Source organism: Thermodesulforhabdus norvegica (assembly GCF_900114975.1).
In the GTDB taxonomy this organism is placed as follows: domain Bacteria; phylum Desulfobacterota; class Syntrophobacteria; order Syntrophobacterales; family Thermodesulforhabdaceae; genus Thermodesulforhabdus; species Thermodesulforhabdus norvegica.
This window is the reverse complement of record NZ_FOUU01000001.1, coordinates 1-57,671: the sequence shown is the minus strand read 5'-3', so window position 1 is coordinate 57,671 and position 57,671 is coordinate 1. Positions and strand designations below refer to the sequence as shown.

Here is a 57,671-nt window from a genome sequence, read left to right as displayed (position 1 = left end):
TATCTGGACAGTATGTTGGACAAAGGTACCGCTGAAAGAAAACTAAAAGCCCAGATGGACGCCGTCGTTAAGATCCTGGCCGACGGCTCTCTTCTGCAAATACTCGTTCTGCAGAGCCAAATTGAAAATAATCGCGAAATGCTGTTAAAATCGAAACAGTATTTTGAGGAAATAAAGAACTATTTGAAAAATATAAACGAAGGCTCTGTTGATCCGGAGGTTACCAAGTTCACAGAGGAAATTAAGAAGGCGGTAAAAATTTACGAAGATGCCTTTAAAACCCTCGAAAATACCTGGAGTGTTATGCAGGATGTTCAGGCGAAGCAAGTGAAGGTTGGAGAAGAAATTTTGAATCTTGCCAAAACTAATTCCCTCCATGCCATGGATAATGCTCAGGACAAGGCGTCCCTCACGGCTTCCGAGTTGGTCGGTCTTCGTTACGTTACGGTGGTGGCGTTGATTGTGGCTCTTATTTTGGGTATTGTGTTGGCACTGGTTATAACCGCCAGCATTAGCCGTCCTATAAAGAAAGCTACGGAAGAGCTTTCCGAGGCTTCTATACAGGTTGAGACGGCTTCCCGGGAAGTATCTTCGTCCAGTCAATCGTTAGCCGAGGTTGCTTCGGAGCAGGCCGCCGCTTTAGAGCAAATATCGTCTTCCGTTGAGGAATTGTCTTCAATGACAAAACAGAATGCAAACAATGCCAAACAAGCGGATTCCTATATGAAAGAGGCTCACAAAATTGTTGAAGAAGCCAACAATATGATGAACACTCTTGCATCCTATATGAATGAAATTTCGGCAACCAGTGAAGAAACTTTCAAGATAATAAAAACAATTGATGAAATAGCCTTTCAAACCAACTTGCTGGCATTAAACGCGGCAGTTGAGGCGGCCAGGGCAGGTGAAGCGGGAGCCGGATTTGCCGTTGTGGCCGATGAGGTTAGGGCGCTTGCTTTACGGGCGGCCGAGGCAGCAAGGAATACTGCAGCTTTGATTGAGGAAACGGTGAATAAGATCAGGCAGGGTACCCAATTGACCACTACGACCCATGATTCCTTTACGAAGGTTACAGAAGCAATAAGTAGGGTAGCCCAACTTATGGATGAAATCAGTGCGGCTTCAAATGAACAGGCCGAAGGAATAGAGCAGATTAACAAAGCTATCGGTGAAATGGACAAAGCCGTACAGCAAACTGCGGCAAGTGCCGAGGAAAGTGCAGCTGCAAGTGAAGAACTAAACGCTCAGGCTAACCAGATGAAAAGCCTTGTTGATCATCTGGTTTCACTGGTCGGTTCGGCTGGTTCTGGCCTGACCACCAGAGAAGCACTTGGAGAAGCTAAAATCGAGCAAAAGCCCCTTCTTATTTCCCACTCAGAGGAGGAATTTCGGCAACTTCCTCGGGGTGAGCAATAAACCCTAGCCCTTTAACCGGGGCTCCGGGTCTTAGGGTGTTCGAATACGGCAGGAGCACAGCGTACCGTGCTCCTGCTTAACGATCTGCTCGAGCTCCACGAAAAGTAAGTCAACCTGATAGCTTACAAGCTGCACTTTTTAGTCGGTTGGAGAAGATCTCACCATGATCATGCAAATTTGCCTATGCTGAAGGTTGAAAATAGATCAGACCGAAGAGCCCGGAAGATTCTTCGGTCTGATCGCAAAAACGGGAGATTAGCGGCCGGCCGGAGTTTCCAGATTAGAAATCTTCATCCATCGGAATAACGGCCTGCGGATTTACCTCTTTGTCTTCGGTCTCCGCCCGCTTCAGAGCGGCCTTTTTAGCAGGAGTGGAAGCTCTGGCAGCCGGGGCGGCCGTTTTTTTAACCCTGGTCATGGCTGCTGCAAGCTTCTTTTCCTGCTCTTTTTGAAGTTTTTCTACCGAATCGCCTGCACCTATAACGACAAGGAGCTGAGCCACATAGTCCCTCATCTGAGCGGCCTGAGCATTGAGCTCTTCTGAAGTGGCAGCCGATTCTTCCGCCCTAGCCGCATTTTGCTGAACCACCTTATCCAGATCAGAAACGGCTGTGTTCAGCTGGTTGATTCCCTCTGCCTGTTCTCTGGATGCAGCCGATACCTCACCTATCAGCTCTTCTACTTTACTCGTTGCGTTTTTAACCTCAGCGAAAGCCTCAGATGCTTTCCCAACAACATCAACGCCTTCTCGAACCCTGTTGACTGTCTGTTCAATGAGTTTGGCCGTATTTTTCGCCGCCTCCGCGGATCTCAGGGCAAGGGATCGGACTTCATCGGCCACAACAGCAAACCCTGCGCCGGCTTCCCCTGCTCTGGCTGCTTCCACAGCGGCGTTAAGAGCCAGAAGATTGGTCTGAAAGGCAATCTCGTCTATGGTCTTGATAATCTTTTGAGTCTCGTTACTTGCCTTATCAATTTCGTCCATCGCTGTTGAAATCCGGTTCATGGCGTTGTGGGCGGTTTCCACTGCCTGAACCGTGTGCTTCATTAGGGATGCCGCTTGATCGGCATTTTCGGCATTCTGACGGGTCATGGAGGAAAGCTCCTCAAGAGCCGAAGATGATTCTTCAAGGGAGGCCGCCTGACTGGAGGCACCTTCTGCCAGTTCCTGAGTGGACGCAGCCACCTCTTCGGCTGCCGCATTTATTTGATCCGCCGCCGCCATCAGCCCTTCGGAAATTCGGAAAACCGGTTTGGTTATAGACGCTGCAAAGAAGTAGATAACTATTCCACCCAGTATCAAGAAAATGAGAGCGGCGAGGGCGGTAGAGTTGCGAATAGAGATCGCCGTTTTCATAAATGTGGATATATCCTCGGCCGTACCGATACTCCAGCCGTTAATACCCACAGGAGCGACGGCTCCTACTTTTTTAGCTCCCCCGTAAGAATATTCCACGAAGGCTTCCCGACCACTTGTCATTATGCTGGCGAGTTCTTCCAGTCCCGCCGTCTGCTTGAAATTCATTTTGAGTATCAAGCTCTTATCGGGATGGGCAATTACGGTCCCGGTTTGATCCAACATAAAGGTGTAACTCGTCTCTGAAGCTTTGAACCTCGTTATAAGGTTGATAAGGGGGTCTGGTTTCAATGCACCTGCCAGTACACCAACAACTTTCCCGCCATCGTCTGTCAGAGGAACGGCGATGGGGAATATCGGTTCCCCGGATTTTTTGGAAACCACCATGTCGCCGATAACGGGTTCTCCCCGCATTGCTTCTTTCCGGTAATCTCTATCGGATATATTGATATTTCTGTAACTGCCGCCGGCACTGTCTGCTACTATGTTTCCCGAGCTATCGGTTATGAATAATACCTCGTAGATGTTACCGAGTTTTGCATTAGCTTTTTCTAGGAGGGCTGAAGCTTCAGTCAGAGCTTCTGAATCGCCCTGAGCAGTCTTCACTGCAACGGGATTAAGAGAAAGACTTTTGACTAGGTTCAGTTGTCCGTCCATGACTTCCTTGACAGCCAGAGCGGTAAGCCGGGTGGTGTTCATAATATTATCCCTTCCCACCCTCGTAGATTCTGCTTTGGCTTTGAAATACACAAACAGAGCCAAAACCACAAGCGGTACAGCAATGAACGAAAATCCGCCTATTAAGAGCTTTTGCCTGAGAGACATCTTTCTTTAACTCCTTTCTTAAGAGAAGTGCTTTAGGCTTATCCGCAAGACCCGGTGATATCGCCCAGGGAACGATGCTCCGATGTATGGGAAAACCGCAATCTTAAAGCGCTTTGCGCATTTCACAAAAGCCTCCTGTACACAAAATTATCGACAATTTCAGCGGGCAGCGAATAAAAAAATAAAAAATCAGAAAAGTCAAGAATTATAAAAGTGCGATTTTTTCGAACGGGCTACTCCGGGTCCTGACAATGGGTTCTGGGCCTGGTGGCCGGAAGGTGGTTTTGGTGGTTGAACATACGAAAAGGCCTTCATTGCTGTACCCTTGTCCTTTTTCCGTGATGCCGGACCCAAAACCGGCAAACCTTTCGAGTTGTCAGGGCCTTTTCGCTCCGGCTGATACTTTCGGCGGGGCGGCTTCCTGAGCTTACGCGCCTACAATTCCCGGGAGCCGATCCATTTCCGGAAAGGGCTTTTCAAATAGGCTTCTCTGCCGGATAGCACTATAAAAGGGCCGTTTTTCAGGTCGGGCTTGTTGTAGGTAAGGTCTTTGTCGGAAGGGATGGTCAGGACACTGCCTCCCGCAGCTTCCACAACGGCCTGTCCGGCGGCCGTATCCCATTCCCAGGTGGGCCCGAAGCGCAAGTAAAAATCCACCGAGCCTTCTGCAACAGAGCAGAATTTTAAAGAACTGCCCCTCACCACGGGCTCGCAGAGGTCCTTAAAATGTTCAAGGAATGCCCGGGTGTGGCTGTCGAGGTGAGAACGGCTTACGGCGACTTTAAACCTCTCTTTGTGCCAGTTCGAGGATGCACGCAACGGGATTTTTGAGCCGTTCTGGATTAGATATGCACCCCTTTCCCTGTGTCCGATGTAAGCCCTTTTTGTTACAGGCACATAAACTATGCCGAAGAAGGGCTTAGTTCCCTCTATTAAAGCAATGTTAACGGTGAACTCGTCGTCTCCGTGGATGAATTCTTTGGTACCGTCGAGAGGATCAACAAGCCAGAAATAATTCCAGGCTTTTCTTTTTCCGAAGTCAACCAGCAAACCTTCTTCTGAAACCACAGGTATGTCGGGCCATCTTTTTTTCAGTGCACTTACGATGAGACGATGAGAGGCCCTGTCGGCTTCGGTAAGAGGGGATCGGTCTTCTTTGGTGGTCGTTTCGTAAGTGCCCCTGTAGTAGGACATGATTGCCTCTGCCGCTTCCTCACACAGGTCAACCAGGTATCTTTCGTCTTCTACCGTGATCATCGTGTTTTGCTCCTTATGCTTCGGCTACGGCCGTCCCGGGTTCGGAACCGGCCTGTTTTTTCTTTAGAAAAACCATAAGTATGGAAAGGGCAGCCGGTGTAATGCCGGGAATGCGCGATGCCTGCCCGAGAGATCGGGGCCGTATCGCCGTGAGCTTTTCTTTTATTTCGTTGGAAAGGCCCGGTATTTCCTGGTACGGAAAATCCTCAGGAAGGAGTATTTTTTCCAGATGCTTAAATTTCCTTACCTCCGCTTCCTGCCGTTTTATGTAGCCTTCATATTTACACATGATTTCGACCTGTTCTTTTACGCGGTCCGAAAGCGGGTGTGGCGGTGGGGATAGTAACTCTATGTCGTCATAGGAAAGCTCCGGCCTTTTTAGCAGTTTGTCGAGTGAAGTAGGCTCCGATATCGGTGCAGAATTGCGGCTTTCCAGGTGTGAGTTAACAGGCTCAGACGGCCTTATAATCGTCGACTTCAACCTCTTCAGCTCTTCTTCTATAGCCCTGCGTCTTTCAATCAGCTCTTTATAGGTGTCCCGGTCGTGAAGACCCAACCGATAGCCCTTTTCCAGGAGTCTCAAATCTGCGTTGTCTTCTCTTAAAAGAAGGCGGTATTCTGCTCTGGAGGTGAACATCCGATAAGGTTCATTCGTGCCCCTGGTCACCAGGTCGTCCACCAGAACTGCCATATATGCTTCGGAGCGGTCGAGAATAAAGGGCGGACGTTTTTGAACCTTCAGCGCCGCATTGATGCCCGCCCACAGACCCTGCGCCGCAGCCTCCTCATAGCCCGATGTTCCGTTAATCTGACCGGCAAGAAAAAGTCCCTTGACCAGCTTCGTCTCAAGGGTTGGGGTGAGCTGAGTGGGCTGGACGAAATCGTATTCAATGGCATAAGCCGGCCTCATTACCTCGGCCTCTTCAAGGCCTGGTATGGAGTGAATTATTTTTAGCTGAATTTCGAAGGGCAGGGAATTACCCGTGCCGCTGGCGTAAATCTCCTCGGTGTCCAGACCTTCGGGCTCAAGAATGACCTGATGATATTCTTTATGAGGAAATTTCATTACCTTGTCTTCAAGAGAGGGACAGTAGCGCGCGGATACTCCCGTTATGGTTCCGTTGTAAAGAGGTGAGAACATTATGTTGTCTCTTACGATCTTGTGAGTTTCTCTGGTGGTGCGTCCGATGTAGCAGGACACCTGAGGTAGTTCTATACGGGTCGTGAAAAGAGAAAAAGGACGGGGGTTCTCATCGCCTTTCTGTTCTTCAAGAACCGAGAAATCGATACTTCTTCGGTGTATTCTCGCAGGTGTTCCGGTCTTCATGCGGCCGAGAGTGAACCCCAGCTCAACCAGTTGATCGGCAAGACGATTGGAAGGAAATTCTCCCGCCCTTCCTGCCGGGATCTGCCGTGGGCCTATGTGTATAAGGCCGTGTAGAAATGTGCCCGTGGCAAGAACCACCGCTTCCCCTTCGTAAAAATTTCCGATCTGGTCTATCACTCCCTTTACATGTCCGTTCTCGATCACGAGTTCTTCCACCAGGGCCTGCTTGAGAGAAAGATTCTCCGTCTGCTCTATTACGTGTTTCATCAGGGTTCGATAGCGAACCTTGTCGTTCTGTGTCCGTGTTCCTCTGACGGCAGGCCCCTTTTTCGTATTAAGTACCCTGAACTGAATGGCCGTGCGGTCTGTGATCCTGGCCATGTATCCACCAAGGGCATCGATTTCTCTTACAAGATGCCCTTTTGCAATACCTCCGACGGAAGGCGAACAGGGCATGTGGGCAACGGTATCGAGAAAAATGGAAAGCAACAGCGTTTTGCAACCCAGCCGTGCCGAGGCCAAAGCCGCCTCACAACCGGCATGTCCCGCCCCTACAACGATTACATCATACTTAAAGGACATGTATCCCTTCGAACTCCTCCTATTTCTTCAGGATTTCTCTGCTCAGTTTTTCAACACTATCTATAATATCCTGCACATCAACCGACAGCAATGTCCCACCGTAAACCACCTGCTTTCCCCCTACCCATACGTGTCGAACATCGGATGCCTTGGCCGCATAAACTATGTGAGACAGAGGATCGTATAGGGGTGTCAGGTGTGGGCTTTTCAGACTCAGAGCTATAATGTCGGCATATTTTCCCGGTTCTATGCTGCCGATTAAGGGCTCAAGGCCCAACACCTCGGCCCCTTTAAGGGTTGCACTGTGAAGGATTTCGGCGGCATTGCACAGAGTCGGATCGAGAAAAATTCCCTTGTGAAGCTGGGCGGCGGTTCTCATTTCGCCAAACATGTCCAGGTTGTTATTGCTGGCGGCTCCGTCGGTTCCGATGCCGAAGGGAATTTCCAGATCCAGCCACTTTGGAACATTCGCAATACCCGAGGCAAGCTTCAGGTTGCTTTCCGGACAGTGAACGAGACGGCTTCCCCGGTCCTTTATCGTCTTCAGCTCGTCGTCGTCAAGCCAGACTCCGTGGATAAAGATGCAGTGCCGGTCGATGACACCAAGGCTTTGCAGGAGCCTTCCGGGAGTAACTCCGTATTTTGCCTTCACGGAATTGACTTCTTCTGAGGTTTCCGAAAGGTGCATAAGAAAGGGTATGTTGTGATGCCTGCACAGGGAATGAATGGTGCCTATGGTTTCCGGCGAACAGGTGTAAGGAGCGTGACAGAAGAGAGCGGGGAAGATCATATCCGTTTGATTCACTCCGGAGAGGAACTCTTCTGCCCTTTTGAAGCGCCTTTCGGGGTTCGGGCAATCGGGTGTGGGAAAATCAAGGATTCCCTGAGCCACAACCGCTCTGATTCCCGCAGCTTCGGCGGCAAGAGCTACCTGCTCTTCAAAGAAATATCCGTCACAAAAGGTAGTGGTTCCTCCAAGGAGCATTTCGCTACAGGCCAGTAGAGCCCCGAGATAGACGTTTTCAGAAGACCTCATCCAGCGGCTTTCGGCCGGAAATATCAGGTTGAAAAGCCATTTTTCAAGGGGCAGGTCGTCTCCGAGTCCTCTAAAAAGTGTCATCGGCGCATGGACATGGCAGTTTACAAGCCCCGGCATCAGTATGTGGCCTGACATGTCTAACTGAACTTCAGACCTGTATTGGGCAATTATCTCATGGGACGGGCCAACGGCTGAGATTTTGCCTGCCTTTACGGCGACTGCCCCGTTTTTTATGACCCTATGAGCTTTGTCGCAGGTTACCACGAAATCCGCGTTCGTCAGTAGCAGATCAACTGCAATACTTCGATCTTCTGCCATCTTTCATGAACCCTTTATCTGTGACGCAATGCGCTTTACATGATGGGATATTTTTTCAACATCCAGGGTGATGTGTTCGCCGTTTCGAAATATCCATCTGCCGTTTACCATTACATCCCTAACATCGGATGACCGAACGGCATACACGAGGTGGCTTACCGGGTCGTAACAGGGGGTAAGATGAGGCTTCCGGAAGTCAAGGATAATCAGATCCGCAAAAAATCCTTCTTTTAACCGACCGACCCTCTGAAAGCCCAGTGCCTCTGCTCCATTTATTGTTGCCAGAGCAAGAACGTCTCGGGCCGGAAGAACGGTGGGATCTCTGAAAACGGCTTTATGGAGTTTGGCGCATGTGTCCATCTCGCCGAACATGTCCAGATCGTTGTTGCTGGCGGGGCCGTCGGTCCCCAGTGCAACCTTTACTTTCGAAGACATGAGTTTGGGGAGCGGTGAAACACCGGAAGCCAGCTTGAGGTTGCTTTGAGGATTATGAACGGCATAGACTCCTTTTTCCTGGAGGATTCGTATGTCTTCGTCGGTCAGGTGCACGCAGTGAGCCGCAATTGTGTGATTGTCGAAGATCCCCAGTCTGTTAAGGTGTTCAACAGGGGTACAGCCGTAGTCGGATCTGCATTTTTCAACTTCGTCGAGGGTTTCCGAAAGGTGAATTACGAGAGGGGCTTCAAACCGGTTTGCCAGTTCACGACATTTTCGGAGAAGTTCGGGAGAGCACGTGTAGGTTGCGTGAGGCTCAACGGCAATTCGGACTCTCCCGTGACCCTGCCATTCCTTTATCAGATTCTCCGTGTACAGAATCCCTTTTTCGGGAGGACCGTAGTTAGGCGAAGGGAAGTCGTACAGGACTTCTCCCACCAGAGCCCTCATGCCCGATTCGTCGGCAGCTTTTGCCACAGCGCTTTCGAAGAGATACATGTCGCAAAAACAGGTGGTGCCGCCGGCTATCATTTCGGCACACCCCAGTAGAGTGCCCCAGTAAACCCATTCTTCGGTAAGTTTGCTTTCTGCGGGGAATATGTGCTTCTGAAGCCACTCCATCAAAGGCAGGTCATCGGCAATGCCGCGAAAGATCGTCATGGCCGCATGAGTGTGGGCGTTGACGAGACCGGGTAAAACGACGCAGCCCGTTGATTTCACGATTTCCCGGGCATTCTTGCCGAAGACTTCTGGAGGATTACCGGGGCCGACGCCCACTATCTTACCGTCATGAACTGCAACATAACCCGGGCTGAAGACCGAGTTGTTTTCATCAAGGCATATAACGCATCCGTCGGTTATAAGCACATCAACTTCCGGCTCGTGCACTTTGTATCTCCTTGAGAGGGCATAAATGGGGCATAAGAGAGCCCTTGAATAGAATATTACACAATGTACAGGGCAAATAAAACAGCTTTCTAGCGGCCTTTTAGAGCCATGTACCGCATGATGGATTCATAAGCCTGAGTGATGGCTATGAAGGTTTCGTGATCTCCCCCCGCATCGGGGTGAGCCTTCTTGGCAAGTTGCCGATATATCCTGGTTACGTCTTTCACGGACATGCTGTTGAGCTTCCCATCATCAATTCCGAGCAGTTTACACGCTTCCGGCAGAGGCGTCGTCTTACGCGATCTCAACCGCTGATAAGCCCTCCATTCCTGTGACGAAAAGATGCTCCGGATGAAATCTTCCCACCCCGGGGATCTGCCGAACTCGTAGTCGAAGAAGTAAATGACGTACCTTCGGAGGTAGGGGTGCAGAAATTTGGGGTCGTGGTCGGGAACTCCTCTGAAAAAGAAAGGATCTGCGTTGAGCCTGCAGAGTGCATCAAGGAATACTTCTTCAACTTTCTCTGGATCAAGAGCAGCGGGATGGTTTCGCATAAGGCTGCCCCTGAAGTAGTCCTGAAGATTAAAGGCCGCATAGACATATGTGCGGATTTCCCGGGGTTTCAACCTGGCTTCCATCGCTTCAATCAGGGTTTCCCGCTCATCCCTGGATTTTTCCAGAAGTATGTTAAAGTGCTTAAAGGGACGGCAGTCCAGATTCCCCATGTCGATACGACCGCATCTCAGGAAGTGAACACGGCGTTTGTCAAAGGGGTGAAGGTCTTCGTGGTGCCTTGCCAGTTCTTCCTGAGATAGATCGTGCCATTTCTTTATGTGCTCCGGCTCATTGGAACCGAACATACGGATAATTCTACGGATGTGAGGGGCCAGAAAGGGAAAGAAGACCTCTTCCAGTTCCTCCGTCGTGTATTTGATTCCGAGTTCAGAAAGGCGATCTTCGATAACTTCATCAAAGTAGAAGCCGTTACCCCCGACATAGTGAATAAAACGCGTGGGATCTGCTCCCAGGTCGAAGAGGTCCCTGTGCGTCCAGCACGACCCGTTCCAGTAAGAATCACGAATTACATAACGGATACTGCCGCAGAAGCTTATCTTTTTCATGTACATTTCCCCAACCCCTGTTAAGCTTCCTTATCAATAGGAGCTTTTTAACCCTTTTCTAGTAAGGCTAACTCATCAGGTTCATGTTGACCAGATTCTTATTGGTCTGCGATCTCAGGGGGTGATAAAAAATTGGACAAGGGGTTTGACCGAAGAATAGAATTGATAAAATAAAAAACTGATCGACAGATCCCGACTTGATCCGAATTTGCTGAGATTAAGGGCTGGTGTACGATCATAAACCGGAAAGGTAAACGGGAAGATGGGCTATGAGAATACGGCTTAATATTCATCCTAAAAGGTCTTCTATGATTTTGCCCTGCCATTACAATCATATGCTCCAGGGCTTCATATACGATCACTTAGACCCCCGAATGGCCGACATAATTCACAATAAAGGCTTTGTTGATGGTCAGAGTCGGAGGACTCTGAGGTTTTTTACTTTTTCAAGGCTACTTCCTCGAGCATCGATGATCGTAAAGAACGGGTACATAAATTTTAAAGGCCCCGTCAGCCTGGTCGTTTGTTCTCCCAATGAGGCTTTTATCGAGTCCTTTGTGATGGGGGTGCTGACCAGGCAGGAGTTTTTTCTGGGACAGAACCCGGTGTTACTGGACAGGGTCGAGGTTCTGAAAAGTCCTCCTTACGCTGAAGTTTGCTATATCAGGACTCTTTCGCCAATCGTTTCCTATAGCACTTTTGACCGGGTGCAGGGGGGCAGGAGGGTGGTTTATTACAGTCCTAAGGACGATGATTTTGAGCGCACGGTGCTGGCGAATTTAAGGCGTAAGGTCCGCACGTGGCTTGGTAAGGACGTTGATGGTGGGAGTATCAGGCCCTTTTTGGTTGATCACAGGAACAAGCATGTTGTTAAGTACAAGGATACGGTTATAGAAGGCTGGAGCGGGGTTTACGAGCTTAGGCTTCCGGAGGAGATGTTTTGCATGGCCTTTGATGCGGGCCTGGGGGCCAAAAACAGTCAGGGTTTTGGCTGCATTGAGTTGTGGAATCGCCGCAGGCCTTCTTGATTTCGCGGTCTTTTCTAGTTTGCGACCTTTCACCGTGGGAAATTTTTGTGTGGATTTCTTGACTAAATGTGCGGTATGCATATTTTAGAAATGTAATAGGAATCATTATTAAACGTAGGGAGGTAAAACATGGCCCTGTACCGATGTAGTGTATGTGGCTTTGAAAAAGAAGGTAGGTGCAAACCCCAGAAATGCCCTAGTTGCGGTGAAAAAAAGACCTTTGAAAAGAAGGAATAACAGGCCTGTATTTTGGAGGGTGAGATGAGGATAGAATTCTACAAAAATTACATAGAGTTTATTCCGGAATCCGATCTTGAAACGAATTCACTGGAAGGTTTATGGCGATTGCTGGTAGATTGCGTCCGTTTCAATAAGAAACTCGTACCCATGGGGGAGTACATTCCTCAGAAGAAAAACGTTGCCCGCTTCGCCATAGAAGGGGAGGCCGGGGTTGAAGAGTATCCGGTTGTTATCGTGGATCGGGATTGCAGGTGTTACTGCCAGACCTGCAACAAGTACGTTGAACTGAAGAAAGGCGACCGTGTCCCTCCCTGTTGTGGAAAACTTATGGAGATAATGGACTGACTTTTTGAGCCCCGATAGCCATCATTGCCTCAGGGCTGTGATGGCTATCTTTACTCTGACCTGCCTGCCATAGCCTGTAGTAAAGACCTTTCTGGGCAAGAAGGTCCTGATGTTTTCCGGATTCGACCACTTTCCCGGCCGAGAGCACAATGATGCGGTCAAAATCTACGACCGTGTGGAGCTGATGGGTTACCATAATGGTTGTGCGGTTGCCGGTAAGTCTGGCAAGGGCTTCCATAACCTGTCTTTCCGTTGATGCGTCCAGGCCTACTGTGGGTTCGTCAAGGAGCACAATGGGAGCGTTTCTCAAAAAGGCTCGTGCTATGGCAAGCCTCCTTTTTTGCCCACCCGAAAGTCCACTTCCGCCTTCGCCCAGGATTGTGTCGTATTGGTTGGGTAGCTTCATTATGAATTCGTGAGCACCGGCAGCCTGTGCTGCGGCAACGACTTCCTCTTCGGTGGCCCCGGGTTTTGCAATTGCTATGTTCTCTTTGATGGACATTCTGAAAATGTACGAGTCCTGAAGCACTACGGCCATCTGGGATCTCAGGCTGTTAAGAGAGAATTTTCGGATATCCTGACCGTCGATGGTGATCATCCCTTCGTTTGGATCGTAAAGGCGCATTAATAACTGGAGTATTGTGGATTTCCCGCTTCCGGAATCACCAACCAGCGCAACTTTCTCGCCTGCCGAAATGGCAATATTTAAATCTTTAAGAACCGGCCTGGAAGGGTCATAACCGAATGTAACGTTGTGAAAGCGAATGTATCCTCGAAACCTCGGGGCCATGAATGCCCCTGAATCTTCATTTACCTGCATTCTGGCAGGAGTCAGTGAGAAAAGTTCTTCAATGCGCTCAAGTGCTGCTGTCGATTTTGCCCAGCGCGAGGCGAACTTACTCACTTCACGGATGGGTTTGAAGAGATTATTAAGATAGCTCAGAAATACCATTAGTTGTCCTACGGTGAGACAGCCGTGTATTATCCTGAGGACTCCAACGAAAAGTATGAACAGGGAGGTAATCCCCATGGTCAGATCCATCGTTGCGCTTAAGATCCCCTGATATCGACCGGCCTGAACCCCTCGTTCTGCACTCAATCGCCCCCGCTCCGTAACGTCCTCAACCAGGTCGTCTTCCAGGGAAAGACAGACTACGGCCTTATGATATGAGAAGGCCTCCTGAACCGTAGAAGACAGAACTCCTTCGACCCTGCGCTGTTCTTTCAGGGCTTTTTTGGTGCGTCTGGAAAGCTGCAGGTTTGCCATGTATATGACCGGTATTACCATAAGAAAGGTGCTTGCGTAAATTCGGTCCATGGTAAAGGTAATTATTATGATCCCGATTATTGTGGGGATGCTGCGAACGAGAACGGTAAGCACGGATTCGAGCATTGCCTGTGTGTCTGCCGTGTCGTGAGTAATCCGACTCGTTAGATCTCCTGTCTGCGACTTTTCAAAGAAACTATGGGGCATACATATCAGGTGATTGAACAGCTTCTTACGGAGATCGAGGGTGATGTTTTGACCGACTCGGGCAAGGGTAATATTCTGGAGAAAAAGCAACAGGGCATTTGCAATGTAGATCAGGGCCAGAAGGCCTATGTTCTTGAAGAGGAACTGAATGTGAGATTGACCGATCAAGCCGCGGATTGAAGCGATTACAAACTCCGTGAGGCTGTACCTGTCGATGTAATGACCCGAATGGTCGGTGTACGTTACTATATGGTCAATCATGGCACGGATCGGCCAGGGCTGAAGCAAAACCAGAGCCGTCTGGCCGATCATGCAGAGCGCCGCACCTGCTATAAGCCCTTTTTGCGATTTTAGGGCTTTTATAAAGACCGATTTGTTCCAAAAACTTCTAAGCCTTTTCATTTGCGGGCATTATCTCTCATGATCTATAATCAAAAACCTTAACCCTTTTGATTCTAAGTAAAGCTCTCTTTCTTATACAATAGAAAAAACCGGATGCAAAAAAGGATGCAGTAAAAATGAATGAACCTCTAAAAATCGGCGAGATTACCCCGCTACGGGCTGCCGTTTTAGGTCTTGGAATTGTGGTTTTGTCGCTTCTTCATTACATTACCCCCTACGAAAAGGTGATTTTTCATACCGTCTATCGTGATCTCTACTTCCTCATTATTCTCCTTGCTGCTTTCTGGGGCGGTTTTAAATTCGGACTGGTGGCCTCTGGCCTGGTCACAGCAATTTATATTCCCCACGTGTATATGACATGGAAAGCTCAACCGGGGGTTAATATAGGCAATGCCCTTCAGATTGGCCTGTATCTGACGGCTGCCTGGGTTGTAGGAGTTGTGAGCGATAGAGATAGAGCGAAAACCGTTGCTCTCCAGAAGTCTCAGGAGCTGGCAACCCTGGGCAAGGCCACCTTTGCCGTGGCGGATGAGGTTGATTCTATCATGAAGCTACTTCAGGAGGCACTAGTCGAAAAATTACGAGACGAAGCGTTAATGAGCAGGATCAGGCAGGTGTATGAAAGATTGGTGGTCCTTAAACAGTCTCTTGTTCATTTTGATCCTGCCGTATTAGACGGTGTCGTTGAGGCCTTCAGCCTGGAAGATGCTCTTCTGGAAATGAAAGGAGATCTTGAAAGGCTTGGTAAAGCCTACGGCACAAGGGTGAATCTCAGGATAGATACGGATAGTACGGTGATTCGGGGACGCAGGAATGCTTTTGCCAGGCTGGTAAAGGAATTGGTCGATAATGCCTGTTGGGCCTCTCTTGGCAGAGGAGTCGTGACCGTAAGAACTCATGAGAAAGATAAAAGGGTCTATGTTTCTGTTGAAGATGAGGGGATCGGGATTCCTGAAGAGTACCGGGATAAGATATTTACTCCCTTTTTTTCGACGCGGCCGGACGGCAGAGGGCTTGGGCTTCCCATCTGCAAGATGCTTGTTCGTGAATTGGGGGGCCACCTGGAGGTTTTGAGCAGGGCTCCGCATCCCGGAACGGCCGTGCGCATTGCCTTTTCGAAATGAAAGCAGCGTTCGACCGGTGAGGAGGGATTAAGGTTTTCAGGTAATTTGATCTTTCGGCAAATGAAAGTATATGGAAAAATTTAACGGTACCGGTGGTACCCTTTGTTTATTTTTTGCCGTGGAGAGGAGATGAGTTGATGTCGGCTGAAGGGCGAGTTCGTTTGATGGATGCCGGAAAAATGGCAGAGATAATATCCAGAATGTCTGAGGAGATTGCAGAGGCTTTTTCTGGATCCGTTGGTTCTGCCCTGCTGGTCGGAATACACACCCGTGGCGTCTATCTTGCCCGGAGAATTAGTCAACGGCTTGCAGAAACCAGATCGTGGGATATTCCCGTGGGCAAACTGGACATAAACCTTTACAGGGATGACTGGACAAGACTCCACTCTTATCCGGTCGTGCGCAGCACCCATATCCCCGTCTCCATCGACAACAGGGATGTGATTCTCGTTGACGATGTACTTTACACGGGACGAACGATCCGGGCAGCTCTGGATGGGCTCCTTGATTTCGGCCGTCCCAGGCGTGTTCACCTTGCGGTACTCATCGACAGGGGCCATCGGGAGTTGCCCATATGTGCACAGTACATAGGACAGGTAGTAGAAACCCTGCCGGGACAACACGTCCACGTTCTTTTAGAGGAGGTTGATGGGCGCGACGAAGTTGTTCTCACCGATTAAACGAATCAACCGGCCAGAATTCGAGCTACGAGCTGTGATGAGATGTTGCTTCCCGTCATTACGAGAACCACCTTTTTGCCCTTCAGACGATTGCGGATTTTAAAAGCACAGGCCAGGGAAGCCGCTCCGGCCACCTCGGCGAGATTCTGGGTATATCTTAACGCAAGTCTAACCCCATCCATAAGCTCCCTTTCGCTCAGCAGCACGACATCCCGTATTGTGTCTCTGAGAATCGTAAAGGGCAGTTCAAAAACACTGCGTGCCGCAAGACCGGCGGCCACGGTATCGGACCTTGGAACCGTGACCCGCTTGCCCTTCTTCCACGATTCGTAAAAAGCCGGCATTTTTTCTGCCTGCACTCCTATTAGTTCCACATCGGGGTTTATGTGCTTTATTACGAGACCCAGTGCGGCACAGCCCGTTCCTCCTCCGATGGGCATTATTATGGTGTCAACCTCGGGAAGGTCCTCGAAGATTTCAAGCCCCATCGTGGCAATTCCCGTTAGAAGAAGAGGCTCGTTACCCTGTCTGAGATAATAATATCCTGCGTTTTCGGCCAGCTCTTCGCAGTAGTCCTGAGCTTCGTAAAAATCTGCCCCGTGTTCTATAAGCTGGGCGCCGTAGGCCCGAATCAGATCGTTTACCTCGGGATCGTTTCCTTCAGGCACCACTACATTGCAGAGAATCCCCCGTTTCTGAGCGGCCCATGCTACCGCCAGGCCGTGATTGCCTCGAGTGGCAACGACTATTCCGTTCTCGAGCACTTCCCTGGGTGCCCTGGCCATAAAATTAACGGCACCCCGTACCTTGAAAGAGTGGGTGGGTAGATGATTTTCGTGCTTGACGAAGACCCTGGCTCCGAGCTCTTCAGAAAGCCGGGAGTATTCGTGCAAAAGGGTCCTCTGAATGTCCCGGTAGATTACACTTCGTGCCCTGAAAACCTCCAGCATGTTCACATAACGCGCCTGGTCGGAATAATAAGGCTCCATATCGCTCCTCCCGATTCAGGGTTTTTCGATATTTGATACAAAAAAATAGGATTTGACAAAAGCAAAATCAGAGGTGGAAGGAAGGTAAAAAAATGTTGAAGATTTTCTCAGTTTTTGTTAATCAAGAAGCGGTAAGCGGGAGTAGCTCAGCTGGCTAGAGCATCAGCCTTCCAAGCTGAGGGTCGCGGGTTCGAAGCCCGTCTCCCGCTCCATTTTTTTATTCCCTTCGATTTTTCCGTTAAAGACGGGTAGTGCCGTCTGCGGGATTAACTCTGGTTTTTTACGGTTGTGCCTCCGAATCCGGTTTCTCACAGAGGCACGCGGGATGCGGAGTATTATCCTGGTCTCTGTGTCTCCCTGTGAAGTCACCATTCCCGTTTTCGTCTTTCCCATTAACAATGCGCAGAGATGTAACCCATCGATTGAAAATCTCGTCTTCGATCTGATCAAAGGAGTCTTGTGGGATAAAGCGAATTCTTGATTTCACCTTATCTGAAAACACCTTGCCTCCCTGGATTATCGGATTCTTAAGGTGGAAGCAGAAGCCCTGACCCATCTTCATGATTATGTCCAGTCTGTCGTAATCTTCCAGAAGCGAAATAACGGCTACATTGCTGACCAGCCCCGCACCGTGGGTGATGAGACGGCCGCTTGGGTCGGGTTCAACCGTCAGTGTGGCATCGTACAGAGGAACCCCCAGGTCAACCCTACCGGCAGGAACAATGTAGGCTTCTTCGATAATGTAGCATCCCTCACGAAAAGGGCATTTGTCGCTCATGGTTGCATCCTCCGACGGTTTGATATAAGCTCCGGGCAAATCGTAACAACTTGTCGCCCAATTTTTACATAACTTCAAGAAGGAGTTGAAAAGGTATGTCTCCGGATCCAATGCACATGACGCTTCGGGAGATACAGGAGAAGCTTTCGGAAAAGTATGAACTGGAGGTCACCCCCGTAAATTTCGGCAATAAGGAGATAAAACTGCTTCAGATAAAAAACCTGGAAGAGTATGTGATAAAACGCGTTGAAACCGATGATATCCCGACCTTCGATAATCCAACCGAAGAGGTTCTATATCATTTAAAACACCTGCCGTGGTGGGCCAAGCTCTGGGAACCCAGCTTTGTGCTGGCCTATTTTTTGGGCAATCAGCCCGTTGTCCCCGGCCGAAGGATGCTTGAAATCGGTGCAGGGCTGGGATTTGTGGGAGTTTATGCCGCTCTGTGCGGCCACGACGTTACCATAAGCGACGTGGAGCCCGATGCCCTGCTTTTCGCTCGCGCCAATGCTTTGTTGAACGGGCTGGATAATCTTGAGGTGATTTCGATAGACTGGAGCCTTCCTTTTGATGGTATGCCCTACGATGTGATATTCGGCTCCGAAGTCGTTTACGATCGGAATACCTATGACATGCTCGTTAATTTTCTGGATAGTGCACTGAAGCCGGACGGTACCGTGTTCCTGGCCAAAAACAGGGACCTGAAAACCCCTCTTTTCTTTATGAAGCTCGTGGAGCGGTTCAGGTTTAAAGAAAGGGTTGTACGGCTGAAAGGGTCTGAAGAGGTGATAGAAGTCGCACTTTATGCAATCCAGAAAAAACCGGATTCCGGGACGGCTTCCCGTTGATTTCCGGGTTTGTTATGTAAGATGAGAAGAAACCCTGATTCCCGATCCCCGGTAATTGAAAGCTTCTTTGTCGATGATATGATCCCTGTGGTTTTTCATAGGCCTCCTCGGGGTTTTCCTGAAGGGATTGTCCTTTGCCTTCATGGGCTTTTGAGTCACAAAGACTCCGCCAAGTTCGTCCAGATCTGTAATGAAGCTGCTATAAGAGGTTTTCTGGCGGTGAGGTTTGACCAGGCCGGAGCCGGTGAAAACAGGATGCCCCTTCTGGATGGGCTCATACCTGACAGGCTGAGAAGCATTGACCGGGTTATGGGCTTTGTAAGGAAGAGTGCGGGAGACCTGCCCGTCTTTCTTTTGGGATCGAGCCTTGGAGGATACCTCGCCTTCCTTTATGCCGCTCAGAATCGTCGGATTCAGGCTCTGGCTTCCTGGGCGGCGCCCTTTGATGTGCATCCCGTAGCTGAGGTGGTTAAGGAGCGATTTGCCGTTCCTCTGGGCCGTCCCATGTCCCTTGGGGACGTCCCGGAAATGGGCTCAACGTCAAAAGCCCTGATTATTCACGGTAGGGCCGATAATGTGGTTCCTCCGGACGAAGGATATCGCATTTACGAGAAGATCGGCTTCCCCAAAAAGCTGGTTTTCGTTCACGGTGCCGATCATCGTTTTCTTCACGAAAGAGGACGGCTTTTAGCCATCCGCCTTAGCCTCGAATGGTTCAGGTCGGCGAATTTTCTCTGCAGGGACGCCCCGCCGTCCTTCATGAATGACAACAATGGCGGATGGTAAACGCTCCGGATTGATGGAAATACCGCATCAGTTGATGCGGCTGATGTGGTATTTCCAAACGCTTTAGACGTCTATAAGGCTTTCCTGAAGCAGATCCAGATCGTCTATTTCCTCCTCAAGATAGGCCTTAAGTTTCTTTTTAAGGCGCTGTTCTATCTGGCGGACCCTTTCACGGCTTATACCGAATCTATCCCCGATTTCCTGTAAAGTTAAGGGTTCTTCGGCCATAAGCCGCTCGTCGAATATGACGGCTTCCTTGTCTTTCAGGTGTTTTCTGAATTGAGCCAGCTTTTCTCTCAGTATCTGTCTGGCTTGAGCATCCGCCATCTGGTCGTCTATGGCAGGTGACGAGTCCGGAAGGAACATCAGGTGTGTATCCTCGGAATCCGAGGAAACAGGGCTGTCGAGAGACATCTCTGAGCCGCTCAGGCGCTGATCCATTTCGATGACGTCTGACTCCCGCACCTGTAATCTCTCGCTTATAAGCTGAGGCGTGGCTTCAATTCCCTGCCGCTCGAGGCGTTCTTTTTCTTTGCGCAGGTTGAAGAAGAGCTTTCTCTGCGCCTGGGTGGTGCCAATTTTTACCAGATTCCAGTTATCCATGATGAACTTGATAATGTACGCCTTGATCCAGAAAGAGGCGTAGTAGGAAAATTTATATCCTCTGTAAGGGTCGAATTTTTTTACCGCCTGCATCAGGCCTATGTTGCCTTCCTGGATCAGGTCCATGAGGTTCTGCATCCAGTATTTCTGGAACTCCATGGCAATCTTTACAACCAATCTTAGATTGGAAGTCACAAGCTTATAGGCCGCTTCCAGGTCTCCCTTTTCTTTGTATCTTTTTGCCAGCTCGATTTCTTCTTCCCGGGTCAGAAGTGGATATTTGCGAATTTCCTGAAGATAGAGCACGAGGGGATCTACCGGCTCCGTACCCGCAAAAAAGTCGTGCCGCGCCGGCAGGATCTTTTCGGGCGCGATGTCCGATGTTTCCATTTCTTCGAGAAGAGGTGTCTCGTCGGTCACTTCGGGTAACATTACCGGCTCTTTATCTTCTCCGGATTTTCTTTGTTTTTTTCGACTCATAAGACCTCCACAGGTCAGCAATTATTTGACATGCTCGACACTAGAAGAATACCCTAAAACGCCGTCTGTGCAAGAAGCTACTTATGGATTCTTTTGGAAAAACGCATTGCACTCGTTTGTTCTTTTATCTATAAGTGGCAACGTTATTCGGAGGCTGACCGGGCGGTATGGCTTTTCGGTGTGGTTTTTTAAATCCGTTATCCTGGGACTTCGAGTTCCACAGGGTTGATATACCTTACAATTGGGAGTTGTTTTGAAAGATGAAGGTTCCGGAACACATCAAGAAGATAGTGCCTTATCCACCGGGAAAACCCATTGAGGAGTTAAGGCGTGAGCTGGGTATCCCCGAACCCGTTAAGCTGGCAAGCAATGAAAACCCTCTTGGACCGTCGCCCAGAGCCCTGGAAGCTCTGAAGAGTGCTCTGGACCAGGTTAACCGCTATCCCGACGGAAGTGGATACTACCTCCGAAAAAAGATAAGCTCCAAGCTGGGTGTGCCCTTTGAAGGCATCGTTCTGGGCAACGGCTCCAACGAAATCATAGAAATGATTTTAAAGGGCTTTACCGAGGATGGCGATAACATCCTAGTGCCACAACCCTCCTTCCTTATTTACAGCATTGTTGCCCAGATTATGGCCGTTGATGCCAGACCGGTTCCCCTTAAAGATTTTCGCATTGATCTCGATGCGATGGCCGAGATGGTGGACGAAAGAACCAGAATTGTGGTTATAAATAACCCCAACAATCCCACAGGTACCGTCATCAGCAGGGGCGAACTGGAGAGGTTTCTGGAAAAAGTTCCTTCTGACTTGATCGTGGTTCTTGACGAAGCCTACATTGAATTCGTGGAAGATGGGGTATGTCCCAGAAGCACCGACTATATAGATATGGAAGGTCCGTGGATTGTAGGAATCCGGACCTTCAGTAAGGCCTACGGACTTGCGGGGTTGAGGATAGGCTACAGTTTGTCGGCCCCGCAAGTTGCCGATATACTTAACAGAGTCAGACAGCCTTTCAACGTAAATCACCTGGCTCAAATTGCGGCGCTGGCGGCTCTGGATGATGAAGATTTTCTTGCAAAGACCGTCGGGCTCGTTCTTGAGGAGCGACGGGGGCTGTACTCCGGCGTGGAGAAGCTTGGGTTGAGTTATGTTCCCAGTGAGACAAACTTCTTTCTGATAAGGCTTCCTGTTAAGGCAAGGGTTGTGTATGAGCGGTTATTGAGGAAGGGAGTGATTGCAAGGGCCATGGATTCCTACGGTCTGGACTATTACTTGAGAGTAAGTGTTGGTCTTCCGGAGGAAAACAGGATTTTTCTCGAGAAGTTGTCTGAAGTGCTTTCGGAGCTTGGTTAGCCTATGTCCAAGAGAGTTGTTGTGGCCGTGGACGGCCCTGCCGGGGCCGGAAAGAGTACGGTCTGTCGATTGCTGGCAGAGAAGCTGGGGTTTGTGTACCTTGACACAGGAGCGATTTATAGAGCCCTGGGGCTGGTACTCTACGAAGAAGGGAAGATTGTTAAAGCTCAAAGAGACGACGGTTTCCGGTGGCTGGAAGAGCCTGATATAAACTATTTGCGATCTCTGCCCCTGAATTTTTCGGTGATGAACAATCGTCTTGAAATACGCTATAGAAATAAACTTCTTGACGAAGAGTTACGATTGCCTCATGTATCGGTACTGGCATCTTTTGTTGCCAGAATGCAACAGGTTCGCAGCTTTGCGACTGAGATTCAGAGGGAGATTGGCCGGAGTGTGTCGGTCGTTGCGGAAGGTCGGGACTCGACTACGGTGGTTTTTCCCGAAGCATGTCTGAAGGTTTATCTGACGGCGAGCGTTGAGGAAAGAGCCAGGAGGCGGCTTGAGGATTATAAAAGAAGAGGTGTGGATATTTCTTTTGAGAAGGTAGTTGAAGAAATTACCAGAAGAGACAGGGCGGACAGTTCGCGGGATTTTGCACCTCTTTCTGTCGCATCCGGTGCCGTTATCGTGGACACATCAGGTATGAGCATAGATGAAGTTGTTAACCACCTGATTAAACTAGTTCACATACACTGCCGCGTGTAAAAAAACGTGGGGCTGAGATTAAGAATTCTGTTGTGTCAAATGGTACAATCTGGTACAGGATTAGAAACACGGGGCTTTAAAGCGAACATATTCTGTTCGCATTGAAATTCTCATGTAAGGGGGTAAAGGCAGGCTATGAGACAACAGGCAGGTCGTGAAGAGGAGCATCAATATGCACATGCGTCCCTGGATGAGGATCTAACAGAAATGGATCCTCGATTGCTTGAGGAATTATACGAAAAGAGTTTTCAAACCTTTCAGGAAGGTGAAGTAGTTAAGGGGAAGGTTGTGCATGTTACCGATGATTATGTCGTTGTTGATATAGGTTATAAGTCCGAAGGGATTATTTCGATAGATGAGTTTCGTGACAATAACGGCAATGTTAGTGTGAAGGTCGGCGATGAGATAGAGGTTTTACTCGAGTACCATGATGATGAAGAGGGTGTTGTTTATCTGTCCAAGGAGAAAGCCACCAAGATAAAGGTCTGGGACGAAATCACCAGAATTTACGAAGAAGACGGCGTTATAAAAGGGAAAATTGTTGCCAAGGTCAAGGGAGGTCTTTCCGTAGATATAGGTATCATCGCCTTCTTGCCGGGTTCTCAGGTTGATCTGCGCCCCGTAAGAGATCTGGATGCCCTCATAGGCAAGGAGATGGAGTTCAAGATACTGAAGTGCAACAAGCGCAGAAGGAACGTTGTGCTTTCGAGGCGGGCTATTCTGGAGAAGGAACGTGAAGCAAAACGGGCTCAGCTTCTGAAAGAAATCGAAGAAGGTAAAGTCTTCGAGGGTGTCGTTAAAAATATCACCGATTACGGTGTCTTCGTGGATCTGGGCGGTGTGGACGGTTTGCTCCACATAACCGATATGAGCTGGGGAAGAGTGGGGCATCCTTCTGAAATGTTTCAGATAGGCGATCCAATAAAAGTTATGATTCTCCATTTTGACCGGGAGAACGAAAGGGTTTCTCTGGGGTTGAAACAGCTTTTCCCCGATCCGTGGGCTAAGGCAGCAGAAAAATATCCCGAAGGCTCAAAGGTGAAAGGCAAGGTGGTGAGCATTACCGACTACGGTGCTTTCGTTGAGCTGGAGAAAGGTGTTGAAGGGCTTATCCACATATCCGAGATGTCCTGGACGGAAAAAATACGGCATCCTTCGAAGATTCTCAGCGTCGGAGACGAAGTGGAAGCCGTGGTGTTGAGCATTGATCCCGAGAGGCGTCGTATATCTCTGGGACTTAAGCAGCTCATGCCCAATCCGTGGGATATAGTTGCCGAGAAATATCCGGTGGGAACGATTATAGAAGGCAAGGTAAAGAATATTACCGATTTCGGGATTTTTATAGGCATAGATGAAGGCATTGATGGATTAGTCCATATATCGGATATTTCCTGGACGAAGCGCATACGCCATCCTTCGGAGGTATTTCAGAAGGGGCAGGTTGTCAGAGCAAAAGTGCTTCACATAGATAAAGAAGAAAAAAGGTTTTCTCTTGGTATAAAGCAACTGGAGCCCGATCCCTGGGAAAGCATAGATGAGAAATATCCGGTGGGCTCGGTTGTTTCGGGCGTTGTATCCAACGTGACGGATTTTGGCGTTTTTGTGGAGCTCGAGGAAGGTATTGAAGGACTGGTTCATGTATCCGAGATTGACGAATCGGAAAAGGTCGATCCCTTAAAGACCTTTCAGATAGGTCAGAGGATTGAGGCTAAGGTCATTAACGTGTCTTCTCAGGAAAGGAAGATCGGCCTTTCGATAAAGCGGCTTGCGGAAGAACGAGAAAAGGAAACCCTTGAGCAGTTTAAGTCAGGAGCAGAAGATGGCTCCGTCAAGCTCGGCGAAGTTATTAAGAAGTCCGAAGAGAGTTGATAAATCAGCCCGGTAAGACTCTCCATCGAAACCCGACTCCGCCTTTGAGGGTCGGGTTTCGTCGTTTAAGCCGCCAGGGGGGCTTAAAGTGAAAAGGTTTTTAAAGATCCTTTTCTGGATGGTTATCGCAATCTTTCTGGTGCCGATTGCCGGCGGTGTTCTTTACATGATCGCCAAATCCACAATTCTGGCGTCGTCCAATCGTATAGGAGTAATTTTTGTCAGGGGAACCATCACGGATAGTTTTGAATATACGGATGCCCTGGCATCTTTTCGAAAAGACGATAGAGTGCGGGCCATCATAATTCGGATTGATTCCCCGGGAGGTGGAGTCAGTGCCGCTCAGGAGCTGTATCGGGAAGTTTTGAGAACGAGGGAGGCTAAACCCGTGGTGGCTTCTCTGGGTTCCGTGGCCACTTCTGGCGGCTATTACGTAGCCTGTGGAGCAAGCAAGATCATAGCGAGCCCCGGAACGATTACCGGCAGTATAGGGGTTATTGCCTTTTTCCCTAATCTGTCCCGGATTTTTGAAAAAATTGGCTTTGAGACCGTTGTGATAAAAAGCGGAAAATTTAAGGACCTAGGCAATCCCGGAAGAACGATGACGCCCGACGAGGAAAACCTTATCAGGGAATCACTGATGCAGGTTCACAGACAGTTCGTAAGGGATATTGCCGTTGCCAGGGGGCTTGATGAATCGAAAGTTGACGCAATAGCAGATGGAAGGATACTCACCGGGGAGTCGGCACTGGAGCTCGGGCTTATCGATGAACTGGGTAACTTCCAGGATGCAGTTCAGGTAGCACGCCTTCTTGCCCAGATGGAGGAAGAGCCGGAATTGATTTACCATGAAAAAAGGCGGCGCCTGATAGAAATGCTTTTCGGAGAAAGTGCGGTCAGGTGGCTCGATCGTTTGTTTTCCACGGAGGTTGCACCCGTCCGGCTGCAATATCCCTGAGAAGGGAACACAAAAAATCGTGACGTGAGACGGGTAATCCATCCGGAGTGACGAAACACAACGGAAGGGACAGTAGCCCCGAAAACTTCCAGCCATCACGACTTTTGATCCATCTTACGGATCCGTAATCAATCCCCGCAGAGGTCACGTATCGCAGAGACTCATCCTGAAGCAGTTTGGCTTTTCGTGACGATGGCGGAGAACCCTTCCATCCCGCAACCCCACGACCTATCGTAACAATCTGAACTTCTCTTTCCACCGGGTCGGGCATCTCCACTACCAGAATAAAGTGATGGGCTTTGCAAACTTCTTTCAGCTCTTTTTCGTTTCTTACGACGATGGGGAGAGGTCTTCTTTTACGAACCGGCCAGACTGCAAAGGGGTAGTCGAAGTCTCCGGGGATGTTAAGCCTTTTACGACCGGCGTAGGCCCTTGCCCTTAGCTTTGGAATATTGAGGTGGCGTGCCAGCAGGTGCTGCAGATAGGGTGATCTTCGAAGGTGGTAGCTTGAATAAGACGGAAAGACAGGACGACCGGTGGCTTCGAAAATATGAAGGTAACGCCAGGTGGGGAAAAGCACGACCTGAGCCGACCTCAACAGATCCAGTTCCTCGTCACTGTAGCAAAGGAGGTCAGGCCTTACGCCAAGTGTTCTTACCACCGGGCAATGCTTCAGGTGTTTTCCTAGAGCGACAAAGACTTGCGGTTTCATGGATAATTCGTGGCCCTGGTTTCCTGAGCTTTCAGGGTTTCGGAGAGTTCTTTCAGAATCGACAGGGCTTCTTCTGCGCGTTCCGAAGGAACGAAAATATGATCGTGAAAATAACCTGCCATGATGTTTGCGCTAATTCCTCTTTTGGCAAGGGCGCCTGCAATGGTAGCAGAAAAACCCACGGCATCAAGGCTTGAGTGGACCCTGAGAGTGATGCACCTGAAGACGGATTCGTAGGCTATTCCCAGTTCGTCGGCTATCGATCGAGGTATTACGAGGGTCATGCCTTCATCTTCCATAAACATTGCCGTAGGTTTAAGCTCCGGGGCATCCCCGTAAACAGCCCCCTTTAAAGAGATAAAAACGTATTCCTCGGATTTTGGCTCGGGATTCATGGATTTCAGTAATTTTATAAGATCTTTTTCTCCCGACATCTGCTCCCAATCCTATCCTATGGCGCCGTCAACGGGTTTCTCGCCGGGTCGCAACAGCGAATGGGCTTTCTCGCGAATTGTCTGGAAGCAATAAAAGAGCATCGGGATGAAGAAAATGCCGATGATTGTGCAGACCAGCATTCCCGAAAAAACCGTTGTTCCTATGGCCCTCCTGCTGGCTGCGCCGGCCCCTGTGGCAACGACCATCGGTATGACACCGAAGATGAAGGTAAAGGCGGTCATTAGCACAGGGCGAAACCTTATTCTGGCGGCCTCAAGAGCCGCTTCTGTGGTCGATTTGCCTTCCTCACGGGCGTTTTTGGCAAATTCCACGATAAGAATTGCGTTCTTGGACGAAAGGCCCACAAGAAGAACCAGACCTATCTGAGCATAGAGACTCAGGGGAAGACCTGCAACCCAGAGGCCCAGCAGTGCTCCAAAGGTGGAGATGGGTACATAAAGAATTATGGCAATGGGCATGTTCCAGCTTTCATACTGGCCCACCAGAAACAGGTATCCGAAAACCATTGCAAGAAGGAATATCACAAGAACCTGTCCCCGAACCTGCTTCTCCTGGTAGGATATGGAAGACCATTCAAAACCGTAACCCCTGGGCAGTACCTTTCTGGCAAGCTCCTCCATTGCGTCCATTGCCTGACCCGATGAATAGCCCGGAGCAGCCGATCCCTGAAAGCTCACGCTGGGAAACTGATTGTAGCGGCTTATTATCTGAGGCCCTGTAATGGTGGAGACCTTGATGAGGCTTCTGAGAGGGATCATCTGGCCGGCGTCGCTGCGAACGTAAAGCCGATATACGTCGGAAAGGTCGTTGCGGTAGCGTTCTTCGGCCTGGACTCTCACCTGATAGGTGCGTCCCCTGAGAGTGAAGTCATTAACGTAGGCTGAACCCATGTAGGCCTGCAGTGTTGAAAATATGGGGCTTACCGGGACATTCAGAAATTCGGCTTTTGTTCTGTCCACGGTAACAAAGAGCTGGGGTGTGTCGGCCCGGTAGGTGGTAAATACCCGTTGCAGAGCGGGATGCTGATTGGCGGCAATCATAAGGGCCATGGCAACGGATTGCATCTCCTGAGGGCTCTGTCCTTCCAGAGCCAGAAGCCGGAAGTCGAAACCGCCGGATCGCCCCAAACCCATTATCGGTGGGGGCGTGAACACGAAACAGGTTGCTTCGGGGAGGGTGGCAACCTTCCTTTGTGCCGCGGCGACGATGCTGTCTATGTGCATTTCCCGTCCTTTGCGCTCGTCCCAGGGTTTAAGAATGGCTATACCAAAAGCCACATTTTCGGCTCCTCCGCTCAGAATGCTGAAGCCGCTGACGCCGATGACATCACGAACCCCGGGAATGGACCTTACCAGAGCGGTTACCTTTTCCATGGTTTTTACCGTGCGCTCCAGAGATGCCGCTTCCGGAAGCTGTACGTTAATGAAGAAATAGCCCTGGTCTTCATCGGGAATGAAGCTTCTGGGCCTCGATGTGAAAAGCATCCATGTAAAAAAGATGATAAGGCCGTAGATAAGGAGGCTTATTGCCGTTTTTCTTATCAGCCAGCCGGAGATTCCAACGTAGCCTTTACGCGCCCTGTCGAGCGAGGTGTTGAAGACCCTGAAGGGAAGATCAAGTATTCGTTGAAACCCTGACTTCTTTTTGGAACTTTCTCCCACCGGCACGAGGATTGATGCGCACATTGCAGGACTGAGGGTTAATGCACAGAGTGTTGAGATACACACGGAGATGCTTATCGTCACCGCAAATTGTCGATAAAGCTGCCCGGTAATTCCCGGAACGAATGCAACCGGCACGAAGACCGCAAGAAGTACCAGGGTGGTTGCAATAACGGGCCCGGTAATCTGCTCCATAGAACGAAGTGTGGCCTCTTTGGGCGGCAACTTTTCTTCGCTCATTATTCGCATCACGTTTTCCACGACCACTATGGAATCGTCCACAACCAGTCCGATGGCCATAACGAGGCCAAAGAGAGAGATGGTATTTGCGCTATAGCCGATAAGAAGCAGGATGGCGAAGGTGCCGATGATGGACACGGGTATTACAACCGTCGGAATAAGTGTCGCCCGCCAGTCTTGAAGAAATACAAAGTTCACAATTAGAACGAGTAAAAAGGTGAGCCCCAGGGTAAACCGAATTTCTTTGATGGCGGCAGACACGTATTCGGTGGTATCGAGAACGACGCTGTAATCTATGTCTTCCGGAAAATCGGCCGAAAGCCTTTTTAGCTCATTTCTCACGGCCTCCATCGTCTCCAGCGTATTGGCATCGGAGGACCTATAAACCGCTATGGTCACAACGGGGGCGCCGTTCAGCGTGGATTCGTGGCTGTAAGACAACGAGGCCAGTTCAACGCGCCCCACATCCCTGACCCGTACGACTCCGCCCAGTTCGTTTGTTCGTACGACGATGTTTTCGAATTCTTCGGGTTTCTCAAGGCGCCCTCTTGACTTCAATGTTAACTGTATCTGCTGACCCTGAGGTGCAGGAGCGGTTCCGATAGATCCCACGGCAGCCTGAATGTTCTGGTTACGAATGGCCGTTATGACGTCCGATGGGGTCAGCCCGAGAGCCGTTAGACGGTCGGGATTGAGCCATATTCTCATGCTGTATTCTTTCTCACCGAAAATCATAACGTCACTTACCCCGGGGACTCTCAGGAGCGCATCCTCTACATAGGTGCTTACGTAATTACTCAGAAAAAGCTTATCACGGCTTTTCCGGGGAGAATAAAAGCTGATGGCTGCCATGATGTTGGCAGTTCTTCGTCGAACCGAAATCCCCTGATCCACTACTTCCTGAGGCAATTTTGACTCGGCGAGCTGTATCCTGTTCTGAAGATTTACCTGATCTATGTCCGGATCGGAACCCACGGCGAAGGTGACACTGAGTTGGTAGCGGCCTTCGTTGGAGCAGGTTGAAGACATGTAGAGCATGTTCTCAACGCCGTTAACCTCTTCTTCTATGGGAGACGCAACGGTATCGCATACGACCTGCGCGTTTGCACCCGGATAGGTGGCGCTCACCGTGATTTCCGGTGGGGTTATCTGCGGGTACTGGGCTACGGGTATGTTGAATAGAGCAATCGATCCCGCAAGAAATATGACTATCGATATAACGGCTGCAAGCCGGGGCCTTTCGATAAAGATTTTCGAGAACATGGTTTTACTTTGCTCCCTGACTTCCGCTTGCTCTGACAATAACAGGCTGACCGTCCCGAACCTTATGTATTCCGTTCACGATAACGGTTTCACCTTCCCTTATGCCGGACCGAACGGCCCAGTAGGTTTCTAAAACCGGACCGAGGGTAATGCCACGCTTCCTGGCTATTCCTTTGTCGTCAACGACGAACACAAAATTGCCTTCAGCGCTCATGAGAACTGCGGATTGAGGTACCACGGGCAAGACCTCCGGTTCCGCTTTCCTGACCAGCACCGTCACATATTGCCCGGGGATTAAAATACCGTCGGGGTTGTTAAAGACTGCACGGACGGCAATCGTTCCGGTTGCAGGATCTACTTCGTTGTCCACGAATTCCACGCGGCCGGTTTTGTCGTAGATCGATCCGTCGGGTAGTCTTATTGAAGGCTTCAGGAAAGGCGATGCTTGCCCCGATTCCGAGTCCGCCATTGCCTTCTGTATAAGCGGCAAATCGTTCTCACTTACCGAATAAACCACTCTGATGGGATTAACCTGAACTATCCGGGCCAGAGGGCCCGATGAGGTATTTACGAGGTTGCCTGCCGTATATCTCGTTTTGCCTATTCGTCCGTCAATTGGTGCCCTGATTTCGGTATATCCCAGATCGATCAGCGCCAGCTCCAGTTGCGCCCTGGCTTCTTCAAGGCGGGCCCTTGCGGCCATTTCGGCCGTAACGGCATCGTCAATGTCGGTGGCACTTACGCTCTCAGGTCTTGCACGGCGTAGCCTGTTGAGCCGGCGGCGCGCCTTTTCGAGTTCTGCTTCGGCTTCCTTAACGGTGGCCTGGGCAGCTTCAACTCTGGCCCTGTAGGGTGCTTGCTCTATGATGTAGAGAAGATCCCCGGCCTTTACCATGGAGCCTTCTTTGAAATTAACCTTTTCGATGAAACCCTCAACCCGTGCATAGAGGTCCACCCACTGTATTGCTTCCACATGTCCGACGAATTCCTCCGGCGGGTTTACTTCCCGGCTGATAACCCTGTATCCTTCGACCAGAACTGCCTGAGGAGCAGTCTGCTGGGCAAGACTGCCGGAGGAGTACAGAAAAAGCAGAATGAAGAGAAAACTCACAGCCCCTTTCATAAATCCTACTCCGTCTATGCGGCCGTTGAGGCGAGGGCGCCTTTGAAGAATACTTCTCGAACGGTTTTTGCGTAGTCCTCTGCGAAGAGCTTTTCGAGCTTCTCGTAATCTATTTCCGACGGATCCTTACCGAAGGACTCTTCCAGATATCCGAAAACAAAGCCCTTCATAAGGCCGTCAAGAGCCATGGCCATGTGCATGGGATCGCTTCTCCTGATAAGGCCTGCGTTAATTGCGCGTTCCATAAGTGCCGAAAGTTTTGTTCTGAATTCCCGCCTCATCCGTGTAAGCTCGGCTTCCAGATCGGCCTTGATTGTGGGATTTACCCGGTATATCTCAGTAAAATAAAGCCTGATGATGGCAATATGTTTTCCTAGGAGACCCATCTTGGTCATAATAAACTTTTCGATCTGCTCCAGTGGGTCGTCCATTTCTTCATCTAATACATTGATCAGGGTGTTGTGAAAGTGTATGGTTCTTTCGAGGATAAGAGATTTGTAAAGGTGCTGTTTGCTTTGGAAAAATTTGTAGAGCGTACCGACGGCAAATTCTGCACGCTCTGCTATTTCCTTCATTGTGACATTGTAAAAGCCTTTCTGAGCAAAAAGCTCAAGGGCGGCATCGAGAATTTCCTGGCGATGAATCAACCTTTCTCTTTCTCTTCGAGAAAGCGTCCTCTGCTCGAACATTATTCCTCTCCCCCCGTACATGATCTTTGCTTTTCATCAATGAATGGTTATTCATTGATCGTAAAATTAATTCATGAAGTCAAGAACATTTTTTCCCTAATCCGGAGGTGTGATGAAAGAAGGGTTTTTTAACCTGGGCTTCTACGGACTGGCCTTCCTTTCGCTTTTCGCTCTATCGGCCTTCTTCTCCGGTTCGGAGACCGCTTTCACGGCTGCAAACAGGTTCAGAATGGGGTATCTGAGCAAATCGAACCCCGGGGCACGGAAGGTGAAGGAACTTCTCGACGAGCCGGAGAAGTTTATCAGCACTCTTCTGCTCTGCAACAATCTGGTCAACGTTGCCCTTTCTGCCATGGCCACCGCTCTGGCGATTCGAATTTTCGGAAATGAAGGGGTTCTATATGCCACCTTTGCGGTGACAGTAGGCCTGCTGGTCTTTGGAGAAATAACGCCCAAGACCATTGCGGCCTATCACGCAGACAGGATCTCCATTATCGTTGCACCCCTTATGAGTCTTCTCGTCCGACTCTGCTATCCCGTTGTAAAACTCCTTACTTTTCTTTCCATGCTTTTAATAAAATCGATTGGTCTGACCCCGCAAGGTGAAGGTGGGGGGCTTACCGAAGAAGAGCTGGAAGCACTTATAGAAACGGGCGTTGAGGAAGCCGGGGTCGAAAGGGAAAAACAGGACATGTTGCTGGGTGTTCTCCTCCTTGATCGCATTACCCTGGGGGACATAATGGTTCCCTGGAGAGATGTGGTTTGCCTCGACCTGAAAGCCCCTCTTGAAGAAGTGATGAGCACCATAGAGAAGACCAACTTTTCCCGCTATCCCGTTTATAAGGGCGACTTTCACAATGTCGTCGGGTTCATTCACGTAAAGGACGTTCTTTTGAGTTTTTACGGAAAAGGTGCGGAGTCGGTTAGTCTGGAATCTCTTTTGCGACCCCCTCAGTTTGCTCCCGAATTTCGAACCATCAGGGATCAGCTTGCCTTTTTCAAGAAAGAGCGTTCCCACATGACCGTTGTGGTTAATGAATACGGTCATGTGATAGGCCTGGTCACTCTTGAAGATGTTCTCGAGGAGATCGTCGGCGATATAGCGGACGAGCATGATGCCGAAGCCGGAAAGATCATTCACCTTGCGGACGGTTCCGTCGTTGTTGACGGGAGCATCCTTGTAAGAGACCTGAACCGCTATCTGGACATGAAGCTTCCGGAAGCAATGGCGAGAACGGTGGCCGGGCTTATCATAAGCGTACTCGACCGATTTCCCGAGGTTGGGGAGGTCGTTGTGATCGGTGATTATCACCTTCAGGTGGTTCGTAAAGAAGGATTTCGGGTGAGGAGAGTAAGAATATGGGAGAAGCACAGAAGCCCCTTTGCAGCGAAAAGAGCGAAGGCTCCGGCAGCGAAGGAATAGAAGGCCGACCGAAACACATTCCGGTTATGGTAAATGAGGTTTTGCAATTCCTGCTGACCGCCCAGCGACCTGATAACCAAAAAGCCTTTTTCTTCGATGGGACGCTTGGAGCAGGAGGGTACGCGGACGCCTTGCTTCGGGCAACCTCTCCCTGGGGGGTTGTCATAGGGGTTGATAAGGATCCTTATGCCCTTGAAAACTGCAGGAGGCGCTTTGACCGGTACATCCGTGCCGGAAGGCTCTATCTCTTACATGCCGATTTTCGATACGTTGACAGAATAGTTTCCCGGGTGGGAGTGGACAGAATACACGGTGCGGTGCTGGATCTCGGAGTGTCTTCTGATCAGCTGGATGACCCGGAGCGGGGATTCAGCTTCATGAGTGATGGTCCTCTGGACATGAGGATGAACCCGGAGGATCATCTGACGGCTGCCCATGTCGTAAACAACCTGTCGGAGCACGAGCTTGCCAGAATTTTTTCCGAATATGGTGAAGAGCGTTATGCGAGGAGGATAGCCAGGGCTATTGTTGCACATCGCAAAGAAAAACCCATAGAAAGAACGCAGGAGCTGGTGAAGGTCGTAAAATCGGCAATTCCTGCAAGGGAGTCCCGTTCGAGAATTCACCCGGCTACGAGGGTGTTCCAGGCTCTAAGAATTTACGTTAACGATGAACTGGGAGCCCTTCGGGACTTCCTGTCCAGGATCCTCGATGTTATGGCACCGGGAGCCGTCTTGTGCATCCTGTCCTTTCACTCTCTTGAGGACAGAATGGTGAAAAGAGCTTTCAGAGAGTGGGCTCAGCCGTGCAGGTGCCCGCCGGAAGCCCCGATGTGTACCTGCGGGAATAAACCGGGAGTGCAGATTCTCACGAAAAAGGCCCTTTTCCCGTCGCCTGAGGAAGTCTATAAAAACCCTCGAGCGAGAAGCGGAAGATTACGGGCAATTCGGAAGGTTGGGCCATGACCTGCCGAAAGCGTCTCCTTTTTTCGATTTTTGGGATTTTTGTCGTAACTTTTATGGCCATTGCGCTGGTCTGGGTGAGGACGGAAACCATAAGGCTCGGTTATGAGTGTGCCAGGATTTCCAGAGACATTGAAACGGCAATGCGCGTTCAGAAAAAACTGCGGCTGGAATGGGAGCGAATTACCGCCTATTCTGAACTCGAAAGGATTGCCCGCGAGGAATTCGGCCTTGCACCTCCGGATCCGTCGGAAATAGAATTCCTTGTGGACGATGCGGATGCCGCCGGTAGATAAGCTTGCACGAAGGACAGTATCTTCCGGGCGCGGGCATCCCAGGTGTAAGACTCCAGAAAAACCGATCTTGCCCTGAGCCCTATCTTCTTTCGTTCTTCTGGATTATCTCTTAGGTGCTTGAGGCACCTGAGCCAGGCATCTATATCGTCGGGCGGGATGAGAAAACCCGTTTCTCCATGCCGGATGATCTCTCCTATGGATTCGAGATTGGATGCCATCACAGGCAGGCCCGCCGACATGTATTCTATAACTTTCAGGGGAGATATGTTGTCTCCTGTATCAATTCCGGTTCCGCTGTTTCTAACCTTTTTCTGGTAAGGTGCCAGAGCAACTTCGAAGATTTCCCTGAATGCGGGAGCCAGTGACGGTGGAACAAAGCCGTAGAAGTGAACATTCGGAAGGCGGCCAATTCTGGCTTTCCAGAAGCTTACGTCTTCATCCCGTCCCCCGATGATGTGGAAGTAAGCCCAGGGGGCTAGAGGGGCGAGTTGCGAGATAATTTCCATACCTTTCCCCGGGTAGAGGTGTCCCGTGTAACCCACCTGGAGGTCGAAATTCCTGGCTTCCGGAGGAATCATTTCGAGGATTTTACTGCGTGAACTGTTGTTGCTTTCGTGATGGCAGGCACCGCTTGGAGCAACCAGAATTCTAGGAGGATCCAGAAAGCCCTGCCGAACGAAAAGTTCCGCCAGTTTTTTGGTTATAACCACGAGACCTACAAAAGCAGGAAGCCGGAAGAGAAGCCTTGCGCAGAAGTTTGCGAGAACCGTTTTCGGAAATTTGTGGGCTTCGAATAGGGTGGGAATTCCCGAAAGAGCGGTAAGGAGGCAGGTTTCAAGAGATCTGCCGTAAGCCAGGTCCGGCTTTAGTTCTAAGGCGCGTATCCATGAACCGAAAATATAAGGTCCGTCCGTCGCATGACCGGAGATGGACGGAATGCTTAAAGACCTGAAAATTGGCGTAACTCCGTAGAAAGAACAGGCTTTTATCTCGTCGGTTTTAAAATGACCCAGGAGGGTTACGTCATGTCCCAGAGATGCCATGGCATGGCACATCTTCATTACGTTGATCGAATTCGCAGCCCTGGAGGGAATAACCGACCTGGAAAGATAGACTATTTTCATATCTTCGCCAAAGGTTTTAAGGTAATTTGCCTTTGAACTTTCCACCATCAGCCCTAATTTGTTACCTCAATAAAAGCCCTGTTAAAAGCGGAAAATTTTTTCGAACTTGCCCAACGGCACGGTTGACAAAGAAAGGGGGATTTCTTATAAGCAGAAATTCCGAGTGAAGAGGGAATTTTTACAATCAATGGGGTTGAGAAGATGAAGACCGAAAGTGCTAAATTCGATCCGAACAGGCGTAAATGGATACTTGTGGATGCGGAAGGTCAGGTGCTTGGAAGACTGGCGAGCAAGATTGCGGCAAGGTTAAGAGGGAAGCACCTTCCCGATTTTACGCCCCATGTCGATCTGGGTGATTTTGTTGTGGTTATTAACGCCGAGAAGGTTCGATTGACAGGCCGTAAGTGGGACAGAAAGATTTACTATCGTCACAGCGGTTACATTGGCGGGCTGAAGGCCACCACCGCGAAAAAGATGAGAGAAGAGCATCCCGAGCGCCTTATCTATTATGCCGTCAAGGGAATGCTTCCGAAGAACAGGTTGGGCCGTAAGCTTCTGAAAAAGCTGAAAGTCTATGCCGGCCCTGAACACCCTCATGAGGCTCAGCAGCCTGAGCCTGTACAATTATAATTGCAGGGGAGTGAGAGCGCATGGCCGATCAAAGGGTATATGCTACGGGCAAGCGAAAAACAGCGGTGGCTCGTGTGTGGATTTCTCCGGGTAACGGCACAATAACGGTGAACAAGAAGCCTCTGGACGAATATATAGAGCGTGAAACCAGCAAGATGCTGATTTATCAGCCTTTGATGCTTACCGGCACTTATGGGAAAATCGATGTTTATGCTACGGTTAAGGGCGGTGGCAAATCGGGGCAGGCAGGTGCCCTGAGACACGGGATAGCGAAGGCTCTTGCGGAATATAACCCTGAGTTTCGGGATGTTCTTAAAAGCGCCGGTCTTCTTACCAGGGATGCCCGGGTGAAGGAACGCAAGAAGTACGGGTTGCGAGGTGCCCGGAGGGCTTGTCAGTTCTCGAAGCGTTAGTCTTGGCACAGGTCGAAGGGTTATTGCTGGTTTGAAAGGGGCACGGAGATGTGCCTTTTTCATTTTTTTAATACCGGGGGATAAAGGTGCTGAAGGTCGGTGTTCTCGGCGGCTCCGGATATACGGGCTTTGAGCTAATTCGGTTGCTTGCAACACATCCGGAGGTAAAGATTGTCGCCGTTTCTTCCAGAGCTCAGGAGGAATCTGCCGTTTCTGAACACTATCCGGCCTTCAGAAAATTCGTGGATCTTCGTTATGTCCTGCCCGACGATCCCGTCTTCGAAAAAGGGGTTGACGTCGTCTTTTCTGCCCTGCCTCACGGTGCATCGATGAAGGCCGTTTCCGGGCTGGTTGAAAAGGGGGTCAGAGTAATCGATCTGAGTGCGGATTTTCGGATAAGGGATGCCGCCGTTTATGAACAGTGGTATGAACCTCACACGAGCCCGGACCTTTTGAAAGACGCCGTTTACGGGCTTCCTGAGCTTTATCGCCGTGAGATTGCTTCTGCAAGACTCGTCGCCAATCCAGGATGTTACCCCACGAGCATAATCCTGGCTCTTGCCCCGCTACTCAAAAACCGCCTGATAGAAGAAGATTCGATCATAATCGATTCGAAATCAGGGGTTACGGGAGCCGGAAGGGGTCTGTCTCTTACGACCCACTTCTGTGAGGTCAATGAGGGCTTTAAGGCTTACAAGGTGGGCGGAGTTCACAGGCATATCCCCGAAATTGAACAGGAGCTATCACTTATATCCGGAAAGGAGATACGGGTTACCTTTACCCCTCATCTTGTACCCATGTCACGGGGGATATTGAGTACTCTTTACGTCGTTCCCAGAGAAGGGGTTAAGGCCGGGGAGATTGATGAAGCATACAGGACCATGTACGCCGATGAGCCTTTTGTAAGGCTGGTGGGATCCGGGGAAATGCCTTCAACCCTTCAGGTACGGGGATCTAATTTCTGCGATATAGGCTGGAAGCTCGATGGTAGATCGGGGAGGCTTATTGTGGTTTCGGCGATCGATAATCTTACGCGAGGAGCTTCCGGTCAGGCCGTGTGTAACATGAACATAATGTTTGGCATACCCGAAACGACCGGCTTGTTCTACGTTCCCTGGCAACCCTGATTGCTGTCATGGCACGAAAGGACGCCAGAAACTTCAAACTTGTTCTGGAATACGACGGAAGTAACTACCACGGATGGCAACGTCAGAAAGGGGTTCTGACCGTTCAGGAGGTCGTCGAGTCAAGGCTTGCCATAATGCTTAATAGAAGGGTTAGCGTTCGAGCTTCGGGCAGGACCGACGCCGGCGTTCATGCCCTGGGGCAGGTAATAAACTTCTATGCTGAAACCCGCCTGAATCCCGAGGACTTTTTAAAAGGCATGAACAGCCTTCTACCGGAAGATATAGTGGTCACCTCGGCAGAAGAAGTTGACCATTCCTTTCACGCCCGTTTTTCCGCCGTAAAAAAGACTTACTTTTATCGGATATGGAACAGACCCCTGCCGTCTGCCCTCATGAGGCGGTATCTGTGGCATGTTCCCTATCCGCTGGACCTTCCCGCCATAAAAGAGGCAATCTCTCACTTCGTCGGGACTCACGACTTTGCGGCTTTTATGGCTTCAGGATCATCGGTTAAGTCAACGGTTAGGACGGTTTTTGGTGCCCGGGTTGAGGAGCTGGGGCAGGGCGAGCTGGTTTTTTTCTTTGAAGCCAACGGCTTTCTACGCCATATGGTGAGAATAATGGTTGGAACCCTTGTGGAAGTGGGGAGAGGTAAGAAGAGCCCTGACGATATCCCTGCCATTCTGGAAAGCAGAGATCGGACAAAAGCGGGTGCCACTGCTCCGGCTCACGGGCTCTATCTTGCCAGAGTAGTGTATGACGATGACGAGGAGAAGGAGCCGTTGTTTAAGGTCATGAGTCCATCGTCAGGTGTGGTGTCAGTAGCATAGGAAAGGACTGGTTATGGAGCTTTCAAAAAGGCTTGCCAGGGTTCAGCCTTCGGCAACGTTGAGTATCAACGCCAAGGCACAACAACTGAGGCGTGAGGGTGTAAGGGTCGTAAACTTTGCCGTGGGAGAGCCGGATTTCGATACGCCGGCTCATGTGAAGCAGGCGGCAGTACAGGCGCTTCACTTTGACCGGACCAGATACACACCTGTGAGCGGAATCCCGGAGTTGAAGCAGGCAGTATGCGATTGGATTCGAGATTTTTACGGTTTGAACTATTCTCCTTCTTCGGTGCTTGTTTCCTGCGGTGGTAAGCATGCCATCTACAACGTACTTCAGGCAATTTTAAATCCCGGTGATGAGGTAATTATCCCCGCTCCCTATTGGGTTTCCTATCCCGAGATGGTGGCTCTGTGTGACGGTGTTCCCGTAATCGTTGATTGTGATTTTGAAAAGGATTACAAGTTAACTCCTGCACTTCTCGAAAATGCCATCACCGATAAGACCCGCCTGGTTATACTTAACAGCCCTTCCAACCCGACGGGATGTTACTACGATCGAGACGAACTGGTAGAGCTTGTGGCTGTTTTGAATAAGCATCCCCATGTCACGGTTTTATCGGATGATATTTACTCACACATTCTTTTCAACAACCGTAAGTGGGTAAACGTTGCGATGGTTGACGAGACTATGCTTCCGCGGACCGTCATAATTCAGGCCGTCAGCAAGACCTACGCCATGACGGGCTGGCGTATAGGCTTTGCCGTCGGTCCTGAAGAGATCATATCCGCCGCATCAACCGTTCAGAGTCAATCGACGAGCAATCCCTGTTCCATAGCTCAGTGGGCTGCCATAGCGGCTCTCCGGGGCGATCAAACCTGCGTGGCCCGCATGGCCGAAGAGTTTGAGAACCGGTGTCAGTACCTCGTGGAAAGGTTAAGGCAAATCCCCGGGGTGAAGTGTGTGGAGCCTCAGGGAGCCTTTTACGCCTTCCCGGACGTTTCGGCTTTTTACGGTAAAAAATACGATGGAATCGTAGTAAGAAACTCCGTTGAGATGGCGGAATATCTCATTGATAAGGCTAATGTTGCCGTTGTGCCCGGCAGCGCCTTTGGAAATGATAGGTGCATACGGCTCTCCTTTGCCCTGAGCTGGAACGAGCTGGAGGAAGGGCTGAATCGGATTGATACTGCTCTTAAGGCATTGAGGTAACCAGGTGCTTCTGAAAAAAAGCGGCAGGCCCGAACAAAGGGCCTGCCGTTTGAGAAGGGATCACTTAATTTTCAAAAGATTGTGGACCCTTACCACTCCGGGAACAGACCGGGCCACGGCTGTTGCCCTGTCTTTTTGATATTGGTTATCAACCGCTCCCGTAAGAGTAACTTCACCCTTGAAAGTCGTTACCGAAATGGCAAAACCACTGAGGTAAGGATCTCTGAAAAGCTTGGCCTTTACGGCCGTTGTAATGGTTGCATCGTCCACGACTTCTCCGGGTGTTCGACCGGCGGGTGTTCTGCAACCCACCAGAAGAGAGGCAATAACCACCACAACAACGAACCAGCCTATGCTCGAAGGTCTTTTCATTACTTTAGCCCTCCCTGCTTAATTTTATAATTTTTTGCACTTATATATGAAAAAAAGAAACAGAAGCAAAGAAGTTCATTTATCAATAGCGAATATTGGAATGGTACTATTTTATTGCAGGAAAGCTATTATTTAGTTGTTACAATAAACGTTTACTCAAGAAGATACCGGAATCGTTCTTCACGTAGAAAGGCAGATATGCCGCCCTGAACGACGGGACGGCATATCTGCTATATACTGAAAGACTTGGCTGGTGCTTACGGTTTCTGGATTAAAAGTGTTTGTCCAGTCGTTCTTTTATCGCTTCGAGAAATGTTTCCGAATCGACACTTCGTTTTTCGGGAAAAGGTGGGGCAATGGCCGCCAGATCTCCTGTCATGATTCCGGCTTCGATGGTCTGGCATGCAGCTTGTTCAAGCGCATCGGCAAAGCGGACAGCTTCGGCTACCCCGTCCAACTCTCCTCTTTTGCGAATGGCGCCTGTCCATGCAAATATAAGGGCCATGGGATTTGTGGATGTTTTTTCGCCTTTGAGATATCTGTAATAATGGCGTTGTACCGTGCCATGGGCTGCTTCATATACAAAACAGCCCTGTGGTGAAACGAGTACTGAGGTCATCATGGCCAGGCTGCCACAGGCAGATGCCACCATATCGCTCATCACGTCACCGTCGTAATTCTTGCAGGCCCAGAGGACCCCACCTTCGGATTTTATTATGCGAGCGACGGCATCATCGATAAGCGTGTAAAAGTAGGAAATACCTTTCTCTTCAAACCGAGCCCGAAAAGTTTCAAATTCTTCTTCGAAAATTTCTTTAAATCGAGCGTCGTAGGTTTTGGAAATCGTGTCTTTAGTAGCAAACCAAACATCTAGACTTCTGTCCAGCCCGAAAATAAAACAGGCCCGTGCAAAGCTGCGAATGGAAGCATCGGTATTGTGAATACCCTGTATAACTCCCGGCCCGTCAAAATCAGCTATCTTAAGGGTTTCCACCCGTCCTGAATGTGATCTAAAAACCAGTTCGGCAGTACCGGGTTCGGGTACACGGAGTTCTGCGTTACGGTAAACATCTCCGTATGCGTGGCGGGCAATAGTGATGGGTTTTTTCCAATTCCTTACTGCAGGCGGTATTTTTTCAACCATTATTGGCGTTCTGAAAACCGTTCCATCTAGGTAACCCCTAATTGTTGCGTTGGGGCTTTTGTATTCTCTTTTGAGGTTGTATTCTTTGACTCTCTCAGCATTTGGTGTGATGGTTGCGCATTTGACACCAACTTTATGTTTCTCAACAGCTTTGGCTGCATCCAGAGTAACCTTGTCATCCGTTTCGTCACGATGCTGTATTCCAAGATCATAGTATTCAAGAGATATGTCAATGTACGGGAAAATAAGTGTTTCTTTAACCATTTTCCACAGTATTCTTGTCATTTCGTCGCCATCCATTTCAACGATAGGGTTTCTGAGGCAAACCTTCTCCTTCATGGGACCTCCTTTTCTGTGCAATTTTGTTCTTTCCATCATTCAAAGAAGAAGCGATAAATCGCAGGCATGGTTAGTATGATAAAGACCACACGGAAAAAGTGAAAACACGTGATTATAGTGGGATCTTTCCCACTTTCAAGGGCGAGTACGATCAAGGGACTCATGGCTCCGGGGCTTGTTCCAAGATAGGCTGTTCCACCGTCGAGTATTCCCATTCTGGCAAATATAAAGGCAAGGATCATACCCACCAGTACCAGTATGAGCGTGGACAAAATCACCGGCACGGCAACTTTCGTAAGGGCTTGAATCATTTCCATCCGAAAAGATGCGCCAATGGTGATACCCAACATGATCTGTAGAAAGAAGGGAAATCCCCGGGGGAGAGCCCAATCCACTTTTGTTGCTATCTTGAACCCGATCACCACGATCATTGCACCGATCATGGCGCCCGCAGGAATTTTAAGTCTCGCTCCAATGTAACCGCCCACCGAACCCAGGGCCAGATATACCAATAAATATTTTATACCGCTCATTTTCTCTGCCTCTTATCTTATCTAAAATGCCAATCGGACAACTATGAAACAGTTTTTTCCATTAAATCTCTCACGCTGGGCAGGTCGGCCAAGTTTTGTAAGGCGTATTTCAGTCGTTCCGTTTTTTCCTGCCCTAGAATGGAAGTCGCACAATCTTCAAGTTTTCGTAAAAGTGTCATTTTGTCAAAAATTCCCCCCAGTTTATGGCACACACCTGTTACGATCCTACCTTCCTTACATTCAATGGTGATTTCAGATCCCCATAAACCTACCGATTCGTCCGGAATAATTTCTATCCTTTCCATCAGGCTGAGAACTTCCGGGTCTGATACTGCAGCATCTGAAAAATGATCCAGGGAGACAGCGGTGCGGATGATTGCTGAGGCGAGGCAATACCGAAGATTGAACTTGGCTTCCAGCCCCGATCGAGGAGTTTTTTCGGAAAGTATATGAGATTTATCGGGATGAATTTTACAATGAATCCTTTCGATCTTGCCGGGACGTGGTAGCTCTGAGATTTGAAATAGCGCATCCAGGGCAGGGTGAATACTTCCACAGCATGGATATTTTTTAAGAAATATGCCGGGTTCCTCTATGTCCCACGGATTTCCTAATCGGTGGATCAGTTCGTGATCTTCCAAAGAGCTTTTTCCGCAAATTAGGTCGAATAGTCCTTTTGGCCCCTCCAGAGCAGAAAGCTGCGCGGTCCAGCCGCGCCTGGCCAGCATGGCACATAGCACCCCGTTATAGGCTGCGTTTCCAACGTGTAGAGCCTTGGTCATGGTGCCAAAGTTTTTTTTGATGCCACCTGCTGCTGATGCAACCATAGCTAAGGCAGTAGCGGTTTGATCAGGGGTAAGCTTCCATATGTTTGAGGCAGCTGCACATGCGCCGAAAGCCCCCAGCACGGACGTAGGGTGCCATCCGCTTGTGTACAAACGGTCAAACAGAGCCGAGCCAATCTTGGTCATGACTTCAATGCCTGCGGCATAAGCCGTTATAAGACTTTTGCCGTCAGCATCGATTTCTTCAGCTGCAGCCAGCGCTGCCGAAAGGACAGGCCCCGTAGGGTGACCTCCCATTGATAAGCTGAGATCGTCGTAGTCCAGAAGATGAGATAAAATTCCGTTCGACCATGCCGCGAGAGGTGCCGAGGTTTGATACCCCAGACCGATGACAGTCGCAACCGGTCGTCCGCCTAGCGCATCCAATATTTGGGCGATAGAGGAACCGAATTGCCTGCAGCCCGCCAACATAACGGCAATACCGTCTGTGATGCCAAACAAGCTCTGTGTGAAAACACTACGCGGGAGGTCCTGGGGACCGACCTTACTAACAAATTTGCCCAGTTCCCTGGAGATCTCTTTTTTCATTTTTTAACCCTTGGGATGAGGTTAACGGCCTTGGGCAAGACAAGCACAGGTCCCATAGGCTTCAATTTTAAGGCTTCGTCTATTGCCTGCTGAGGTGAGCTGGCAGGTGTCATGAACAGATTTCGCACTATGTCGGGCGATAAACTCGAAAAGATAATGATTTGATGGGAACATAAAGCCCGGGCCAGCATGAAATCCTTGGACGTGTGGCCTTCGGTGAAACCCTCGTGTTCGAATCTGCGAATAACATCTCTGGGGTGTGTGGCTTCCCGTAACCATGATGCTTTCCACTTTCCAAGGCCTTCTCTACATTCTGCAATAAGCACTAGAACGCTTCCGGGAACAGCGGCCATTTCGGCGGTGGAAAGTGCCTTTTGTGCTTGGTGCAGATCTATGTCCCTGGGATATCCACCAGGAGTAGCTATTACGATCGGAAATTTGTGTTGCAGATCGATGTTCCAGTACTTTGATCCCATGGCGATACCCGCTTCGTGGGCTTTTTCCACGTCTCCAGCTACGACGCCTACATAGGTACCGTACCCGTCTTGAACCACATTCACTATAAAGTCGATACCCACCAACCTCGCTATGCGTACTGCTTCTTCGTGAAACGGATTTCCTGCAAGTTTCCCGCACATGGGTTCAAACTGCCTGATAGGAAAGGAGTGATGAGCTTTGATTGTTTCAATTCCAGCAACTCCGGGTACCAGACTCTTGCGGCCACCACTGTAACCCGCCGAATGATGAGGGGCTATGAGTCCGGTCAGGATTTTGATGCTTGCATGAGCAACTGCGGAATTGATCCAGACAGGCGTACCCACCTTCGTTTTACCGACCAGTACCATATTCTTTGTATCTGTGGCCACGTGGTTTAATATTTTGAGCTTCTCAGCAAACTCGTTTCCTACGATACTTCTAATTTCATCGGGTGTTGCGGGTCTGTGGTTACCGCAAGCAATTACAACTGAAACGTCTTTATCGCTTATGCCCGCACTTTTCAGTTCCTCCAGTATCGATGTGAGCATCGGCTCGGTTGGCGCTGGTCGAGTAGCATCGTTGATTACGATGACGGCGTCCTTCTTACCTCGAGCAATTTCCCTTAACCTTGGTGTGCCAATGGGATTATGTACGGCTTCCCGGATGTCGTTTTCCAGGTTTAAGAGTGGAGGTGCTTTTTTAGGCCAGGCTATGCAGGAGTCGTCGGGGATGTGAACCGCAATCTTTCCTGTTCCATAAGGTAGATCCAGTTTCATGACGAAACCCCCGAGAAAGAAATTACACCAGAGAGACGGAGTAATTTAATACTTAGGCCATGCCTGAAAAGACTTTCCCTGGCCTTAAGTCTAACCAGGAAAAAGCACCCCTCTCCAAAGTAGTTAATTGAGTTCGATTCCTGTAAAATATTTCATTTAATGTATGTGTTTCTCTTCCATCCTTTTTATGGTTATTTGGGTCAACCTGCGTGGAAGAACTTTTCCGGTACGAACACATAGCCTTCCATCAGACGTCGGGCAGTGCGGTAAATGACCGCCTCGGTTACTCGAGGCGAACCCGGCGTTACATCGATGGAAACTCCAACAGGCATGATTCCCCCAGGATGGCCAATGAGGATATCCTCTTCGGGCAGGTTGCGTTTGAGGCAATCGTTAACTACGGTTCCTTGAATACGTGCGGCGGCCGCCAGACTTATGGATCCGGAAACGGGAAACGAAGCGTGCAACGTGCCCATGGACATCATTCTTGCGCATAGGTGCACAGATTCTGGATCAACAAGAGTATTAGCCCAGGTTGTGTAGGGAATCGGCTCTGAAACGATGCCGATTTTCGGGACAGCCTGACATGACACTGTCGCCTCCTCGGGTGTAGAAGTAAGACCAAGTCGGACCGCCGCATTTGCACGTATGGCCTCAATCAGGTCTTTCAACTCTCGACTGTTTTCGATTTCCTCTTTTTCTGCGCCCGTTAATCCCAAGCTTTTAGCTTTTACGAAGACACATGGGTTGGATGCGTCTATAATGGTCACCTCGAATTTTTTCCCGGCGAGGGTGACCGTATCCCGCAGGTTTCCGGTAGGGAAAAGGGCGCCTGTTACCGAGCCACCTGGATCTACAAAACGAAGGGCTATTTTCGATCCCGTTCCAGGTACACCGGGGATGCTAAAATCTCCTTCCTCGTTAAAAATGCCGTTATGAACCGGAACCTCGGCAATTATAAGTTTGTTTGTATTTTTTTGATAAATGCGGACTTTGGTAACGGGTTCTGTTACCGGAACCAATCCCTCATCAACGGCGAAGGGCCCTACAGCAGAGGAGATATTTCCACAGTTTCCTTTGTAATCAACCAGCGGTCTATCTATGCTAACCTGGCCAAATAAATATACGACATCATAAGCCGGATCAGATGATACCGAGATTATAGCGACTTTACTGGTTGTAGATACTGCACCACCCAGCCCGTCCACCTGCCGACGATAAGGATCAGGGCTTCCAAAAGCAGCCAGAATCACCTTATCTCTTATTCCAGGGTCGGAAGGAAGATGAGATTCTTTGAAGAAAACGGCTTTACTGGTTCCACCTCTCATTATGACGGCCGGGATTCTCCTTTGCATGGTCATCCTCCGGCTTTGTACCAAACCCCTCTACTGACCGATTATGGCCGGAACAAAAGAGCATCAATCAGAAGCTTTTCAATTCGCCCAAAAAGGTGGAGCAAACATTATGCCAGGTGGCTATTCGCACTGGATTCCAAACAGCTTTATTTTTCTCCAGAGTGTGGTTCGGCTTATTCCAAGCTGGCGGGCGGCGAGAGTACGGTTCCAGCGACACTGTTCCAGAGTGTTCCTTATGAGTGCTTTCTCAATTTCGTTCTTTTTAGCATCTATTATCGAATGAGTGGATAGGGGAGGGGAACATGCTTCTGGGCCGGTTAGGGGGCGGTCTGAATCAGAGGCCATTAGCTCGTTTACCAGCTTTTCGACACCTTGATTTTTCAGTGGTAGGTTGCTTGTTAATACAAGCCTTTCCGCAAAGTTCCTTAGCTGGCGGACATTGCCGGGCCATGAGTAACGCATAAGGCGATCTAATAAATGTGGCGGAAGTGTAACAGCCTTCAAACCATACTGCTTCGCCGTTACATGAATGAAATGTTCCAGAAGTACCAGGATGTCTTCAGGCCTTTGCCTGAGTGGCGGGATCTCGATTTTCAGAACATTAAGCCTGAAGAAAAGGTCGCTTCTGAAGGTCCCGTTTTTTACCACATCCATCAAGTCGCGTGACGAAGCCGCTACTACCCGAACATCGATGGGTATTTTGCGGTCTCCACCGATTCTTATTACTTCTTTTTCCTGTAAGATTCTCAGTAGTCTAATTTGTACCTGTTGAGGCGTGCTGTCGATTTCATCAAGAAAGATCGTGCCCCTGTGCGCCATTTCAAATCGACCAGCCTTACCTCCTTTGCGTGATCCCGTAAATGCTCCCTCTTCGTAGCCGAAAAGTTCGCTTTCAAGAAGGCTTTCAGGGAGTGCCGCGCAATTTACGGTGACAAAGGGACCCTTCTTTCTGGAACTGCTGTTATGGATACTGTGTGCAAAAAGCTCTTTTCCTGTGCCGGTTTCGCCCACAAGTAAAACCGTTGAGTCGGTCATGGCGAATTGTTTTGCCGTTTCAACGACATCGTTCATAAGGGAGCTTGCGTATATTATGTCCGAAAAGTTATACTTTGCTACCAGACCTCGAGCCAGAACTCTTCGTACGGCTTTTTCGGCTTCCAGGACTTCTCCTATTTCTTTAAAGAAATATATTCCGCCTACGACTTCATCGTCATTGAAAATCGGTATGCGGCTGACGAGGTATTTTTGACCTTCGATTTCCTCGATAACGTCCATTATGGCCTGACCTTCAGCCAGAGGTCTGAGAAATCTCCTGGAAGGAAAGATATCGAGGAGAGAGTAACCTTCTGTTATTTTCCCCGAAAATATTCTACGAGCTACACGGTTAGCAGCAGAAATTGTCCCTTTTACATCGACGGCTATTATACCCTCGGAAGCGGCATCGAGAATACCCTGATAGTGAGAAGCCAGAGTGCGGTAAGCACGGTTGGATATGGCTACCGATCGGGCATTTTCAATGGCGGCTCGAACTTCCTCGTGTGATACAGCTATTTCCACAAAGGGAAGACCTACCGCTTGGGCTGCTTCTCGCGTACGGTTACCGCCCAGTGCCACCGAGCATCCCTGCTGTTTACCCCATTCGACAGATCGGAAAAGGCTCTTTTTGTCTGTATAATAGCCCTGTACTATTTCAATATTTAGAAGCTTGGATAATGTACCCAAGTCTATCAGATCATCCCCGAAACAAGGCAGGAGAACCTTCCTGCCGTATGCAGAGGCTTTTCGAAGACTTGCTATCAATTCCACAGTAAAGTGAGGCAAGGATACAATCGGAACTTTCAGGTGCTGGCGCAGTAAGTGCGCTGTTCCACGCCGGCTTATAATAGCTTCTACGCCCTGCCTTATCATTTTTTGCCCTTCTTCCAGGGCATCGTCCAGGCTCTTCCCTGAAATCAGGAAGTCTATGTCCTCGTATTCTTCCCTGACATCAAGAATAGCTTTCATGAGAGAGTCACTGGAAGCAAAGACTCCTAATTTTAGGGGCTTTTGTTTCATGGCATGTCACCTTATCATAACGAAGTGTTTCGTGAATGAAACATAACATTAACACTAATATCACATATGTCGTGAGACTTGCAATGCCTGGAAGAGGCCACTTCCCTTTTGGCATCAGGAAAGCCCGTAGCGGCCTGGTAGGTGCGACTTTTGTGTGTACTCCTGCCCTAAAGTAAGAATTTAATTTTTTGCTATTGTAGGATTTTCACATCTTTTAGGCACAAAAATTGAAACTATCTTTCTTTTGCAACCACAGATAAGCCCTGGTTTCATAGATTGTCTGACCTGATCTGAGGATACAAAGTGACTCATCGTCCTTTTGAAACGAAAAATTATGACGTAATTGTTGCAGGCGGTGGCAACGCAGCATTATGTGCCGCCATGACCGCTAGAGAAGCGGGTGCGGATGTTTTGTTATTGGAAAGTGCACCGGGATGGTGCCGTGGTGGCAATAGTCGGCATACACGAAATATTCGGTATGTCCATGCGAGTGCTAATGATTACCTGACTGGTCCGTACTCAGAAGAGGAGTTTTTTGAGGATTTGATGGCCGTAACAGGTGGGCATACCGATGAGGAACTCGCACGATTGACCATAAAGCGTTCGAGGGACCTGGGCCGATGGATGGAAGCTCATGGTTGTCGTTTTCAGCCAGCCATGCGGGGAACTCTGCATTTATCAAGGACAAACGCCTTCTTTCTGGGAGGTGGTAAGGCTCTTGTTAATGCATATTACAGGAAGGCCCGGCAGCTGGGGGTTGAAATCCTGACCTGTGCTGAAGCAGTGGATTTGGAAATAGAAGATGGTCTTTTCAGACGGCTTCATGTGAGGATAGATAATCTGGTACGGCCAATTGAAGCTCGAAGTCTGGTTGTTGCCACAGGGGGATTTCAGGCCAATAAGGAATGGATAAAGGAATACTGGGGCGAGGCGGCAGATCGCTTTGTCATTCGGGGCACACCTTACAATAGAGGGCGTATGCTGAAGGCACTTCTAAAACATGGTGCCGTGCCCGTTGGTGATCCGACACAGTGCCATGCCGTTGCGGTGGATGCGCGGGCCCCCGAATTCGACGGTGGTATCGTCACAAGACTGGATTGTATCACCTTCGGCATTGTGGTTAACAGGGAGGCTAAGCGTTTTTATGATGAGGGTGAAGATTTCTGGCCGAAGAGATACGCCATCTGGGGTAGGCTTGTAGCTCAGCAACCCGATCAGATTGCCTACGCGATCATCGACGCCAAAGCTCTGGATCTTTTTATGCCTTCGGTGTTTCCACCGATTACGGCAGAAACGGTTGAAAATCTGGGTGAAAAGCTGGGTATAGATCCCAAAGCTCTAAAATTGACTGTAGATCAGTTTAACGCTGCCGTGGAAGAAAGGGATTTCGATCCTGCGCGATTGGATAATTGTGTGGCCCGAGGTATTTCTCCGCCCAAAAGTCACTGGGCCCGAAGAATCGATAGACCACCTTTCTACGCCTATCCTCTGCGGCCTGGAATTACCTTTACTTACTTGGGGGTTAAGGTTGACGCTTCGGCTCGCGTGGTTGGTCCTGACGGACCTTTTCCCAATATTTTTGCCGCTGGAGAAATCATGGCGGGGAATATTCTTGGACGCGGCTATCTTGCAGGGTTTGGCATGACCATAGGCACCGTTTTTGGGATAGAAGCCGGAAAGGAAGCGGTCAGGTATGTTATCCGATCCTTACAAAGAAGCTGAAAGGGTGCTTACCATTTGTAATGCTTGCCGTTACTGCGAAGGGTTTTGTGCCGTGTTTCCGGCCATGGAACTCAGGAGAACCTTCTCGCGTGAGGATATCATATATCTAGCCAACCTTTGTCATAACTGTCGCGATTGTTATTATGCCTGTCAGTATGCTCCTCCTCATCCTTTTAATGTGAACTTTCCCAGAGTTATGGCACAATTGCGAATGACCACTTATAAAAGCTGTGTGTGGCCTTCGTGGACCGGATTTTTTTTGGGGAAATGGGGAGTACTTTTATCGATATCTGTTGTTGTGGCCTCTATTGCCTTTTTCGGGTTGTTGGGATTTATTTGGGGAAACACCCCTGAATCTCTTGATACAAAGGCTGGTCTATTTTATTCCGTAGTTCCCTATCCGTTGATAATCCTATTGTTCTCCCTCCTTGCAATGTGGGCTATTTTTGGAATTGTAAAGGGTGTAAGGAACCTATGGGCGGCTATGGGTGGCTCTGCCGGGGCCTGGAACTCGCTGACATTACATGCAAGAGCACTGAAAAATGCCTTGACTCTAGAATTTTTGGGAGGCCGTGGAGTAGGGTGTAATTACCCGGCTGAAGAGTTCTCCATGAAAAGGCGCTACCTTCACCATGCCGTTTTTTACGGCTTCTTACTTTGTTTTGGGGCGACTACCGCAGCTTTTTATTACCATCACGTTCTCGGTATTGCCGGTCCCTATTCCTGGTTCAGCTTACCCGTGGTTCTCGGAACAGTCGGAGGCTTTGCAATTTTGGTTGGAACATCGGGGCTCGTCTATCTGAAATACCGCATTGACAGCAATCCTTCCGATCGAAAATCCACGATCCATGACCTGTTCATGCTTGCTCTGCTTTTTCTGATTGCCTTTAGCGGTATATTTTTGCTTTTGCTGAGGGGTACTGTGCTCATGGGTTTGTTACTGACGGTTCATTTAGGCTTGGTAGCGGGTCTTTTTTTCCTGACTCCCTGTAGTAAATTCATTCACGGGATCTATCGGTACGCTGCTCTTTTAAAAAACGCTGAAGAGTTCCCAAAAGGCTTCTAGCCATTTTTCTTTGAGATGTTGTTTCAGGGTGATTGTCGAATATGATGCCCCTTAACGGGGGTGTCCGGGGTTGTTTCTGGGAGATGTAAAACCATAGGTTGATGGAGGGAGTTCCAAAAATCACGGAGGAGGGTCTTATGAAGCGAGCAATTATTGGGGGATTGGTTTTGCTTTTGTGCACCCTGTCAATGGCCTTTGCTGACGTTAAATTTTGGGTCGAACCAGCGCAGGTTAAGTTAGGCAAAAAAGTAGAGGTTCGGCTTAAGGGATCGGGATTCTCTCCCGGTCAGGAGCTGGCAATACTTTTCGTGGCTGACGATGGTGTGATTACAGACATCAGTTTTGCCTTGGACAAAACTCCCATTGCAGATGATAAAGGTAACTGGGAAGTGGTGTGGGACTGCAGCCGTTTCATATCAAAGAAGATCATCAGGGCCGGGAGTTATACTCTTAAGGTCACGGATCCCGACTACAGTGTGCTTGCCGAGACTGTGGTTACTTTTACGGAGGCGCAATAAAAAGGTGGATTTTATCAATACCTGGTAAGCGTCGCGTGAAGTGGGTGAACCTTAGCATGAGAAAAGGAGGAAGGCATGTGTAAGAAAAAGGTCTGGGCATTGGTTGTTGCTTTTATCACAGCCTTTGGACTGGTTACTTCAGCAAATGCTGAAGTCGATTTCTCCGGGAAGACGATTAAGTGGATTATACCGTTCAGCGTAGGTGGAGGAAGTGACGTGTGGGCACGCCTTTACGCCCCTTACCTTCAAAAGTACCTGCCCGGCAATCCGACAATAGTTATCAAGAACATGCCCGGTGGAGGAAGCATCGTTGGTGCGAACTACTTTCACGAACGGGCACGTCCGGACGGGCTAACAATCTTCGGATCTTCGGGTTCCACCACCTTTCCCTATCTTCTTGGAAACAGTAAGGTGAAGTACGATTTCTCAAAGTATCATATTGTCTTAGCTTCAAGTACGGGCGGTGTTGTGTACATCAACCCCGATCTGGGTGTTAAGTCAGCGGCAGATCTCAAAGGGTTTAAGAAAGAGTTGGTGTATGCTTCTCAGGGTGTTACCTCTCTGGATCTGGTTCCACTGCTGGCTTTCGACATGCTCGGTCTAAACGTTAAAGCGGTATTCGGCTACAAAGGTCGAGGAGCTGGCCGGGTTGCTTTCGAACAGGGAGAAGTCAACATAGATTATCAGACTTCCACAGCATACATAGAAAACGTGCGACCTCTGGTGGAGATGAAAAAGGCTATTCCTTTGATGACCTGGGGCGTACTGGATGAGGAAGGTAACATCGTCCGTGATCCCATTGAACCGGACCTTCCCTGCTTCCCCGAAGTTTACGAGATGGTACACGGGAAAAAACCTTCTGGCCCCGCCTGGGAAGCCTGGAAAGCCTTCTTTGTGGCGGGATTTGCAGTACAGAAAGCAGTGTGGTTGCCTGAAAAGACTCCGGCGGAGATTGTGGCAGTCTGGCGGGAGGCGGCTAAGAAGACGATAGAGGATCCCGAGTTCCAGAAGGTCATTGAAAAAAACCTTGGTGGTTACAAGCAGTATTACGGGGAGAAGGCGGCGAAGGCTTTTCAGTCGGTACTGGATGTTCCTCCGGAAAGCAAAGCCTGGGTTCTCAAGTGGATCAAAGACAAGTACGGTGTTACCGTGGATTAAGGACTTCGAGCCGTTGCTGAGAAGTTAGAATAATTGCTGTGTTTTAAAACTCGCCTGCGCTTCCTGGAGATTTGCCAATGGATCTGATGCTAGAGACCTTCTTGAGATTGTTTGAGCCCACACATCTGGCAATGCTTATAACTGGTGTAATTGTGGGACTGTGTGTTGGTATCCTTCCCGGGCTCGGCGGCATTGTGGGAATGACAATTTTGCTGCCCATAATATACGGAATGGAGCCTGATGTGGCCTTTCCTCTACTCATTGGTATGGTTGCGGTTATTCCAACCTCAGACACCTTCCCATCTGTGATGATGGGCATTCCGGGGTCCTCCGCTTCTCAGGCAACCATTATGGACGGATATCCGTTGGCTAAAAAAGGTGAAGCGGCGAGGGCCCTAGGTGCTGCCTTTACTGCTTCGCTAATTGGCGGGCTATTCGGAGCCACGGTTTTGAGCATCATAATTCCGGTAGCCCGCCCTCTGGTGCTTGCCTTTGGTTCTCCCGAGCTGTTCATGCTGGCGGTGCTCGGCATGTCCATGGTGGGTGTTCTCTCGGGAGATAATGCACTTAAAGGCGTACTTGCAGCTGGATTCGGTGTGATGCTCGGAACTGTAGGTGACGCTCCGGCAGTAGCCGAATATAGGTATACTTTCGGAATCGATTACTTGATGGACGGTGTTCCACTGGTGGTTGTGGGCCTGGGGCTTTTTGCATTTCCTGAAATTATTGATTTGCTTATTCAGGGACGCTCCATTGCCGAGGTGGAAAGCCTCGGTAAAGGCTGGCTGGACGGTGTAAAAGATACGCTTAAAAACAAACTCATTGTTCTCCGGTGTAGCATTATTGGAGTTATCGTCGGTTTCATTCCCGGCCTGGGCGGCTCTGTAGTGGACTGGATTGCTTACGGGCACATAATCCAGACCACGAGAGATAGGGAAAATTTTGGAAAAGGTGATATTCGGGGTGTAATTGCCCCGGAAAGTGCCAACAATGCCAAAGAAGGCGGCGGCCTCATTCCCACCTTTCTCTTCGGTATTCCCGGATCCGGTTCCATGGCTGTGTTCCTCGGCGGACTCTTGATTCTCGGAATTCAACCGGGACCGGCGATGGTAACGGAGCATGTGGATCTAATTTACACGGCCGTGTGGAGTCTGGCTCTGGCTAATGTCTTTGGAGCGGGCCTGAGTATTCTTCTCTCCAAGCCTATCACCCGACTGACAATTGTTCCGTTCTCGTATCTAGCTCCGTTTATGATCCTTATCATCACCTTTGCCTCTTATCAGGCAACCCGGAGTTGGGGGGATCTCATTTCTCTGCTCGTTTTGGGAATAATGGGATGGCTAATGAAGCGTTATGGATGGTCTAGACCTGCCACTCTTATTGGTTATGTTCTGTCACGTAATCTGGAAACCTACCTGTTTATTTCCGTCCAGAGATACGGTCTGGATTGGGTGAAAAGACCTGGTGTGGTGATACTCGCCGTGATTATCGGCATATGTATTTATCTTAGCATACGCTTTAAGCCGAAGAGAAGGTCAAAAGATAGAGGCGGTATAGAACATGAAACTGCAAAAGCTTGATGCCGGACTGTTTTTTTCACTCTTTTTTGTTCTGTGCTTTACTTACGGGGTAGTGGACGCTTTGTCGTACGACTTTCTTGCCAGGATTTTCCCTCTTTACGTAAGTGGTTTTCTTTTGATTGTGGCTTTAATTGCCCTCTTTATGGATCTTCGTAGAATCTTGGGCGGAAAGACCGTGTCGGTCTCCAAAGAAGCCGATTCCTCGATTGTATGGATGCGTTTTGCTAAATACCTGGGCATCATAATTGCCATTTATCTGGGTATCTGGATTTTAGGGTATCCCCTTGCCATGTCTTTGAGTATCCTGCTTTTTTATCGGTATGAAACCAGAGTAGGTTGGCTACTGTCATTCATTGCAGGAGCTGCCGGTTTCGGTTTTCTGTTGATTGCTTCGTCCTTATTACAAATGGACTGGCCCGAGGGATTAATCACACTCCCATGGTTGATGAGATAAGAAGGAGGAACAAGGAGAGTATGAATGTGAGAACGCAGATTGAGAAGGATGGTGAAGTCTTTGAATTTATCGATCTAAAAGGATTATGTGGAGATCGCCTGAATCATCTTCCCTATTCAATACGAATTCTGCTGGAAAACCTTCTGCGACGGCAGGACGGAAAGCTTGTCAAGGAGCATCACATTGAAAAGCTTGTTAACTGGAAAGGTGAATACAAAGAACCGGTGGAGATTCCCTTTTTCCCCACCCGGGTGCTGATGCAGGATTTTACGGGTGTGCCCGCTGTAGCCGATCTTGCAGCTATGCGTGATGCGATGCTTCGTTTGGGTAAAGATCCTGGAGTTGTGAACCCTATGGTGCCGGTGGATTTAGTGGCCGACCATTCCGTTCAGGTGGATTTTTACGGCACCGCGGATGCCTTTATGTATAATACCCTTAGAGAGTATGAGAGGAACAAGGAACGCTATAGGTTCCTTAAGTGGGCACAGAAAAGTTTCGACAATTTTCGCATGATCCCGCCCGGGTCCGGAATCTGTCATCAAATTAACCTCGAATACCTTAGCAAGGTTTTCTGGCATAGTCGAAAAAACGGAAGGGTGCTCTGCTTTCCCGACAGCGTTGTGGGACTCGATTCGCACACGACCATGGTCAACGGGATTGGCGTACTGGGGTGGGGGGTTGGCGGAATTGAGGCGGAAGCCGTTCTGTTGGGCCAGCCCTGTTTCATGACAATTCCTCAGGTTATCGGCGTTCGGCTGGTGGGTAAACTGCCAGAGGGCACCACTGCCACGGATCTCGTTCTCAGGATAACGAGGATATTAAGGGACTACGGAGTAGTTGAAAAATTCGTCGAGTTTTTTGGGCCAGCCCTGAAAGATTTGCCCGTTCCCACACGAACAACTATTGCCAACATGAGTCCGGAATACGGTGCAACGGTGGGCTTTTTCCCGGTGGACAGGAAGGTTGTTGAATTTTTGTATCTTACAGGTCGAAGACGTGAGGCGTTGATTACAGAACGGGTGGCTCCGGCGATGGGGCTCTATTACACCGGCGAAGAAAATCCGGAATACAGTGATGTGATAGAGGTGGATCTTTCTGCGACCAGAATTGCGGTAGCAGGGCCTTCCAGGCCTATGGATCGTGTTGAACTTCCCGAGCTAAAGAAAAAGTTTGCCGAAATCCTGGGTAAAGATCACCCTAAAAGAGCTGTTTCGGTCCATATCAGAGGGGAAACCGTTGAAATTTCCGACGGTAGTGTGGTTATAGCTGCCATCACCTCATGCACTAACACTTCTAATCCTCAAGTTCTTATTGGAGCTGCATTGCTTGCTCGGAACGCCGTAAAAAAGGGCCTGAAAGTTCCAGGTTATGTGAAGACTTCTTTTGCGCCAGGCTCCAGAGTTGTAATCAGTTATCTCCATAACTCCGGCCTTTTGCCTTATCTCGAGGCATTGGGATTTCACGCCGTGGCCTACGGCTGTACCACCTGTATCGGAAATTCCGGGCCGCTTCACCCGGAAGTGGAAAAAGCCGTCGAAAAGCATAATCTAAACGTGGTTGCCGTCCTTTCAGGTAACCGGAATTTTGAGGCAAGAATTCATCAGAAGGTGAAGTCCAATTTCTTAGCTTCCCCAGTGATGGTAGTGGCTTTTGCGCTGGCGGGCAGAGTGGATATAGACTTTGAGCAGGAACCACTTGGTATGGATCCAAACGGTATGCCTGTTTACCTCGCTGACATACTCCCTGACGACTCAGAGATAGATAAACTGGTCAGGCAGCATATTATATCAGAGCTTTATGAGGAAAATTATAAGCATATAGTAGATGGTGACGAATTGTGGAAAAATCTATCGGTTGAAGAGAGCGTTACTTACCCCTGGGATCCAAAATCCACCTACATACAGCGACCCCCCTTTTTTGATGATTTCTCACTGGAGGTACCTGAGTTGCAGGACATTCGAGGGGCCAGGGTGTTGCTATGGCTTGGCGATTCCGTTACGACCGATCATATCTCACCTGCGGGTGCTATTCCTGAAGACTATCCTGCTGGTCAGTTCCTGAAATCCTTTGGCATTACTCCAGACAGATTCAACAGTTATGGAGCCAGGCGAGGAAATCATGAAGTAATGATGAGAGGGACTTTTTCCAACATTCGAATTCGAAATAAACTGGTTTCAGAATCAGGCGGGTTTACGGTTAAGTTTCCCGAAAAAAAGAAAATGTTTGTTTTTGATGCTGCCGAGGCTTATAGGCGGGAAGGGGTTCCTCTTATCGTGCTGGGTGGGAAAGAATATGGCACCGGCTCTTCCAGAGACTGGGCGGCTAAAGGGCCAAAACTTCTTGGTGTTAAAGCAGTAATAGCACAGTCTTTTGAAAGAATTCACAGGAGCAATCTGATCGGAATGGGAATTTTACCCTTACAATTTGAAGAAGGTCAGTCTGCCGAGTCCCTGGGGCTTGATGGCACCGAAGAGTACCACATTTTGGGTGTTAACGACATCAAACCGAGAAAAAAGCTGATGGTAAAAGCTATTTCAGACGGCAAAGAAAAAACCTTTTATGTGGTGGCTCGTTTGGATACCGATGTTGAAGTGGATTATTACAGGAACGGAGGTATCCTCAACTACGTGTTGAGAAAAATTGCCGTAACAGATTGTCAGCAACTTTAAGGCTTGTGGGGTTTTAAAGATAATTTCCGGGTCAGAATCCAAAAACACGATCTTTAAGAACGGGAGTGACCTAGGGTTGAGAATTGTCGGTTGGCTAAAATGCGGAAGCAAGGGTTTCGGATTTATGCGGGTTTGTTGCAAGTCTTGTAGATGGATCCGACTGCTACAGGTGGTGTGATATGGGAGAGAAGCGAAGGGATGATCAGACGGTGGGGCAGGGGGTTAAGAAGGGTCGCAGGCAGTATGAGATTGATATTTTTCGTGCCTGGTGCAAGTCCTGTGGTATTTGTGCTGCCTTTTGTCCTGTGCAGTGCATAGAGATGGATGAGGAGGGGAATCCTCAGGTTGTGGCGTCTGAGAAGTGTACGGGCTGTGGGTGGTGTGAGACGCACTGTCCGGATTTTGCCATAAGCGTGCGGCCCAGAAAAGAGAATCAGCTGGAAGCGGTGTAGAAGGTTGTGAAACGTTATGCCGAAGGGGAGTGATGAGGTAGTGACCGGAGAGATGGGACGACCTGTTTTGTTGCAGGGTAATGAGGCCATAGTGGAGGGTGCTCTTGCTGCCGGGTGCAGGTTTTTTGCGGGGTATCCTATAACGCCGGCTACTGAGATAAGTGAGGCGATGGCCGTCAGGCTTCCTGCTCTTGGTGGTACTTTTATACAGATGGAGGATGAGATAGCCAGTCTTGG

At 49.3% G+C, this 57,671-nt stretch carries 51 protein-coding genes, 1 tRNA gene and 1 pseudogene (1 of these 53 running past the window's edge); 30 read left to right on the top strand and 23 right to left on the bottom strand.

Features of this window, described 5'->3' with window-relative positions; translation table 11 throughout:
- Window positions 1-1,416, top strand: the 3' portion of a protein-coding gene (locus BM091_RS00260) for a methyl-accepting chemotaxis protein (RefSeq protein WP_245735202.1). It extends 501 nt beyond the left edge of the window; 1,416 of the gene's 1,917 nt are visible here — the last part of the coding sequence; the start codon falls outside the window, past its left edge; it ends in the stop codon at window positions 1,414-1,416.
- Window positions 1,417-1,696: 280 nt separating this feature from the next.
- Here the strand turns inward: BM091_RS00260 and BM091_RS14020 are convergent, their stop codons facing one another.
- From BM091_RS14020 to BM091_RS00230, 6 genes are all read right to left on the bottom strand, one after another.
- Window positions 1,697-3,598, bottom strand: a complete 1,902-nt coding sequence (locus tag BM091_RS14020; protein WP_093392508.1) for a methyl-accepting chemotaxis protein — start codon at window positions 3,596-3,598, stop codon at window positions 1,697-1,699.
- 435 nt (window positions 3,599-4,033) lie between these two features.
- Entirely contained in the window at window positions 4,034-4,855 is an 822-nt protein-coding gene (gene cysQ / locus BM091_RS00250) for a 3'(2'),5'-bisphosphate nucleotidase CysQ (RefSeq protein ID WP_093392506.1), read from the bottom strand.
- 13 nt (window positions 4,856-4,868) lie between these two features.
- On the bottom strand, window positions 4,869-6,764 hold the full coding sequence (gene mnmG, locus BM091_RS00245) for a tRNA uridine-5-carboxymethylaminomethyl(34) synthesis enzyme MnmG (RefSeq protein ID WP_093392504.1): 1,896 nt from the start codon (window positions 6,762-6,764) through the stop codon (window positions 4,869-4,871).
- Between the two features lie 19 nt (window positions 6,765-6,783).
- Window positions 6,784-8,121 (bottom strand): amidohydrolase family protein, encoded by a 1,338-nt coding sequence (locus tag BM091_RS00240; protein ID WP_093392502.1) that lies wholly within the window; start codon window positions 8,119-8,121, stop codon window positions 6,784-6,786.
- A gap of 3 nt (window positions 8,122-8,124) precedes the next feature.
- Window positions 8,125-9,444, bottom strand: coding sequence for an amidohydrolase (locus BM091_RS00235; protein ID WP_093392500.1), 1,320 nt, complete (start codon window positions 9,442-9,444; stop codon window positions 8,125-8,127).
- 89 nt (window positions 9,445-9,533) lie between these two features.
- Window positions 9,534-10,571, bottom strand: a complete 1,038-nt coding sequence (locus BM091_RS00230) for a J domain-containing protein (RefSeq protein ID WP_093392498.1) — start codon at window positions 10,569-10,571, stop codon at window positions 9,534-9,536.
- Between the two features lie 263 nt (window positions 10,572-10,834).
- On the opposite strand from BM091_RS00230, the gene cas6 reads away from it, so the two are divergent.
- The 3 genes from cas6 (at window position 10,835) to BM091_RS00215 (ending at window position 12,178) form a co-directional block, all read left to right on the top strand.
- A complete protein-coding gene (gene cas6, locus BM091_RS00225; RefSeq protein ID WP_093392496.1) occupies window positions 10,835-11,593 on the top strand; it encodes a CRISPR-associated endoribonuclease Cas6 in 759 nt (252 codons plus the stop codon).
- 129 nt (window positions 11,594-11,722) lie between these two features.
- Window positions 11,723-11,830 carry an RCKP-type rubredoxin-like domain-containing protein gene (locus BM091_RS14450; RefSeq protein ID WP_093392494.1) on the top strand — a complete coding sequence of 36 codons (108 nt, stop codon included), beginning with the start codon at window positions 11,723-11,725 and terminating at the stop codon, window positions 11,828-11,830.
- Between the two features lie 24 nt (window positions 11,831-11,854).
- A complete protein-coding gene (locus BM091_RS00215) occupies window positions 11,855-12,178 on the top strand; it encodes a hypothetical protein (RefSeq protein WP_093392492.1) in 324 nt (107 codons plus the stop codon).
- Here the strand turns inward: BM091_RS00215 and BM091_RS00210 are convergent.
- A complete protein-coding gene (locus tag BM091_RS00210) occupies window positions 12,159-14,054 on the bottom strand; it encodes an ABC transporter ATP-binding protein (RefSeq protein WP_093392490.1) in 1,896 nt (631 codons plus the stop codon). The two genes, BM091_RS00215 and BM091_RS00210, sit on opposite strands and share 20 nt — an antisense overlap.
- Window positions 14,055-14,170: 116 nt before the next feature.
- On the opposite strand from BM091_RS00210, the gene BM091_RS00205 reads away from it, so the two are divergent.
- Window positions 14,171-15,178 (top strand): ATP-binding protein, encoded by a 1,008-nt coding sequence (locus BM091_RS00205; protein ID WP_093392488.1) that lies wholly within the window; start codon window positions 14,171-14,173, stop codon window positions 15,176-15,178.
- Window positions 15,179-15,315: 137 nt separating this feature from the next.
- Window positions 15,316-15,858: a bifunctional pyr operon transcriptional regulator/uracil phosphoribosyltransferase PyrR gene (gene pyrR, locus BM091_RS00200; protein WP_093392486.1), complete on the top strand. Its 543-nt coding sequence runs from the start codon at window positions 15,316-15,318 to the stop codon at window positions 15,856-15,858.
- A gap of 5 nt (window positions 15,859-15,863) precedes the next feature.
- Here the strand turns inward: pyrR and BM091_RS00195 are convergent, their stop codons facing one another.
- Window positions 15,864-16,847 (bottom strand): threonine ammonia-lyase, encoded by a 984-nt coding sequence (locus BM091_RS00195; protein ID WP_093392484.1) that lies wholly within the window; start codon window positions 16,845-16,847, stop codon window positions 15,864-15,866.
- 135 nt (window positions 16,848-16,982) lie between these two features.
- On the opposite strand from BM091_RS00195, the gene BM091_RS00190 reads away from it, so the two are divergent.
- Window positions 16,983-17,059 (top strand) — tRNA-Gly (locus BM091_RS00190).
- A gap of 68 nt (window positions 17,060-17,127) precedes the next feature.
- Here BM091_RS00190 and BM091_RS00185 read toward each other — a convergent pair.
- Window positions 17,128-17,625, bottom strand: coding sequence for a hypothetical protein (locus BM091_RS00185; protein WP_093392482.1), 498 nt, complete (start codon window positions 17,623-17,625; stop codon window positions 17,128-17,130).
- A 95-nt stretch (window positions 17,626-17,720) separates the two neighbouring features.
- Between BM091_RS00185 and BM091_RS00180 the strand changes: the two genes are divergently transcribed.
- The gene (locus tag BM091_RS00180) at window positions 17,721-18,473 is read left to right on the top strand and encodes a class I SAM-dependent methyltransferase (protein WP_093392480.1); all 753 of its coding nucleotides are present in this window, start codon (window positions 17,721-17,723) and stop codon (window positions 18,471-18,473) included.
- A gap of 21 nt (window positions 18,474-18,494) precedes the next feature.
- A complete protein-coding gene (locus BM091_RS00175) occupies window positions 18,495-19,259 on the top strand; it encodes an alpha/beta hydrolase (protein WP_093392478.1) in 765 nt (254 codons plus the stop codon).
- 63 nt (window positions 19,260-19,322) lie between these two features.
- On the opposite strand, the gene BM091_RS00170 is transcribed toward BM091_RS00175, so the two are convergent.
- Entirely contained in the window at window positions 19,323-20,342 is a 1,020-nt protein-coding gene (locus BM091_RS00170; protein ID WP_245735200.1) for a sigma-70 family RNA polymerase sigma factor, read from the bottom strand.
- 260 nt (window positions 20,343-20,602) lie between these two features.
- On the opposite strand from BM091_RS00170, the gene hisC reads away from it, so the two are divergent.
- The 4 genes from hisC (at window position 20,603) to sppA (ending at window position 25,232) form a co-directional block, all read left to right on the top strand.
- On the top strand, window positions 20,603-21,697 hold the full coding sequence (gene hisC / locus BM091_RS00165) for a histidinol-phosphate transaminase (protein ID WP_093392476.1): 1,095 nt from the start codon (window positions 20,603-20,605) through the stop codon (window positions 21,695-21,697).
- Window positions 21,698-21,700: 3 nt separating this feature from the next.
- A complete protein-coding gene (gene cmk, locus BM091_RS00160; protein ID WP_093392474.1) occupies window positions 21,701-22,405 on the top strand; it encodes a (d)CMP kinase in 705 nt (234 codons plus the stop codon).
- A 135-nt stretch (window positions 22,406-22,540) separates the two neighbouring features.
- Window positions 22,541-24,274 carry a 30S ribosomal protein S1 gene (locus BM091_RS00155; RefSeq protein ID WP_093392473.1) on the top strand — a complete coding sequence of 578 codons (1,734 nt, stop codon included), beginning with the start codon at window positions 22,541-22,543 and terminating at the stop codon, window positions 24,272-24,274.
- An 88-nt stretch (window positions 24,275-24,362) separates the two neighbouring features.
- Window positions 24,363-25,232 (top strand): signal peptide peptidase SppA, encoded by an 870-nt coding sequence (gene sppA, locus BM091_RS00150; protein ID WP_093392471.1) that lies wholly within the window; start codon window positions 24,363-24,365, stop codon window positions 25,230-25,232.
- Here the strand turns inward: sppA and BM091_RS00145 are convergent.
- From BM091_RS00145 to BM091_RS00125, 5 genes are read right to left on the bottom strand one after another with little or no spacing between them, the layout of a single operon-like run.
- Entirely contained in the window at window positions 25,171-25,893 is a 723-nt protein-coding gene (locus BM091_RS00145; protein ID WP_143083071.1) for a hypothetical protein, read from the bottom strand. The two genes, sppA and BM091_RS00145, sit on opposite strands and share 62 nt — an antisense overlap.
- A gap of 47 nt (window positions 25,894-25,940) precedes the next feature.
- Complete coding sequence (locus BM091_RS00140) at window positions 25,941-26,378, bottom strand: ACT domain-containing protein (RefSeq protein WP_093392467.1); 438 nt, start codon at window positions 26,376-26,378, stop codon at window positions 25,941-25,943.
- A gap of 12 nt (window positions 26,379-26,390) precedes the next feature.
- The gene (locus BM091_RS00135) at window positions 26,391-29,564 is read right to left on the bottom strand and encodes an efflux RND transporter permease subunit (protein ID WP_093392466.1); all 3,174 of its coding nucleotides are present in this window, start codon (window positions 29,562-29,564) and stop codon (window positions 26,391-26,393) included.
- A 4-nt stretch (window positions 29,565-29,568) separates the two neighbouring features.
- The gene (locus tag BM091_RS00130) at window positions 29,569-30,687 is read right to left on the bottom strand and encodes an efflux RND transporter periplasmic adaptor subunit (protein WP_093392464.1); all 1,119 of its coding nucleotides are present in this window, start codon (window positions 30,685-30,687) and stop codon (window positions 29,569-29,571) included.
- 14 nt (window positions 30,688-30,701) lie between these two features.
- On the bottom strand, window positions 30,702-31,376 hold the full coding sequence (locus tag BM091_RS00125; protein ID WP_177193457.1) for a TetR/AcrR family transcriptional regulator: 675 nt from the start codon (window positions 31,374-31,376) through the stop codon (window positions 30,702-30,704).
- A 112-nt stretch (window positions 31,377-31,488) separates the two neighbouring features.
- Here BM091_RS00125 and BM091_RS00120 point away from each other — a divergent pair, with 112 nt between their 5' ends.
- From BM091_RS00120 to BM091_RS00110, 3 genes are read left to right on the top strand one after another with little or no spacing between them, the layout of a single operon-like run.
- Window positions 31,489-32,799, top strand: coding sequence for an HlyC/CorC family transporter (locus tag BM091_RS00120; RefSeq protein WP_093392460.1), 1,311 nt, complete (start codon window positions 31,489-31,491; stop codon window positions 32,797-32,799).
- A complete protein-coding gene (gene rsmH / locus BM091_RS00115; RefSeq protein WP_093392458.1) occupies window positions 32,736-33,764 on the top strand; it encodes a 16S rRNA (cytosine(1402)-N(4))-methyltransferase RsmH in 1,029 nt (342 codons plus the stop codon). The genes BM091_RS00120 and rsmH overlap by 64 nt, the downstream gene beginning before the upstream one ends.
- A complete protein-coding gene (locus tag BM091_RS00110) occupies window positions 33,761-34,057 on the top strand; it encodes an FtsB/FtsL family cell division protein (RefSeq protein WP_093392456.1) in 297 nt (98 codons plus the stop codon). Before rsmH ends, BM091_RS00110 begins: the two co-directional genes overlap by 4 nt.
- Here the strand turns inward: BM091_RS00110 and BM091_RS00105 are convergent.
- A complete protein-coding gene (locus BM091_RS00105; RefSeq protein WP_093392454.1) occupies window positions 33,952-35,229 on the bottom strand; it encodes a glycosyltransferase in 1,278 nt (425 codons plus the stop codon). The genes BM091_RS00110 and BM091_RS00105 overlap by 106 nt on opposite strands.
- 153 nt (window positions 35,230-35,382) lie before the next feature.
- Here BM091_RS00105 and rplM point away from each other — a divergent pair, with 153 nt between their 5' ends.
- The 5 genes from rplM (at window position 35,383) to BM091_RS00080 (ending at window position 39,391) form a co-directional block, all read left to right on the top strand.
- Window positions 35,383-35,811: a 50S ribosomal protein L13 gene (gene rplM / locus BM091_RS00100; RefSeq protein ID WP_093392452.1), complete on the top strand. Its 429-nt coding sequence runs from the start codon at window positions 35,383-35,385 to the stop codon at window positions 35,809-35,811.
- 20 nt (window positions 35,812-35,831) lie between these two features.
- Window positions 35,832-36,224 (top strand): 30S ribosomal protein S9, encoded by a 393-nt coding sequence (gene rpsI, locus BM091_RS00095; protein ID WP_093392450.1) that lies wholly within the window; start codon window positions 35,832-35,834, stop codon window positions 36,222-36,224.
- An 86-nt stretch (window positions 36,225-36,310) separates the two neighbouring features.
- A complete protein-coding gene (argC, locus tag BM091_RS00090; RefSeq protein WP_093392448.1) occupies window positions 36,311-37,351 on the top strand; it encodes an N-acetyl-gamma-glutamyl-phosphate reductase in 1,041 nt (346 codons plus the stop codon).
- An 8-nt stretch (window positions 37,352-37,359) separates the two neighbouring features.
- Window positions 37,360-38,181: a tRNA pseudouridine(38-40) synthase TruA gene (gene truA / locus BM091_RS00085; RefSeq protein ID WP_093392447.1), complete on the top strand. Its 822-nt coding sequence runs from the start codon at window positions 37,360-37,362 to the stop codon at window positions 38,179-38,181.
- Window positions 38,182-38,194: 13 nt separating this feature from the next.
- Complete coding sequence (locus tag BM091_RS00080) at window positions 38,195-39,391, top strand: pyridoxal phosphate-dependent aminotransferase (RefSeq protein ID WP_093392445.1); 1,197 nt, start codon at window positions 38,195-38,197, stop codon at window positions 39,389-39,391.
- 60 nt (window positions 39,392-39,451) lie between these two features.
- On the opposite strand, the gene BM091_RS00075 is transcribed toward BM091_RS00080, so the two are convergent.
- The 7 genes from BM091_RS00075 to BM091_RS00045 form a co-directional block, all read right to left on the bottom strand.
- Entirely contained in the window at window positions 39,452-39,763 is a 312-nt protein-coding gene (locus BM091_RS00075; RefSeq protein WP_093392443.1) for a BON domain-containing protein, read from the bottom strand.
- A gap of 271 nt (window positions 39,764-40,034) precedes the next feature.
- On the bottom strand, window positions 40,035-41,246 hold the full coding sequence (locus BM091_RS00070; protein WP_093392442.1) for an NADP-dependent isocitrate dehydrogenase: 1,212 nt from the start codon (window positions 41,244-41,246) through the stop codon (window positions 40,035-40,037).
- A gap of 35 nt (window positions 41,247-41,281) precedes the next feature.
- A complete protein-coding gene (locus BM091_RS00065) occupies window positions 41,282-41,779 on the bottom strand; it encodes an AbrB family transcriptional regulator (protein ID WP_093392440.1) in 498 nt (165 codons plus the stop codon).
- Window positions 41,780-41,820: 41 nt separating this feature from the next.
- Window positions 41,821-43,152, bottom strand: coding sequence for an MmgE/PrpD family protein (locus BM091_RS00060; protein WP_093392438.1), 1,332 nt, complete (start codon window positions 43,150-43,152; stop codon window positions 41,821-41,823).
- Entirely contained in the window at window positions 43,149-44,405 is a 1,257-nt protein-coding gene (locus BM091_RS00055) for a nickel-dependent lactate racemase family protein (RefSeq protein ID WP_093392437.1), read from the bottom strand. Before BM091_RS00055 ends, BM091_RS00060 begins: the two co-directional genes overlap by 4 nt.
- A 200-nt stretch (window positions 44,406-44,605) precedes the next feature.
- Window positions 44,606-45,760, bottom strand: a complete 1,155-nt coding sequence (locus tag BM091_RS00050; protein ID WP_218148761.1) for a 2-methylaconitate cis-trans isomerase PrpF family protein — start codon at window positions 45,758-45,760, stop codon at window positions 44,606-44,608.
- A gap of 120 nt (window positions 45,761-45,880) precedes the next feature.
- Window positions 45,881-47,815, bottom strand: a complete 1,935-nt coding sequence (locus BM091_RS00045; RefSeq protein WP_093392434.1) for a sigma 54-interacting transcriptional regulator — start codon at window positions 47,813-47,815, stop codon at window positions 45,881-45,883.
- A gap of 303 nt (window positions 47,816-48,118) precedes the next feature.
- Here BM091_RS00045 and tcuA point away from each other — a divergent pair, with 303 nt between their 5' ends.
- From tcuA to BM091_RS00005, 9 genes and pseudogenes are all read left to right on the top strand, one after another.
- Entirely contained in the window at window positions 48,119-49,537 is a 1,419-nt protein-coding gene (gene tcuA / locus BM091_RS00040) for an FAD-dependent tricarballylate dehydrogenase TcuA (protein WP_093392432.1), read from the top strand.
- Window positions 49,509-50,603: a tricarballylate utilization 4Fe-4S protein TcuB gene (gene tcuB / locus BM091_RS00035; RefSeq protein WP_093392431.1), complete on the top strand. Its 1,095-nt coding sequence runs from the start codon at window positions 49,509-49,511 to the stop codon at window positions 50,601-50,603. The genes tcuA and tcuB overlap by 29 nt, the downstream gene beginning before the upstream one ends.
- Window positions 50,604-50,740: 137 nt before the next feature.
- Window positions 50,741-51,121, top strand: coding sequence for a hypothetical protein (locus BM091_RS00030; RefSeq protein WP_093392429.1), 381 nt, complete (start codon window positions 50,741-50,743; stop codon window positions 51,119-51,121).
- Between the two features lie 75 nt (window positions 51,122-51,196).
- On the top strand, window positions 51,197-52,279 hold the full coding sequence (locus BM091_RS00025) for a Bug family tripartite tricarboxylate transporter substrate binding protein (RefSeq protein ID WP_093392428.1): 1,083 nt from the start codon (window positions 51,197-51,199) through the stop codon (window positions 52,277-52,279).
- A 77-nt stretch (window positions 52,280-52,356) separates the two neighbouring features.
- A complete protein-coding gene (locus BM091_RS00020) occupies window positions 52,357-53,859 on the top strand; it encodes a tripartite tricarboxylate transporter permease (RefSeq protein WP_218148760.1) in 1,503 nt (500 codons plus the stop codon).
- On the top strand, window positions 53,840-54,313 hold the full coding sequence (locus BM091_RS13685) for a hypothetical protein (RefSeq protein WP_143083070.1): 474 nt from the start codon (window positions 53,840-53,842) through the stop codon (window positions 54,311-54,313). Before BM091_RS00020 ends, BM091_RS13685 begins: the two co-directional genes overlap by 20 nt.
- Window positions 54,314-54,333: 20 nt before the next feature.
- Complete coding sequence (gene acnA / locus BM091_RS00015; protein WP_093392426.1) at window positions 54,334-56,982, top strand: aconitate hydratase AcnA; 2,649 nt, start codon at window positions 54,334-54,336, stop codon at window positions 56,980-56,982.
- Window positions 56,983-57,161: 179 nt separating this feature from the next.
- Window positions 57,162-57,434 (top strand): 4Fe-4S dicluster domain-containing protein, encoded by a 273-nt coding sequence (locus BM091_RS00010; RefSeq protein WP_093392425.1) that lies wholly within the window; start codon window positions 57,162-57,164, stop codon window positions 57,432-57,434.
- Between the two features lie 16 nt (window positions 57,435-57,450).
- Window positions 57,451-57,671 (top strand): annotated as a pseudogene (locus BM091_RS00005) (hypothetical protein); the annotation flags it as partial.

Excerpts from the sequence above, each read along its gene's own strand:
- BM091_RS14020 (WP_093392508.1), bottom strand. The coding sequence starts at position 3,598 with ATGTCTCTCAGGCAAAAGCTCTTAATAGGCGGATTTTCGTTCATTGCT.
- cysQ (WP_093392506.1), bottom strand. The coding sequence starts at position 4,855 with ATGATCACGGTAGAAGACGAAAGATACCTGGTTGACCTGTGTGAGGAA.
- mnmG (WP_093392504.1), bottom strand. The coding sequence starts at position 6,764 with ATGTCCTTTAAGTATGATGTAATCGTTGTAGGGGCGGGACATGCCGGT.
- BM091_RS00240 (WP_093392502.1), bottom strand. The coding sequence starts at position 8,121 with ATGGCAGAAGATCGAAGTATTGCAGTTGATCTGCTACTGACGAACGCG.
- BM091_RS00230 (WP_093392498.1), bottom strand. The coding sequence starts at position 10,571 with ATGTACATGAAAAAGATAAGCTTCTGCGGCAGTATCCGTTATGTAATT.
- cas6 (WP_093392496.1), top strand. The coding sequence starts at position 10,835 with ATGAGAATACGGCTTAATATTCATCCTAAAAGGTCTTCTATGATTTTG.
- BM091_RS14450 (WP_093392494.1), top strand. The coding sequence starts at position 11,723 with ATGGCCCTGTACCGATGTAGTGTATGTGGCTTTGAAAAAGAAGGTAGG.
- BM091_RS00215 (WP_093392492.1), top strand. The coding sequence starts at position 11,855 with ATGAGGATAGAATTCTACAAAAATTACATAGAGTTTATTCCGGAATCC.
- BM091_RS00210 (WP_093392490.1), bottom strand. The coding sequence starts at position 14,054 with ATGAAAAGGCTTAGAAGTTTTTGGAACAAATCGGTCTTTATAAAAGCC.
- BM091_RS00205 (WP_093392488.1), top strand. The coding sequence starts at position 14,171 with ATGAATGAACCTCTAAAAATCGGCGAGATTACCCCGCTACGGGCTGCC.
- pyrR (WP_093392486.1), top strand. The coding sequence starts at position 15,316 with ATGTCGGCTGAAGGGCGAGTTCGTTTGATGGATGCCGGAAAAATGGCA.
- BM091_RS00195 (WP_093392484.1), bottom strand. The coding sequence starts at position 16,847 with ATGGAGCCTTATTATTCCGACCAGGCGCGTTATGTGAACATGCTGGAG.
- BM091_RS00185 (WP_093392482.1), bottom strand. The coding sequence starts at position 17,625 with ATGAGCGACAAATGCCCTTTTCGTGAGGGATGCTACATTATCGAAGAA.
- BM091_RS00180 (WP_093392480.1), top strand. The coding sequence starts at position 17,721 with ATGTCTCCGGATCCAATGCACATGACGCTTCGGGAGATACAGGAGAAG.
- BM091_RS00175 (WP_093392478.1), top strand. The coding sequence starts at position 18,495 with ATGAGAAGAAACCCTGATTCCCGATCCCCGGTAATTGAAAGCTTCTTT.
- BM091_RS00170 (WP_245735200.1), bottom strand. The coding sequence starts at position 20,342 with ATGAGTCGAAAAAAACAAAGAAAATCCGGAGAAGATAAAGAGCCGGTA.
- hisC (WP_093392476.1), top strand. The coding sequence starts at position 20,603 with ATGAAGGTTCCGGAACACATCAAGAAGATAGTGCCTTATCCACCGGGA.
- cmk (WP_093392474.1), top strand. The coding sequence starts at position 21,701 with ATGTCCAAGAGAGTTGTTGTGGCCGTGGACGGCCCTGCCGGGGCCGGA.
- BM091_RS00155 (WP_093392473.1), top strand. The coding sequence starts at position 22,541 with ATGAGACAACAGGCAGGTCGTGAAGAGGAGCATCAATATGCACATGCG.
- BM091_RS00140 (WP_093392467.1), bottom strand. The coding sequence starts at position 26,378 with ATGTCGGGAGAAAAAGATCTTATAAAATTACTGAAATCCATGAATCCC.
- BM091_RS00135 (WP_093392466.1), bottom strand. The coding sequence starts at position 29,564 with ATGTTCTCGAAAATCTTTATCGAAAGGCCCCGGCTTGCAGCCGTTATA.
- BM091_RS00130 (WP_093392464.1), bottom strand. The coding sequence starts at position 30,687 with ATGAAAGGGGCTGTGAGTTTTCTCTTCATTCTGCTTTTTCTGTACTCC.
- BM091_RS00125 (WP_177193457.1), bottom strand. The coding sequence starts at position 31,376 with ATGTTCGAGCAGAGGACGCTTTCTCGAAGAGAAAGAGAAAGGTTGATT.
- BM091_RS00120 (WP_093392460.1), top strand. The coding sequence starts at position 31,489 with ATGAAAGAAGGGTTTTTTAACCTGGGCTTCTACGGACTGGCCTTCCTT.
- rsmH (WP_093392458.1), top strand. The coding sequence starts at position 32,736 with ATGGGAGAAGCACAGAAGCCCCTTTGCAGCGAAAAGAGCGAAGGCTCC.
- BM091_RS00110 (WP_093392456.1), top strand. The coding sequence starts at position 33,761 with ATGACCTGCCGAAAGCGTCTCCTTTTTTCGATTTTTGGGATTTTTGTC.
- BM091_RS00105 (WP_093392454.1), bottom strand. The coding sequence starts at position 35,229 with ATGGTGGAAAGTTCAAAGGCAAATTACCTTAAAACCTTTGGCGAAGAT.
- rplM (WP_093392452.1), top strand. The coding sequence starts at position 35,383 with ATGAAGACCGAAAGTGCTAAATTCGATCCGAACAGGCGTAAATGGATA.
- rpsI (WP_093392450.1), top strand. The coding sequence starts at position 35,832 with ATGGCCGATCAAAGGGTATATGCTACGGGCAAGCGAAAAACAGCGGTG.
- truA (WP_093392447.1), top strand. The coding sequence starts at position 37,360 with ATGGCACGAAAGGACGCCAGAAACTTCAAACTTGTTCTGGAATACGAC.
- BM091_RS00080 (WP_093392445.1), top strand. The coding sequence starts at position 38,195 with ATGGAGCTTTCAAAAAGGCTTGCCAGGGTTCAGCCTTCGGCAACGTTG.
- BM091_RS00075 (WP_093392443.1), bottom strand. The coding sequence starts at position 39,763 with ATGAAAAGACCTTCGAGCATAGGCTGGTTCGTTGTTGTGGTGGTTATT.
- BM091_RS00070 (WP_093392442.1), bottom strand. The coding sequence starts at position 41,246 with ATGAAGGAGAAGGTTTGCCTCAGAAACCCTATCGTTGAAATGGATGGC.
- BM091_RS00065 (WP_093392440.1), bottom strand. The coding sequence starts at position 41,779 with ATGAGCGGTATAAAATATTTATTGGTATATCTGGCCCTGGGTTCGGTG.
- BM091_RS00060 (WP_093392438.1), bottom strand. The coding sequence starts at position 43,152 with ATGAAAAAAGAGATCTCCAGGGAACTGGGCAAATTTGTTAGTAAGGTC.
- BM091_RS00055 (WP_093392437.1), bottom strand. The coding sequence starts at position 44,405 with ATGAAACTGGATCTACCTTATGGAACAGGAAAGATTGCGGTTCACATC.
- BM091_RS00050 (WP_218148761.1), bottom strand. The coding sequence starts at position 45,760 with ATGCAAAGGAGAATCCCGGCCGTCATAATGAGAGGTGGAACCAGTAAA.
- BM091_RS00045 (WP_093392434.1), bottom strand. The coding sequence starts at position 47,815 with ATGAAACAAAAGCCCCTAAAATTAGGAGTCTTTGCTTCCAGTGACTCT.
- tcuB (WP_093392431.1), top strand. The coding sequence starts at position 49,509 with ATGTTATCCGATCCTTACAAAGAAGCTGAAAGGGTGCTTACCATTTGT.
- BM091_RS00030 (WP_093392429.1), top strand. The coding sequence starts at position 50,741 with ATGAAGCGAGCAATTATTGGGGGATTGGTTTTGCTTTTGTGCACCCTG.
- BM091_RS00025 (WP_093392428.1), top strand. The coding sequence starts at position 51,197 with ATGTGTAAGAAAAAGGTCTGGGCATTGGTTGTTGCTTTTATCACAGCC.
- BM091_RS00020 (WP_218148760.1), top strand. The coding sequence starts at position 52,357 with ATGGATCTGATGCTAGAGACCTTCTTGAGATTGTTTGAGCCCACACAT.
- BM091_RS13685 (WP_143083070.1), top strand. The coding sequence starts at position 53,840 with ATGAAACTGCAAAAGCTTGATGCCGGACTGTTTTTTTCACTCTTTTTT.
- acnA (WP_093392426.1), top strand. The coding sequence starts at position 54,334 with ATGAATGTGAGAACGCAGATTGAGAAGGATGGTGAAGTCTTTGAATTT.
- BM091_RS00010 (WP_093392425.1), top strand. The coding sequence starts at position 57,162 with ATGGGAGAGAAGCGAAGGGATGATCAGACGGTGGGGCAGGGGGTTAAG.